58 protein-coding genes and 1 tRNA gene (1 of these 59 running past the window's edge) are annotated in these 53,507 nt (G+C 66.7%); 25 read left to right on the top strand and 34 right to left on the bottom strand.

What is annotated here, in order from left to right; all coding sequences use genetic code 11:
* The 3 genes from Q0Q48_RS20240 to groES form a co-directional block, all read right to left on the bottom strand.
* Positions 1 to 175, bottom strand: partial view of an NUDIX domain-containing protein gene (locus tag Q0Q48_RS20240; protein WP_295141668.1) — the beginning only. 236 nt of this gene lie to the left of the window's left edge; only the first 175 of its 411 coding nucleotides appear in the window; the start codon lies at positions 173 to 175; its stop codon lies off the left edge, out of view.
* 134 nt (positions 176 to 309) lie between these two features.
* Positions 310 to 1,950: a chaperonin GroEL gene (gene groL / locus Q0Q48_RS20235; RefSeq protein ID WP_295141665.1), complete on the bottom strand. Its 1,641-nt coding sequence runs from the start codon at positions 1,948 to 1,950 to the stop codon at positions 310 to 312.
* Between the two features lie 45 nt (positions 1,951 to 1,995).
* Positions 1,996 to 2,310 carry a co-chaperone GroES gene (gene groES, locus Q0Q48_RS20230; protein ID WP_295141661.1) on the bottom strand — a complete coding sequence of 105 codons (315 nt, stop codon included), beginning with the start codon at positions 2,308 to 2,310 and terminating at the stop codon, positions 1,996 to 1,998.
* A gap of 282 nt (positions 2,311 to 2,592) precedes the next feature.
* Between groES and Q0Q48_RS20225 the strand changes: the two genes are divergently transcribed.
* Entirely contained in the window at positions 2,593 to 2,859 is a 267-nt protein-coding gene (locus Q0Q48_RS20225) for an aspartate-semialdehyde dehydrogenase (RefSeq protein WP_295141659.1), read from the top strand.
* On the opposite strand, the gene Q0Q48_RS20220 is transcribed toward Q0Q48_RS20225, so the two are convergent.
* A complete protein-coding gene (locus Q0Q48_RS20220) occupies positions 2,842 to 3,816 on the bottom strand; it encodes a nitronate monooxygenase (protein WP_295141656.1) in 975 nt (324 codons plus the stop codon). The two genes, Q0Q48_RS20225 and Q0Q48_RS20220, sit on opposite strands and share 18 nt — an antisense overlap.
* Positions 3,817 to 3,914: 98 nt before the next feature.
* On the bottom strand, positions 3,915 to 4,541 hold the full coding sequence (locus tag Q0Q48_RS20215; RefSeq protein ID WP_295141653.1) for a glutathione S-transferase family protein: 627 nt from the start codon (positions 4,539 to 4,541) through the stop codon (positions 3,915 to 3,917).
* Positions 4,542 to 4,615: 74 nt separating this feature from the next.
* Between Q0Q48_RS20215 and Q0Q48_RS20210 the strand changes: the two genes are divergently transcribed.
* Positions 4,616 to 5,395: an aldolase/citrate lyase family protein gene (locus Q0Q48_RS20210; RefSeq protein WP_295141651.1), complete on the top strand. Its 780-nt coding sequence runs from the start codon at positions 4,616 to 4,618 to the stop codon at positions 5,393 to 5,395.
* Here the strand turns inward: Q0Q48_RS20210 and Q0Q48_RS20205 are convergent.
* Positions 5,379 to 6,596 (bottom strand): cytochrome P450, encoded by a 1,218-nt coding sequence (locus Q0Q48_RS20205; RefSeq protein ID WP_295141649.1) that lies wholly within the window; start codon positions 6,594 to 6,596, stop codon positions 5,379 to 5,381. The two genes, Q0Q48_RS20210 and Q0Q48_RS20205, sit on opposite strands and share 17 nt — an antisense overlap.
* Before the next feature lie 148 nt (positions 6,597 to 6,744).
* Between Q0Q48_RS20205 and Q0Q48_RS20200 the strand changes: the two genes are divergently transcribed.
* The 7 genes from Q0Q48_RS20200 to Q0Q48_RS20170 all read left to right on the top strand — a co-directional run bounded on the left by Q0Q48_RS20200 (position 6,745) and on the right by Q0Q48_RS20170 (position 14,820).
* Positions 6,745 to 8,670, top strand: a complete 1,926-nt coding sequence (locus tag Q0Q48_RS20200; RefSeq protein WP_295141646.1) for a potassium transporter Kup — start codon at positions 6,745 to 6,747, stop codon at positions 8,668 to 8,670.
* Positions 8,671 to 8,680: 10 nt separating this feature from the next.
* On the top strand, positions 8,681 to 9,379 hold the full coding sequence (locus tag Q0Q48_RS20195; protein ID WP_295141644.1) for an alpha/beta hydrolase: 699 nt from the start codon (positions 8,681 to 8,683) through the stop codon (positions 9,377 to 9,379).
* Positions 9,376 to 9,777 (top strand): GNAT family N-acetyltransferase, encoded by a 402-nt coding sequence (locus Q0Q48_RS20190; protein WP_295141641.1) that lies wholly within the window; start codon positions 9,376 to 9,378, stop codon positions 9,775 to 9,777. Before Q0Q48_RS20195 ends, Q0Q48_RS20190 begins: the two co-directional genes overlap by 4 nt.
* A 69-nt stretch (positions 9,778 to 9,846) precedes the next feature.
* On the top strand, positions 9,847 to 10,848 hold the full coding sequence (locus Q0Q48_RS20185) for an HlyD family efflux transporter periplasmic adaptor subunit (protein ID WP_295141638.1): 1,002 nt from the start codon (positions 9,847 to 9,849) through the stop codon (positions 10,846 to 10,848).
* A 9-nt stretch (positions 10,849 to 10,857) separates the two neighbouring features.
* On the top strand, positions 10,858 to 12,585 hold the full coding sequence (locus tag Q0Q48_RS20180) for an ATP-binding cassette domain-containing protein (RefSeq protein ID WP_295141635.1): 1,728 nt from the start codon (positions 10,858 to 10,860) through the stop codon (positions 12,583 to 12,585).
* Positions 12,582 to 13,715, top strand: a complete 1,134-nt coding sequence (locus Q0Q48_RS20175; RefSeq protein ID WP_295141632.1) for an ABC transporter permease — start codon at positions 12,582 to 12,584, stop codon at positions 13,713 to 13,715. The genes Q0Q48_RS20180 and Q0Q48_RS20175 overlap by 4 nt, the downstream gene beginning before the upstream one ends.
* Positions 13,716 to 13,719: 4 nt before the next feature.
* Positions 13,720 to 14,820, top strand: coding sequence for an ABC transporter permease (locus Q0Q48_RS20170; RefSeq protein WP_295141630.1), 1,101 nt, complete (start codon positions 13,720 to 13,722; stop codon positions 14,818 to 14,820).
* An 8-nt stretch (positions 14,821 to 14,828) separates the two neighbouring features.
* Here the strand turns inward: Q0Q48_RS20170 and Q0Q48_RS20165 are convergent, their stop codons facing one another.
* Both Q0Q48_RS20165 and Q0Q48_RS20160 read right to left on the bottom strand, forming a co-directional pair.
* Positions 14,829 to 15,518, bottom strand: coding sequence for a 5-formyltetrahydrofolate cyclo-ligase (locus tag Q0Q48_RS20165; RefSeq protein ID WP_295141627.1), 690 nt, complete (start codon positions 15,516 to 15,518; stop codon positions 14,829 to 14,831).
* Positions 15,515 to 15,970 carry a DUF6306 domain-containing protein gene (locus Q0Q48_RS20160; RefSeq protein WP_295141624.1) on the bottom strand — a complete coding sequence of 152 codons (456 nt, stop codon included), beginning with the start codon at positions 15,968 to 15,970 and terminating at the stop codon, positions 15,515 to 15,517. The genes Q0Q48_RS20165 and Q0Q48_RS20160 overlap by 4 nt, the downstream gene beginning before the upstream one ends.
* A gap of 92 nt (positions 15,971 to 16,062) precedes the next feature.
* On the opposite strand from Q0Q48_RS20160, the gene Q0Q48_RS20155 reads away from it, so the two are divergent.
* On the top strand, positions 16,063 to 16,941 hold the full coding sequence (locus tag Q0Q48_RS20155; protein WP_295141621.1) for a LysR family transcriptional regulator: 879 nt from the start codon (positions 16,063 to 16,065) through the stop codon (positions 16,939 to 16,941).
* A gap of 51 nt (positions 16,942 to 16,992) precedes the next feature.
* Here the strand turns inward: Q0Q48_RS20155 and Q0Q48_RS20150 are convergent, their stop codons facing one another.
* Entirely contained in the window at positions 16,993 to 17,466 is a 474-nt protein-coding gene (locus tag Q0Q48_RS20150) for a hypothetical protein (RefSeq protein WP_295141618.1), read from the bottom strand.
* An 85-nt stretch (positions 17,467 to 17,551) separates the two neighbouring features.
* On the opposite strand from Q0Q48_RS20150, the gene Q0Q48_RS20145 reads away from it, so the two are divergent.
* The 4 genes from Q0Q48_RS20145 to Q0Q48_RS20130 all read left to right on the top strand — a co-directional run bounded on the left by Q0Q48_RS20145 (position 17,552) and on the right by Q0Q48_RS20130 (position 20,608).
* Positions 17,552 to 18,121: an NAD(P)H-dependent oxidoreductase gene (locus Q0Q48_RS20145; RefSeq protein ID WP_295141615.1), complete on the top strand. Its 570-nt coding sequence runs from the start codon at positions 17,552 to 17,554 to the stop codon at positions 18,119 to 18,121.
* Positions 18,122 to 18,125: 4 nt separating this feature from the next.
* Positions 18,126 to 18,854, top strand: a complete 729-nt coding sequence (locus Q0Q48_RS20140) for a class I SAM-dependent methyltransferase (protein WP_295141611.1) — start codon at positions 18,126 to 18,128, stop codon at positions 18,852 to 18,854.
* Entirely contained in the window at positions 18,854 to 19,282 is a 429-nt protein-coding gene (locus tag Q0Q48_RS20135) for an ester cyclase (RefSeq protein ID WP_295141608.1), read from the top strand. Before Q0Q48_RS20140 ends, Q0Q48_RS20135 begins: the two co-directional genes overlap by 1 nt.
* 120 nt (positions 19,283 to 19,402) lie before the next feature.
* Positions 19,403 to 20,608, top strand: coding sequence for an MFS transporter (locus Q0Q48_RS20130; protein WP_295141605.1), 1,206 nt, complete (start codon positions 19,403 to 19,405; stop codon positions 20,606 to 20,608).
* 3 nt (positions 20,609 to 20,611) lie between these two features.
* On the opposite strand, the gene Q0Q48_RS20125 is transcribed toward Q0Q48_RS20130, so the two are convergent.
* Positions 20,612 to 21,001 carry a cytochrome c family protein gene (locus Q0Q48_RS20125; protein ID WP_295141602.1) on the bottom strand — a complete coding sequence of 130 codons (390 nt, stop codon included), beginning with the start codon at positions 20,999 to 21,001 and terminating at the stop codon, positions 20,612 to 20,614.
* Between the two features lie 47 nt (positions 21,002 to 21,048).
* Between Q0Q48_RS20125 and alkB the strand changes: the two genes are divergently transcribed.
* Positions 21,049 to 21,690, top strand: coding sequence for a DNA oxidative demethylase AlkB (alkB, locus tag Q0Q48_RS20120; RefSeq protein ID WP_295141599.1), 642 nt, complete (start codon positions 21,049 to 21,051; stop codon positions 21,688 to 21,690).
* A 9-nt stretch (positions 21,691 to 21,699) separates the two neighbouring features.
* Here alkB and Q0Q48_RS20115 read toward each other — a convergent pair whose 3' ends face one another.
* The 4 genes from Q0Q48_RS20115 to Q0Q48_RS20100 are packed head-to-tail and all read right to left on the bottom strand — an operon-like array spanning position 21,700 to position 25,319.
* Positions 21,700 to 22,671, bottom strand: a complete 972-nt coding sequence (locus Q0Q48_RS20115; RefSeq protein ID WP_295141596.1) for a tripartite tricarboxylate transporter substrate binding protein — start codon at positions 22,669 to 22,671, stop codon at positions 21,700 to 21,702.
* A gap of 21 nt (positions 22,672 to 22,692) precedes the next feature.
* The gene (locus Q0Q48_RS20110; RefSeq protein WP_295141593.1) at positions 22,693 to 23,127 is read right to left on the bottom strand and encodes an OB-fold domain-containing protein; all 435 of its coding nucleotides are present in this window, start codon (positions 23,125 to 23,127) and stop codon (positions 22,693 to 22,695) included.
* A complete protein-coding gene (locus Q0Q48_RS20105; protein ID WP_295141590.1) occupies positions 23,124 to 24,284 on the bottom strand; it encodes a thiolase family protein in 1,161 nt (386 codons plus the stop codon). The genes Q0Q48_RS20110 and Q0Q48_RS20105 overlap by 4 nt, the downstream gene beginning before the upstream one ends.
* Before the next feature lie 48 nt (positions 24,285 to 24,332).
* Positions 24,333 to 25,319: a tripartite tricarboxylate transporter substrate binding protein gene (locus Q0Q48_RS20100; RefSeq protein WP_295141587.1), complete on the bottom strand. Its 987-nt coding sequence runs from the start codon at positions 25,317 to 25,319 to the stop codon at positions 24,333 to 24,335.
* Between the two features lie 93 nt (positions 25,320 to 25,412).
* Between Q0Q48_RS20100 and Q0Q48_RS20095 the strand changes: the two genes are divergently transcribed.
* The 4 genes from Q0Q48_RS20095 (at position 25,413) to Q0Q48_RS20080 (ending at position 29,233) form a co-directional block, all read left to right on the top strand.
* Complete coding sequence (locus Q0Q48_RS20095; protein ID WP_295141584.1) at positions 25,413 to 26,654, top strand: amidohydrolase family protein; 1,242 nt, start codon at positions 25,413 to 25,415, stop codon at positions 26,652 to 26,654.
* 22 nt (positions 26,655 to 26,676) lie between these two features.
* On the top strand, positions 26,677 to 28,200 hold the full coding sequence (locus tag Q0Q48_RS20090) for an amidase family protein (protein WP_295141581.1): 1,524 nt from the start codon (positions 26,677 to 26,679) through the stop codon (positions 28,198 to 28,200).
* Positions 28,201 to 28,359: 159 nt separating this feature from the next.
* Positions 28,360 to 28,677, top strand: coding sequence for a hypothetical protein (locus Q0Q48_RS20085; protein WP_295141578.1), 318 nt, complete (start codon positions 28,360 to 28,362; stop codon positions 28,675 to 28,677).
* A 187-nt stretch (positions 28,678 to 28,864) separates the two neighbouring features.
* Complete coding sequence (locus Q0Q48_RS20080; protein WP_295141577.1) at positions 28,865 to 29,233, top strand: thrombospondin type 3 repeat-containing protein; 369 nt, start codon at positions 28,865 to 28,867, stop codon at positions 29,231 to 29,233.
* Between the two features lie 6 nt (positions 29,234 to 29,239).
* Here Q0Q48_RS20080 and Q0Q48_RS20075 read toward each other — a convergent pair whose 3' ends face one another.
* Together Q0Q48_RS20075 and Q0Q48_RS20070 are read right to left on the bottom strand one after the other, a co-directional pair.
* Positions 29,240 to 30,376 (bottom strand): CoA transferase, encoded by a 1,137-nt coding sequence (locus tag Q0Q48_RS20075; RefSeq protein ID WP_295141574.1) that lies wholly within the window; start codon positions 30,374 to 30,376, stop codon positions 29,240 to 29,242.
* A gap of 5 nt (positions 30,377 to 30,381) precedes the next feature.
* Positions 30,382 to 30,774 (bottom strand): hypothetical protein, encoded by a 393-nt coding sequence (locus Q0Q48_RS20070; RefSeq protein WP_295141570.1) that lies wholly within the window; start codon positions 30,772 to 30,774, stop codon positions 30,382 to 30,384.
* Positions 30,775 to 30,794: 20 nt separating this feature from the next.
* On the opposite strand from Q0Q48_RS20070, the gene prmB reads away from it, so the two are divergent.
* Positions 30,795 to 31,676, top strand: coding sequence for a 50S ribosomal protein L3 N(5)-glutamine methyltransferase (prmB, locus tag Q0Q48_RS20065; RefSeq protein ID WP_295141567.1), 882 nt, complete (start codon positions 30,795 to 30,797; stop codon positions 31,674 to 31,676).
* A gap of 144 nt (positions 31,677 to 31,820) precedes the next feature.
* On the opposite strand, the gene Q0Q48_RS20060 is transcribed toward prmB, so the two are convergent.
* On the bottom strand, positions 31,821 to 32,894 hold the full coding sequence (locus Q0Q48_RS20060) for an ATP-dependent 6-phosphofructokinase (RefSeq protein WP_295141565.1): 1,074 nt from the start codon (positions 32,892 to 32,894) through the stop codon (positions 31,821 to 31,823).
* 86 nt (positions 32,895 to 32,980) lie between these two features.
* Here Q0Q48_RS20060 and Q0Q48_RS20055 point away from each other — a divergent pair, with 86 nt between their 5' ends.
* A complete protein-coding gene (locus Q0Q48_RS20055; RefSeq protein ID WP_295141562.1) occupies positions 32,981 to 33,496 on the top strand; it encodes a DinB family protein in 516 nt (171 codons plus the stop codon).
* A 4-nt stretch (positions 33,497 to 33,500) separates the two neighbouring features.
* Here the strand turns inward: Q0Q48_RS20055 and Q0Q48_RS20050 are convergent, their stop codons facing one another.
* The 4 genes from Q0Q48_RS20050 to Q0Q48_RS20035 form a co-directional block, all read right to left on the bottom strand.
* Entirely contained in the window at positions 33,501 to 35,078 is a 1,578-nt protein-coding gene (locus tag Q0Q48_RS20050) for a metallophosphoesterase (protein ID WP_295141559.1), read from the bottom strand.
* A gap of 70 nt (positions 35,079 to 35,148) precedes the next feature.
* Positions 35,149 to 36,039, bottom strand: coding sequence for a LysR substrate-binding domain-containing protein (locus Q0Q48_RS20045; RefSeq protein ID WP_295141556.1), 891 nt, complete (start codon positions 36,037 to 36,039; stop codon positions 35,149 to 35,151).
* Positions 36,040 to 36,138: 99 nt separating this feature from the next.
* Positions 36,139 to 37,695, bottom strand: a complete 1,557-nt coding sequence (locus tag Q0Q48_RS20040) for an acyl-CoA synthetase (protein WP_295141554.1) — start codon at positions 37,693 to 37,695, stop codon at positions 36,139 to 36,141.
* A complete protein-coding gene (locus Q0Q48_RS20035; protein WP_295141551.1) occupies positions 37,671 to 38,519 on the bottom strand; it encodes an SDR family oxidoreductase in 849 nt (282 codons plus the stop codon). The genes Q0Q48_RS20040 and Q0Q48_RS20035 overlap by 25 nt, the downstream gene beginning before the upstream one ends.
* Positions 38,520 to 38,704: 185 nt before the next feature.
* On the opposite strand from Q0Q48_RS20035, the gene Q0Q48_RS20030 reads away from it, so the two are divergent.
* On the top strand, positions 38,705 to 39,670 hold the full coding sequence (locus Q0Q48_RS20030; RefSeq protein ID WP_295141548.1) for a tripartite tricarboxylate transporter substrate binding protein: 966 nt from the start codon (positions 38,705 to 38,707) through the stop codon (positions 39,668 to 39,670).
* A 31-nt stretch (positions 39,671 to 39,701) separates the two neighbouring features.
* Here Q0Q48_RS20030 and Q0Q48_RS20025 read toward each other — a convergent pair.
* From Q0Q48_RS20025 to Q0Q48_RS19985, 9 genes are all read right to left on the bottom strand, one after another.
* A tRNA-Lys gene (locus tag Q0Q48_RS20025) sits at positions 39,702 to 39,777 on the bottom strand.
* A 94-nt stretch (positions 39,778 to 39,871) separates the two neighbouring features.
* Entirely contained in the window at positions 39,872 to 41,011 is a 1,140-nt protein-coding gene (gene rodA, locus Q0Q48_RS20020; RefSeq protein ID WP_295141546.1) for a rod shape-determining protein RodA, read from the bottom strand.
* 11 nt (positions 41,012 to 41,022) lie between these two features.
* Positions 41,023 to 42,918, bottom strand: coding sequence for a penicillin-binding protein 2 (gene mrdA / locus Q0Q48_RS20015; protein ID WP_295141544.1), 1,896 nt, complete (start codon positions 42,916 to 42,918; stop codon positions 41,023 to 41,025).
* Between the two features lie 13 nt (positions 42,919 to 42,931).
* The gene (locus Q0Q48_RS20010; RefSeq protein ID WP_295141540.1) at positions 42,932 to 43,504 is read right to left on the bottom strand and encodes a hypothetical protein; all 573 of its coding nucleotides are present in this window, start codon (positions 43,502 to 43,504) and stop codon (positions 42,932 to 42,934) included.
* Position 43,505: 1 nt separating this feature from the next.
* Positions 43,506 to 44,408 (bottom strand): rod shape-determining protein MreC, encoded by a 903-nt coding sequence (mreC, locus tag Q0Q48_RS20005; protein ID WP_295141537.1) that lies wholly within the window; start codon positions 44,406 to 44,408, stop codon positions 43,506 to 43,508.
* Positions 44,409 to 44,449: 41 nt separating this feature from the next.
* On the bottom strand, positions 44,450 to 45,490 hold the full coding sequence (locus Q0Q48_RS20000; RefSeq protein ID WP_295141534.1) for a rod shape-determining protein: 1,041 nt from the start codon (positions 45,488 to 45,490) through the stop codon (positions 44,450 to 44,452).
* A gap of 191 nt (positions 45,491 to 45,681) precedes the next feature.
* Entirely contained in the window at positions 45,682 to 46,020 is a 339-nt protein-coding gene (locus Q0Q48_RS19995) for a hypothetical protein (RefSeq protein ID WP_295141529.1), read from the bottom strand.
* A 156-nt stretch (positions 46,021 to 46,176) separates the two neighbouring features.
* Entirely contained in the window at positions 46,177 to 47,328 is a 1,152-nt protein-coding gene (locus Q0Q48_RS19990; protein ID WP_295141526.1) for an acyl-CoA dehydrogenase family protein, read from the bottom strand.
* A 17-nt stretch (positions 47,329 to 47,345) separates the two neighbouring features.
* Positions 47,346 to 48,446 carry a Zn-dependent alcohol dehydrogenase gene (locus Q0Q48_RS19985; protein WP_295141522.1) on the bottom strand — a complete coding sequence of 367 codons (1,101 nt, stop codon included), beginning with the start codon at positions 48,444 to 48,446 and terminating at the stop codon, positions 47,346 to 47,348.
* Between the two features lie 42 nt (positions 48,447 to 48,488).
* Between Q0Q48_RS19985 and Q0Q48_RS19980 the strand changes: the two genes are divergently transcribed.
* Together Q0Q48_RS19980 and Q0Q48_RS19975 are read left to right on the top strand one after the other, a co-directional pair.
* Positions 48,489 to 49,247, top strand: a complete 759-nt coding sequence (locus Q0Q48_RS19980) for an SDR family oxidoreductase (protein WP_295141519.1) — start codon at positions 48,489 to 48,491, stop codon at positions 49,245 to 49,247.
* Between the two features lie 38 nt (positions 49,248 to 49,285).
* On the top strand, positions 49,286 to 50,044 hold the full coding sequence (locus tag Q0Q48_RS19975; protein WP_295141516.1) for an SDR family oxidoreductase: 759 nt from the start codon (positions 49,286 to 49,288) through the stop codon (positions 50,042 to 50,044).
* A 133-nt stretch (positions 50,045 to 50,177) separates the two neighbouring features.
* Here the strand turns inward: Q0Q48_RS19975 and ilvC are convergent, their stop codons facing one another.
* A complete protein-coding gene (gene ilvC / locus Q0Q48_RS19970; RefSeq protein WP_295141514.1) occupies positions 50,178 to 51,197 on the bottom strand; it encodes a ketol-acid reductoisomerase in 1,020 nt (339 codons plus the stop codon).
* Between the two features lie 175 nt (positions 51,198 to 51,372).
* Between ilvC and Q0Q48_RS19965 the strand changes: the two genes are divergently transcribed.
* Complete coding sequence (locus Q0Q48_RS19965) at positions 51,373 to 51,915, top strand: hypothetical protein (protein WP_295141511.1); 543 nt, start codon at positions 51,373 to 51,375, stop codon at positions 51,913 to 51,915.
* On the opposite strand, the gene Q0Q48_RS19960 is transcribed toward Q0Q48_RS19965, so the two are convergent.
* The 3 genes from Q0Q48_RS19960 to Q0Q48_RS19950 all read right to left on the bottom strand — a co-directional run.
* The gene (locus Q0Q48_RS19960) at positions 51,912 to 52,532 is read right to left on the bottom strand and encodes a LysE family transporter (protein ID WP_295141509.1); all 621 of its coding nucleotides are present in this window, start codon (positions 52,530 to 52,532) and stop codon (positions 51,912 to 51,914) included. The two genes, Q0Q48_RS19965 and Q0Q48_RS19960, sit on opposite strands and share 4 nt — an antisense overlap.
* Positions 52,533 to 52,534: 2 nt before the next feature.
* The gene (ilvN, locus tag Q0Q48_RS19955) at positions 52,535 to 53,047 is read right to left on the bottom strand and encodes an acetolactate synthase small subunit (RefSeq protein ID WP_295141507.1); all 513 of its coding nucleotides are present in this window, start codon (positions 53,045 to 53,047) and stop codon (positions 52,535 to 52,537) included.
* On the bottom strand, positions 53,044 to 53,507 hold a 464-nt coding region (locus tag Q0Q48_RS19950; protein ID WP_295141504.1), incomplete at its 5' end, for a thiamine pyrophosphate-dependent enzyme. The genes Q0Q48_RS19950 and ilvN, both read right to left, overlap by 4 nt.

Genomic DNA, 53,507 nt, shown 5'->3' with positions numbered 1-53,507 from the left:
CCACCGCAAGCCCGGCCTCCTCGCACACCTCGCGCACTAGCGCCGTCCGGTGATCCTCACCGGCATCGGGCCGCCCGCCGGGCAGATCCCACTCGTCACGTTCGTTCAGCAGCAGAAGCACACGGCCCTGATGCAGGACGACGCCCTTGATCGATATCGGATAATTCAAGCTCATGGGAGCGCGCCACTCCAGTGGCGCTCATGATGCGTCACTTCGGGCGGAGTAGTCTCCGCCCGAAGTGACGCGCTCCAATGAGAAAGGCCGGGGATCGCTCCCCGGCCTTTCCGCATTCTTTGAGAAGAATGGACTTAGAAGTCCATGCCGCCCATGCCGCCGTCGCCACCCGGCGGCATCATCGGGGCCTTCTTCTCCGGCTTCTCGGCGATCATGGCTTCCGTCGTGACCAGCAGGCCGGCCACCGAGGCGGCGTCCTGCAGGGCCGTACGAACGACCTTCACCGGGTCGATGATGCCGGACTTGATCATGTCGACATAGTCGCCCTTCTGGGCGTCGAAGCCGAAGTTCGTGTCCTTCTGCTCGAGCATCTTGCCCGCGACGACGGCGCCGTCGTAACCGGCGTTCTCGGCGATCTGGCGGACGGGCGCCTGCAGCGCACGACGCACGATCTCGATGCCGACCTTCTGGTCGTCGTTGGAGGTGCGGACCTTGTCGAGCGCGCGCAGCGCGTAGAGCAGGGCCGAACCGCCGCCGGCAACGACACCCTCTTCCACCGCCGCCTTGGTGGCGTGCATGGCGTCGTCAACGCGGTCCTTCTTCTCCTTCACTTCGACTTCCGTGGCGCCGCCGACCTTGATGATCGCGACACCGCCGGCGAGCTTGGCCAGGCGCTCCTGGAGCTTCTCGCGATCGTAGTCCGAGGTGGTCTCCTCGATCTGGGCGCGGATCTGGCTGATGCGGGCCTGGAGGTCCGCCTTCTTGCCCGAGCCGTCGACGATCGTGGTGTTTTCCTTCTCGACGATGACCTTCTTGGCCTTGCCGAGCATGTCGAGCGTGACGTTCTCGAGCTTGATGCCGAGGTCCTCGGAGATCAGCTGACCGCCGGTCAGGATCGCCATGTCCTCGAGCATCGCCTTGCGACGGTCACCGAAGCCCGGCGCCTTGACGGCGGCGATCTTCAGGCCACCACGCAGCTTGTTCACGACCAGGGTCGCCAGGGCCTCGCCCTCGACGTCCTCGGCGATGATCAGCAGCGGCTTGCCCGACTGCACGACCGCCTCGAGCACCGGCAGCATCGCCTGCAGGCCCGACAGCTTCTTTTCGAACAGCAGGATGTACGGCGAGTCGAGCTCGGCGATCATCTTGTCGGCGTTGGTGATGAAGTACGGCGAGAGATAGCCGCGGTCGAACTGCATGCCCTCGACGACGTCCAGCTCGGTGTCCAGGCTCTTGGCCTCTTCCACCGTGATGACGCCCTCGTTGCCGACCTTCTTCATGGCTTCGGCGATCATCTTGCCGATCGACTTGTCGCCGTTGGCCGAGATCGTGCCGACCTGGGCGACTTCGTCCGTGCCCGTGATCTTCTTGGCGCGCGCCTTGATGTCCTCGACGGCCGCCTCGACCGCGAGGTCGATGCCGCGCTTGAGGTCCATCGGGTTCATGCCGGCCGCGACCGACTTCACGCCTTCGCGCACGATCGCCTGGGCGAGAACGGTCGCCGTCGTCGTGCCGTCGCCGGCGATGTCGTTGGTCTTCGAGGCCACTTCGCGCACCATCTGGGCGCCCATGTTCTCGAACTTGTCGCCGAGCTCGATCTCCTTGGCGACGGTGACGCCGTCCTTGGTGATGCGCGGCGCGCCGAACGACTTGTCGATGACGACGTTACGGCCCTTCGGGCCCAGCGTCACCTTGACGGCGTTGGCGAGAATGTCGACGCCGCGCAGCATGCGCTCGCGGGCGTCGGCGCTAAAGCGGACTTCCTTGGCTGCCATTTTCTATTCCTCTTGAATGTTGGTTTCGGTGAAGCCGAGCGAAGCTCAGGCGGCCTTCTTCATCGAGGCGGAGCCGTCGATGATGCCCATGATGTCGGATTCCTTCATGATCAGAAGATCCTGGCCATCGATCTTGATCTCGGTGCCCGACCACTTGCCGAACAGGACGCGGTCGCCCTTCTTGACGTCGAGCGCAACCAGGTTGCCCTTCTCGTCGCGGGCGCCCGGACCGACGGCCACGATCTCGCCTTCCATCGGCTTTTCCTTGGCGGTGTCGGGAATGATGATCCCGCCCTTGGTCTTGCCTTCTTCCTCGACGCGCTTGACCACGACTCGGTCGTGAAGCGGACGGAACTTCATGGTTCTTCCTCCAGTGATCGATTTACCCTGCGCGACCGGACGGCCGCGGCGAATTAAGGTGCTGTCAGCACTCTCAGGGAGTGAGTGCCAATGGCGCACGGGATTTAGGGTTGCAGGCAGCCCGAGTCAAGGCAGCCCCGCAAAAGGTTCCCAAAGTAGGTTCGCACCAGCAGCAATCCCACGAGATTGCTGCTAACTCATTGATGTGGAACGATTTTTGCTGATTTCCGGGTGAGGGTGCGTGACTATTCCTTCAAGCGCACCGCGTCAAGGAGTGCCGAAATGGATCGCAGTTTTGTTGCCCAACTCAACGATTACCGCATCACGACCGCCGAAATCCTCTACTGGATGCCCGATCACAAGCACGTCCTGCAAAGTTTCGTCTGGCAGGACCTGGATCTTGCCCCCCGTTTCCCCGCTCTCACCAAGTTCCTCGATTTCTGGGACCGCAATCTCGACGGCAGGCTCCACAAGGTGACCGTCGCCAATGCCCAACTCATCAAGCCGGCCGAATTCCGTCTCGCCAGCGGCCTATACGCGCTGCATTGAGCGACACGCCGCGTCGTATTCGGCGGCGGTGCGTTCGACCAGCACCGCCACCAATGGCACGTCGGCGACACCGGATACCGAGTGCCCGGCGCTCCAGATGTCCTTCCAGCGCTTGGCGTTGGGCCGATCGCGTTCGGCGGCGTTGATGTCCTTCGAAATATCGATGCTGCCGCGCACCGGCAGGTCGTCGGGATCGAGGCCGGCGGCGGCGATCGACGGCCGCAGCATGTTGGTCTCGAGCCCGGTGAAGGCGCGCGTCAGCAGCACGTCGTCGAGGCGGCTCGACACCAGCATCTGCTTGTAGGCGTCCTTGGCCAGGCTCTCGCGCGTGGCGATGAACTTGGTGCCCATGTAAGCGAGGTCGCAGCCCAGGACCTGGGCCGCCGCAACCGCATGCCCGTCCGCCATGCCCCCCGCCATCACGACGATCCCGTCCCAGAACGCCCGCACGGCCCGCACGAAGGCGAAGGGATTGGCCCAGCCGGTCTGGCCGCCCGCGCCGGCGGTCAGCAGCACCAGCCCATCGACACCCGCCGCCACCGCCTTCTCGGCGTGCCGCACCGACGCCACATCGGCCAGCACGAGGCAGCCCGCATCCTTGAGCGGCTTCATCACCGGCTCAGGTGAGCCGACGGAGGTGATGACGATCTCGGCCTTGTGCCGCAGCACGGCCGCCAGGTCCTCGGGCACGCGCGGATTGGAGCGGTGCACGATCAGGTTTGGACACCAGGGCGCGGGCGCACGGCCCTCGGCATCGGCGGTACGCTTTGCATCGTCTTCCATTCCCGCCAGCCAGACATCCAGTTCCTCGACCGTGCGGCAGTTGGCCGTCGGGAACGAGCCGATGACGCCTGCACGGCACGCGGCCGCCACGAGGGCAGGACCGGAGACCAGGAACATCGGCGCCGCGATCAGCGGCAGGCGAAGACGATCGCGAAGGGAGGCTGGTAAGGACATCGCGCGAGCTTAGCGCAGCGCGGGACGCAGGGAAGCGCCCTCGAAACACCGCGATCGGACCGCCCCGCTCCGGCGGGGCGGTCCGGATGTCGCGGAGATCAGGCCGCGGCCGAGAGGCCTTCCTGCTCCAGCACGCGCTTCACGGCCGGGCGGGCCTTCATGCGCTCGTAGTGGGCGGCGACATTCTTGGGCAGCGGCATCTTCATGCGGCCGGCTGCCCAGAAGGAGACGTAGAAGAGCGCGGCATCGGCCACCGAAAACTTGCCGGCGATGTATTCCTTGCCCTCGAGCGCCTTGTCCATGACGGCGAGGCCCTTCTCCATGATTTCCTTGCCGCGCGCCTTGACCTTGTCGTGATCGGCTTCGGCGTAGGCGAAGTTGCCGGGGCGGAACATGCGGCTGAAACCCTGCATGTGCATGGTCGAAACCGCATAGTCCATCGCTTCGAGCGCGCGCGCCTCGCCGTCGGCATCAGACGGCAGCAGGCCCGCCTCGGGATTCTTGCGGGCGAGCCACACGGCGATCGCCGGGAACTCGGTCAGCACATCGCCGCCGTCGCGCACCAGGGTCGGCACCTTCGACTTCGGGTTGAGCGCCACGAATTCCGGACCGTACTGCTCCTGCTTGGCGCCATCGACCTTGTGCAGATCGTAGGGCTTGCCGATCTCTTCCAGCAGCACATGGATGCCGATCGAGCAGGCGCCGGGCATGTAGTAGAGCTTCATCATTCTCTCCCTAAAGAGGTGTGTCGTGGGGACGGTCCACGCTAGCATCGCGACTCCATGGGGGGGAAATGACAATGACAGGTAACGGACTTCGCGCGCTCGTCGGCACCACGCCCACGAAGATCGGCACCTTCCTGTTCGAATTCGCCACGCCGGGTATCGGCCAGATCCTGAAGGCGGCGGGCGCCGAATTCGCTGTGCTCGACATGGAGCATACCGGATTCGGTTTCGATACCGTTCGCCAGGTCGTGCGTTACATGCAGGCTGCAAACCTGCCCCTGGTCGTGCGCGTGCCCTCGCAATCGCGTCATCACATCTCGCGCGCGCTCGATACCGGTGCGGACGGCGTAATGGTGCCGATCGTCTCCTCGGTCGAGCAGGCCAGGGCGGTGCTCGACGCCGCCAAGTATTGGCCCGACGGCACGCGCGGCGTGGCCCTGGGCCTCGCCCACGAGCGCTTTGCCATGCGCACCGAGCCGCTGCTGCCGCGCTTCGCCGAACAGAATGCGCGTACCGCCATCATCCTGCAGGTCGAGGATCCGCGGGGCGCCGCCGCGGCCGACGAGATCGCGTCCATGCCCGGCGTCGACATGCTGTGGCTCGGCCACAACGACCTCACCGTCGCCATGGGTGAGCCCGGCGCCTTCGACCATCCCGACTTCCTCACCGCCGAACAGGCGACGATCGCGGCGGCGAAGAAGCACGGCAAGTCTGCCGGCCGCCTCGCCGTCGGCGCCAGGCAGGCCGCGCACTTCGTGAAGCTCGGCTACGATTTCGTCTCGATCGCGGGTGACGTATGGCTGCTGCAGCAGGCCTTCGCCGCGGGCGTCGAGACGATCAGGCGCGGATCCTGACGGGCAGCGAGCGGATGCCGCGGATGAAGTTGGAGTAGAGGCGCACCGGCGGCGCGACGACCTCGATCTCGAGGTCGCGCTTCAGCAGTTCCTCCCACAGGACCCGGATCTGCATCTCGGCCAGCCGGTCGCCGACGCAGCGATGGATGCCGGCGCCGAAGGAAAGATGATGACGCGCCTTCGGACGGCCGACGCGGAAATGCTCGGGCTCGTCGATCGCCGTCTCGTCGCGGTTGCCCGAGACGTACCACATCACCACCTTGTCGCCGGCGCGGATCAGCTTGCCGCCAAGCTCGCAATCCCTGCGCGCGGTGCGCCGCATGTGGATCACCGGCGTCGCCCACCGGATCGTTTCCGACACCAGACTCGGCATCAGCGCGGGATCGGCCTTCACCTTGAGGACCTCTTCCGGGTTGTCGAGCATCGCCATCAGGCCGGCGCTCATCGAATTGCGGGTCGTATCGTTGCCGCCGACGATCAGCAGCGCAAAGTTCCCGATGAACTCGCGCGTCGGCATGTTCTTCGTGGCCTCGCTGTGAGCCATCATCGAGATCAGGTCGAAGGTCGGCGGCCGCGCCGCGCGCTCCTGCCAGAGCGCCGCCATGGTCTCGGCCATCTGCCGCAGCTCCGCCATCCGCTCCTCGTTGGTCTTCACGACCGCGTCCTCGGCCTCGATGTTGCAGATCGCCACGTCGGACCAGTGCGTGAGCTTGCGCCGCGCCTCCTGCGGGAAGTCGAACAGCGTCGCCAGCATCATGGCGGTGAGCTCGGTCGAGACCCGGTCCGCCCAGTCGAAGGTCTCGCCACGGGGCAGGCCATCGAGCACCTGGGCGGTCCGCTGCCGGATCAGTCCCTCCATGTTGGCGAGGTTGGACGGCGCCACGATCGGCGCCACCGTCCTGCGCTGGGCGGTGTGGCGGGGCGGGTCCATGCGGATGAAGTTGGGCAGCTCCTCGCCCTGGGGCTGATCGGTGATCTGGATTCCGCCCAGTTCGGAGGCCGAGGAGAAGGTCGCCGGGTCGAGTTCGACCCTGGTGATGTCGGCATAGCGCGTGACCGACCAATAGGGCCCGAACGGGCTGTCGGGATGATAGTGAACCGGATCCTCGCGCCTCAGCCGGGCAAAATGCGGCCCCCAGCTGTCCTCGCGGTAGAGAAGCGGCTGGCTGACATCGACATGTTCTTCGACATGTATTTGCATGGGGACCCTCCTTATCCCCAAGGCCGCCCGGAGGGTCCGCCCAAGTCAAGCGCTTTCGTCGCAACGGTGCCATATTTGGCTCGTTGACAGCGCGGGACGCTAAGCGCAAACCCTCGCCGCGCCGCCGCAAGAGGCGGCGTTTGTGATCATGGCACCAGCCGAAACAAGCCAATCCTCGTTTTCCGAAGCCGCCCCGAGCAGCCCGCACGCGCCCCATCCGGCCGGTGCCGCGCTCGTGGTCGGGGCGCTGGGCGTCGTATTCGGCGACATCGGCACCAGCCCGCTCTACGCCCTGCGGGAGACCTTCCTGCATGGCAGCGGCATGGCGCCGACACCCGAACATGTGTTCGGCGTCCTCTCCATGCTGTTCTGGGCCGTCACGCTCACCGTCACGATCAAGTATGTCGCGCTCATCATGCGCGCCGACAACAAGGGCGAGGGTGGCGTGCTGGCGCTTGCCACCCTGGCGTCCCGAGGGCTGAACGGGAGAGCACCGAAGGTCCGGATCGGCATCATCATCCTCGCCGTGATCGGCCTCGCCCTCTTCTATGGCGACGCGATGATCACGCCGGCGATTTCCGTGATGAGCGCCGTCGAGGGTCTCTCGGCGGTGACCCCGGCCTTCACGCCGTTCGTCATTCCCCTCTCCCTAGTCATCCTCGTCGGCCTGTTCCTGCTGCAAGCCCGTGGCACCGCCGACGTCGGCCGACTGTTCGGGCCTGTCATGTTCGTCTGGTTCCTGGTGCTGGGCGTGCTCGGCGCGTGGCAGATCGCGAAGAACCCGGTGGTGCTGGAAGCGATCAACCCGATCCATGCCTACTACCTGATCACGGACCAGGGATTCGGCATCTTCTGGGCCTTCGGTTCGATCGTGCTGGCCGTCACCGGCGCAGAGGCGCTCTATGCCGATATGGGCCATTTCGGCCGCGGGCCGATCCGCATCGGCTGGTTCGGCATCGTCATGCCGGGTCTGCTGCTCAACTATTTCGGCCAGGGCGCGCTGATCATCGAGAACCCGGCCATTATCCATCAGGTCTTCTTCGAGCTGGTGCCGGCCGACTACATCATCTTCCTGGTGATCCTCTCCGCATTCGCCACCGTGATCGCCTCGCAGGCGGTGATCACGGGCGTCTTTTCGCTGACCCGGCAGGCCATCCAGCTCGGCTACCTGCCGCGCATGGAGATCCTCCACACGTCCGAAACGGCGATTGGGCAGATCTATATTCCGAGGGTGAACTGGCTGTTGATGTCCTGCATCATCGCCCTCGTGGTGGGCTTCGGATCGTCCGGAGCGCTGGCCGGCGCCTATGGCCTTGCGGTGACCGGCGCGATGCTGGTCGATGCGGCGCTCGCCATGGCGGTCGCCATCCTGGTCTGGCGTTGGGCCTGGCCGCTGGCGGCGGCGGTGTTCGGGTTCCTTGCCATTCCCGACCTCGCCTTCTTCATCGCCAATGCGCTCAAGATTCCCGACGGCGGCTGGCTGCCGCTGATCGTGGCGTTCCTGATCTATTTCACGATCACCACCTGGCGGCGCGGCCGGAAGATCGTGGCAACCGAGCTGAGCGAGGGCTCGCTGCCGCTCAAGCAGTTCCTGGAGCGCATGGAGCGCGCTCCGGACCGCGTTGCGGGCACCGCCGTCTTCCTGACCGCCGATGCCAGCCGTACGCCCGCCGCGTTCCTGCACAATCTCAAGCACAACAAGGTCCTGCACGAGCGCATCATCATCCTGCAGGTCGACACAATGGACGTGCCGGTCGTTTCCGACGCCAACAGGGTCGAGGTCGAGCGGCTGGGCAAGGGCTTCCACACGGTGATTGCCCATTACGGCTTCACCGAGCAGCCCGACATTCCCGAGGCACTGCGGGCCTGCCGTCCGCACGGCATCGCCTACGACGAGATGGAGACCTCGTTCTTCCTCGGCCGCGAGACCCTTGTGCCGTCGCAGCACTCCAGGCTCGGCCGCTGGCGCCGCGACTGGTTCATCTCGCTCTCGCATTCCGCCTCGGCCACCAAGACCTTCTTCCGTATCCCGCCCAACCGCGCTATCGAACTCGGCAACCAGATCCAGATCTGAGGCCATCGCCATGCCGCGTTCTCCGCTCGTGCTGCTGCCGGGCCTGCTCAACACGCGCCGCGTCTACGCCCCTCAGGTCGAGGCGCTGGCCGACATCGCCGACTTCACGATTCCCGAGCTCTGGCATCACGACACGATGGCCGCCATGGCCGAGGCCGTTCTCGCCTCGGCGCCGCCGACCTTCGCCCTGTGCGGCTTCTCGATGGGCGGCTACGTCGCCTTCGAGATCTTCCGCCGTGCGCCGGAGCGGGTCGAGCGCATCGCCCTGATGGACACACAGGCCGGGCCCGATTCGCCGGAGACGGCGGCGCGCCGGCGCGGCTTCATCGAGCAGACGCAGATCGGGCGGTTCCACGGCATTCATCCGACCCTGTTGCCGCAACTCGTCCATCCGTCGCGCGTCGCAGACGAGAGCATCAGCCAGCCGCTCCTCGACATGGCGAGCGAGGTCGGCGGCGACGGGTTCGTGCGCCAGCAGCAGGCGATCCTGGGCCGCGCCGACAGCCGCCCCCTGCTGGTCGAAATCGACAGGCCGGCGGTGGTGATCGTCGGACGCCAGGATCTCGTCACGCCCCTGCCACGCGCGCAGCAGATGGCCGCCGACATCGCCAATGCCCGCCTCGTGGTGATCGAGGACAGTGGACACATGACACCGCTGGAGAAACCGGCCGAGGTCTCGGCCGCGCTGAGGAGATGGCTGACGCAATGAACACGATCTACGCCCGCGAGGACGATCTCGGCGCCGATGAATATATCGACGTCGTGGCCAAGTCGGGCCTGAACCGTCCCATCGCCGACCGCCCCCGCATCGAGCAGATGCTGAGGCACGCCAACCTGATCCTGACGGCGCGCCAGGACGGCAGGCTGGTCGGTTTCGCACGCTCCCTCACCGATTTCTGCTTCTGCTGCTATCTCTCCGACCTCGCGGTCGACAAGGCCTGCCAGGGCCAGGGAATCGGCCGCCGACTGATCGAAGAGACGCGCGCCGCCGCCGGCGGACCGAAGACCACCACCCTGCTGCTCTCGGCACCGACGGCGATGTCCTTCTACGAAGGCATCGAGATGCCCAAGGCCGACAACTGCTTCCTGTATCGTCGGCAGGCTTGACCGATATCAAGGGGCGAAACGCCAAATGGTTCTAGTTCTCCACGCAGCAACAGATGCGTGGAGTACGGAATGCCCCAATCGCGGCGCCGCTGGCCAATCCTGATCGCGCTGCTCGCCGTGGCGCTGGCCGCCGCCGGCGGCGCGTACCGTTACTGGCCGCGGGCCGCACCGACGTTCCTCACCCTGTACGGCAATGTCGATGTCCGGCAGGTCGATCTCGCCTTCAACGCCAGCGGCCGCCTGCAGGAGCTGCGCAAGGAGGAAGGCGATGCCGTGAAGACCGGCGAGACGGTCGCGGTGATGGAGTCCGACACCTATCGTGACGCCGTGGCCCTGGCCCGCGCCCGGCTTGCGGCGCAGCGCGCAGTGGTGGACCGTCTCGAGACCGGCAGCCGTCCCGAAGAGATCGCCCGCGACCGTGCCCAGGTCGAGGCCAACAAGGCAGCCGTGGTCGACGCCGAACTCCTGCTCAAGCGACGCACGGAGCTGCTGGCCGGCGGCAACGTCTCGCGCCAGCTCTATGACGAAGCCAAGAACGGCTACGATTCTGCGCGCGCCCGTCTCGACATTTCGCAACAGGTTTCGCGGCTGACCGAGATCGGCCCGCGCCGGGAGGACATCGAGCAGGCCAAGGCCCTGCTGCGGTCCGAGGAGTCGGTCGTCTCGCTGGCGGAGCGGCGGCTGGCCGATACCGTGCTGAAGGCGCCGGCCGACGGAATCGTGCTCAGCCGCATCGTCGAGCCGGGCGCGATGGTCAGCCCCGCCAATCCGATCTTCACCGTGTCGCTCACCGACAAGATCTGGGTCCGGACCTACGTTTCCGAACCCGACCTCGGCCGCATCCGGCCCGGGATGGCCGTGACGGTGTTCACCGATACCGACCCGAACCATCCCTACGAAGGCTGGATCGGCTTCATCTCGCCCACGGCCGAATTCACGCCGAAAACAGTGGAGACCACCGAGCTGCGCACCCAGCTCGTGTATCGCCTGCGTGTGTTCATCAAGAATCCCGACGATCGCCTGCGTCAGGGCATGCCGGTCACGGTCCGCGTGCCGCTCGGTGCCGGCTAGGCCGGCGCCATGCCTGCAACAGTCACCCTCGCCGGGCTCAGCAAGAATTTCGGGACGACGGCCGCCCTGACGGACGTGACGGCCACGGTCGGCGCCGGCCAAATCACCGGTCTCGTCGGCCCGGATGGCGCCGGCAAGACGACGCTGCTTCGTCTCATCGCCGGCCTCCTCATGCCGGATGCTGGAACGCTGCAGGTCCTCGGCCATGAGGCCACGGACCGTGACGCGGTGCGGGGCGACATCGGCTACATGCCGCAGCGCTTCGGTCTCTATGAGGACCTGACTGTCCAGGAAAACCTCGAGTTGCAGGCGGACCTGCACGATCTGGACACCGCAGCCCGCAGCGAGCGCTTCGCGACGCTGCTGCAGTTCACCGGCCTTGCTCCCTTCACTGGCCGGCTGGCGGGACAGCTCTCTGGCGGCATGAAGCAGAAGCTCGGGCTCGCCTGTGCCCTGCTGCCGCGGCCGAAACTGCTGCTGCTCGACGAACCGAGCGCCGGCGTCGATCCTGCCTCCCGGCGCGAATTGTGGCGCATCGTGCGAACAATGGCGGGGACCGGCGTCGCCATCGTCTGGAGCACCGCCTATCTCGACGAAGCCGAACGATGCGACAGCTTTCTCCTGCTCGATGGAGGGCGACTCCTCGCCTCCGGTAGTCCTGCCGACTTCACTCGGCGGCTGGAGGGACGCACCTTTCTGGTCGAACTGCCCGAGCGACAGCGCCATCGCATCCAGCGTGCTGCGGCCGCGCTTCCCTCCGTCGCCGATGCCACCATCCAGGGCCGCAGCCTGCGGCTCGTGCTTAAAGAGGGAGGCGTCCTCCCCGACCTTACCGCTCTGGTGGGAAGCGATGCGACCGCCCGTCCGACGCGGCCACGTTTTGAGGATGCATTCGTCAGTCTGCTCCAGGCCGACCGACCGCCAGTCGCAGCGCCACCGCCTCAGGAGGCCATCACCCCCTCAACCGACGGCATCGCGATCGAGGCTCGCGACCTCACACGCGACTTCGGAAAATTCCGGGCGGTCGACCGGGTGAGCTTCACCGTGAGGCCCGGCGAGATCTTCGGGTTGCTCGGTCCCAACGGCGCGGGCAAATCCACGACCTTCCGCATGCTCTGTGGCCTGCTGGTGCCCAGCGCCGGTTCGGCGCATGTGGCCGGCGTCGATCTCGGTCGGGCCCGCGCGACGGCGCGCGAACACATCGGCTACATGTCCCAGAAATTCTCGCTCTACGGCAACCTGTCGGTCCGCGACAATCTCGACTTCTTCAGCGGCGTCTACGGCCTTGCTGGCCGTCGCCGATCCGACCGCATCGCCTGGACGATCGAGAGCTTCGACCTCGGGGCCGTCGCCGACCTGGAAGCGGGGACCCTGCCGCTCGGCTTCAAGCAGCGCCTGGCGCTGGGATGCGCCCTGCTGCACGAACCGCAGGTCCTGTTCCTCGACGAACCCACCTCGGGTGTGGATCCGCTGATGCGGCGGGAATTCTGGTCGCGCATCGGCGGGCTGGCTGAGGGTGGCGTCACGGTGCTGGTGACGTCGCACTTCATGGAGGAGGCCGAGTATTGCGACCGGCTGGGCATCGTCTATGCCGGACGGATGATCGCCTCCGGCAGCCCGGATGCGATGAAGCAGCGCTTCGTGACGGCGGACCTGCCCGAGCCGACACTCGAAGACGCGTTCGTGGGCCTGATCCGCGAGCATGACACCGAACGCCAGGGCGCGGCGGCCGCATGACGTCGGCCCGCACCTTCTTCCGTCGTTTCGGCGGGCTGCTGCACAAGGAGTTCGTCCAGATCGTGCGCGACCCCTCGTCGATCGCGATTGCCCTCGTGATGCCGGTGGTCCTGCTCCTGCTGATCGGCTTCGGCATCTCGCTCGACGCCCGCAACGTGCGCTTCGGCATCGTCGACGAGAACCGCAGCGTCGAGTCGGCGGGCCTGTTCCAGGCCTTTGCCAATACGCCCTACTTCCAGCCCTTCTCCTTCCTCACATCAAAGGCTGCCGAGGCCGCCCTGATGCGCGGCGACATCGAAGGCTTCGTCGTGCTGCGCAGCGATTTCTCGCGGCGCGTCGCCGACCCGGTCCGCGCGGCCGACATCGCCATCGTGGTCAACGGTGTCGACGCCAACAATGCCCGGATCGTCACCGGCTACGCCCAGGGTGTCGTGGCAACGTGGCTGCTGGGTCACCGGCGGGACCGCGCCCAGCCGGCCCTGTCTCCCGTCACGGTCGAGAACCGCTACTGGTTCAATCCCGAAATCCGCAGCACCAACTTCATCGTGCCCGGCCTCATCGCGATGGTCATGACCATGATCGGCGCCCTGCTGACCGCCCTGGTGGTGGCGCGCGAATGGGAGCGCGGCACGATGGAGGCGATGCTCGCCTCGCCGGCCAGCATGACCGAGATCCTGCTCGGCAAGCTGGTCGCGTATTTCGTGCTGGGACTGGGCGGTCTCGCTGTCTCGGTCTTCATCGGGCTGGTCGTGTTCGAGGTGCCCTTCCGCGGCTCCCCCGAGGTGCTGATCGCCATCTCCTCGGTGTTCCTCATCGTCTCCCTGGCGATGGGCCTGCTGATATCGACGGTCGCCCGCAGCCAGTTCGTCGCGGCGCAGCTCGCCTTCCTCGTCACCTTCATGCCGGCGCTGATCCTGTCGGGACTCATGTTCGACATCGAGAGCATGCCGCGCTGGGTACAGGCCGTGACGACGGTCTTTCCGGCCCGCTACTTCGTATCGAGCCTGCAGACCCTGTTCCTCGCGGGCACGGTCTGGCCCGTACTGCTGCCCAACCTCGCGATGCTGATGGGCTTCGCCATCGTGTTCCTCGCGCTGGCCATCGCCCGCACCCGCCGCAGCCTGGAGTAACCCCATGTGGCGACGCATCGCGGCGCTGATCCTCAAGGAATTCAAGATGCTGTGGAAGGATCGCAAGAGCCGCATGGTTCTGGTGGTCCCGCCGCTGGTGCAGCTCGTCCTGTTCGGAAGCGCCGCAACCTTCGAAGTGTCCGATGCCGCCCTCGGCCTCTGGATCGAGGACCGCGCACGACCGGCGCAGGAACTCGTCAGCCGCTTCGAGGCCTCACCGGCCTTCCACGTCGTCGCGCGCTTCGACAATCCACGGGCCGTCCAGAACGCGCTCGACTCGCAGAAAGTAAAGGCGGTGCTGCATGTCGGCCAGACCTTCTCCGCCGATGTCGCGGCCGGCCGGCCGGCCCGCGTCCAGCTGCTGCTCGACGGCCGCAAGTCCAACGCCGCCCTCATCCTGCAGAGCTACGCGCTGGGCATCGTCGAAAGCTTCAACCTGGCGCGGGCCGGCCAGGCCACCGCCGAGTTGAACATTCACTCACGCGCCTGGTTCAATCCCAACTTCGACAGCCGCTGGTTCATCCTGCCCGGCCTGACGGTGCTGCTCACCATCGTGGCGACCCTGCTGATCACGGCGCTCTCGGTCGCCCGCGAGCGCGAACTCGGCACGTTCGAGCAGCTGCTCGTCACGCCGTTGCGCCCCATGGAAATCCTCGTGGGCAAGACCGTCCCGGCGCTCTGCATCGGCTTCGTCGAGGCCAACCTGATCGCCCTGCTCACCTGGTTCGCCTATGGCGTGCCCTTCGTCGGCAGCGTCGTGTTGTTCAACGTGGCAATCGCGATCTTCGTCCTGTCCGCGGTCGGGATCGGGCTGGTCATCTCATCGGTGGCCAAGACCCAGCAGCAGGCGATCCTCGGCGTGTTCCTGTTCCTGTCGCCCGCGATGGTGCTGTCCGGCTTCACGACTCCCATTGCCAACATGCCCGACTGGGCCCAGGCGCTCACCCATCTCAACCCGATCCGCTACATGGTGACCCTGAGCCGAGGGATCTTCCTGCAGGACCTCACCTGGGAACTCGCCTGGCCCCACCTCTGGCCGATGGCGCTGATCGGCTGCGTCACGCTGGGCTACGCGACCTGGCTGTTCTCCCGCCGGCTCGAATAGCGGGGCGGCTAGCGAATGAGCACGCCCGCTTCCGTGACGATGGCGTCCATCGGCACGTCATACGTCTGGGGGTAGATGGTACGCAGGGCGAGCCGTTCGTAGCCCACGCCCAGGATACGAGGGCGGCCCGGCAATGCGGCCAGCGTGCGGTCGTAGAAGCCGCCGCCATGGCCCAGCCGGTAGCAGGCCTGGTCGTAACCGACGACGGGCGCGATCACGATGTCGGGCGTCACGACCGTTCCTCCGGCCGGCACCGGGATATTCCAGACACCGGGCTGAAGCGGCTCCCCGCGAGCCCACGTGCGGAACACCAGCGGCGAGCACGGAGCGACGACGACCGGCAACGCCGCGGTCGCCCCGCACATCGACAGCCCCTCGATCCAGGGACGCAGGTCGGGTTCGCCGCGAAACGGCAGATAGACGCTGACGGTCTTCCCTGAGAGATCGCCCAGGAGCCGGTCGAGTTCGCGCGCCACGCGCTCGGAGAAGCGACGTCTCTCCTCGGCAGGGATCGCCAGACGCAGCGCGATCAACCGCTCGCGCTCCACCGTGCGCCAGCGCTTGAGATCCTGTTGCTGGCGGGGATCCTGGTCGGACACCATGCCCGAGATCGGATCGACGAGATGCATCATGCAGGGAGGAGAGCTGTAGTCCTCTGCCAGTTCGTCGCGGTTGGCTGCGTTGTCGTTGGCCTTCATGCGATCGTCGAATTGGCCAGGGTGATGTTCGCCACATGCGAAGAAAGCATGTGCGCCAGATCGGCATGCAGGGCCTCGTCACGCACCAGTGGAGTCACCTCGCGCAGCTTGCGCACCACCCAACCCTGGCCGCGATTGAGGAAGACGATGCGCTCCTTCAGGTCCCGGATCGCCATCGCCTTGCCGTGGAAGGCGCCGATACGCGGCGACACCTCGCCGCCCAGCTGCTTGATCTGGCGAAGCAGCATCGCGCACCAATGCGCTTCATCCCGCTGGATGTTCTTCAGCAGGGCAACGACTGCAGGCTCGGTTGCCTCGGCAGCACTTTCCAGCGCCACCTTGGCGCCGGCGCGTTCCGCCTCGAGAAGTTCGTTCAGAAAGGCGATCAGGCCGGCCTTGTCGATCGCATGACCGCCATCGAAGCCAGTGTTCGCCATTGCCATGTCGGTCATGTCTGCTCCTGTTCAATGCTAGGACGAAGCAAACTATTTGGGAAACGATGATAATCGGCCGATAATATCGACTAAGTCGATACTAGAGCGCCGTGGACACCGAACAGGCCCGCACCTTCCTGGCAGTCGTCGCCGCCGGCAACTTCGTGATGGCGGCCGAACGGCTGCACGTTACGCAGTCGACCGTGAGCACGCGCATCCGGACGCTGGAGACGCAGTTGGGCTGCCGCCTCTTCGTCCGCAACAAGGGCGGCGCCACGCTGACCTCGGCCGGTCGGCGTTTCCAGAAGCATGCTTCCACCCTCGTGCGTACGGTCGAACAGGCACGCCACGATGTCGGCATCGCCGAAGGCTTTCGCGCCACGCTCACCATCGGCGCGCGCATCGGCCTGTGGGATCAGTTTCTCTTGCGGCAGCTGCCGGCGCTTCTTGCGACGGCCACCGACTTGTCCGTCCGTGCCGAGATCGGCGTAGAGCGTGACCTCATGGAAGGGCTGGTCGAAGGACGCATCGACGTCGCCGTCATGTACACGCCGCAGAGCCGGCCGGGTTTGCGGGTCGAACCCCTGTTCGACGACAGGCTCGTTCTCGCATCGACGAAGCCCTTGCGCCGTTCGGCGCTGGGACCGCATTACGTCTGTATCGACTGGGGGCCGGAATACATTGCGCGCCACGGTGCGAGCTTCCCGGAATTCTTCGGTGCTGCCCTCAGCGTCAATATCGGCTGGCTGGGCCTGCAACATGTGCTCGACAATGGTGGCTCGGGCTACTTTCCGGTCCGCCTCGTGCGCCCTTACCTGAAGAGCGGCAGACTCACGATCGATTCCGGCCGGCCGGAATTCACAATAACGGCCTATGCCGTGTATCCAGCTGACGCCGACGACAGCGTAATCGGACCGGCGCTCGCCCTCATTCGGCAGGCCGCCGGACGGGAGCGGGAGCCCGACGACGGGGATCATTCCCGGCGTTGAACGCGGCAGCCGCGGGTTCGCGGGCCGTCGCGATGCCAAGCAATGTTAATGTTAGCGAGCGCGTTGGGCCGCCAACGCCCTCTGTAGCTCGCGATCGAAGCCCTTGAGCGACTGCACGAAGGGCCCCGCCATCGTACCCTGCAACTCGAGCTGGATCTGGATCTGCGAGCCCGTGCGCAGTTGCTGCAGCAGCTCGGCCGACTTGCCTTCGTCGTACTGGCAGATGCCCTGGCCGCAGATGCTGGTCGAGATGAAGGGGTTGGAATCGACCTGGATGCTGGCGCGCACGCCCTGGCCGTCCCCGACCACGGAGATCTTCTTGTAGGCCGCCGAGTAGCGCATCACGAGGAACTGGCCGAGGAGGCTGTTGCCATCGATTGTCGCCTGGGCGCCGCAATCCCGGCCGCCATCGGAGGAGCAGTACATGACCCACTTGTCGGGCGGCTGGTCCTGAGCGGCGGCCGGTTGCGAAAGGGTCAATGCGGCGGCCGCGACGCCGGCGGCCACGAATACGGATCGCATCATCTTTCGCCCTGCTCCCGGGTTTGCCAACTTTCCAAGGGCCTCCTATGTAGCCCTCCATGCCCACGCTGACAAAGGAACCCTTCGCATGTCCGAGAGCCTGAAACTCGTCGCCTTCTGCGGCAGCCTGCGCAAGGCGTCCTTCAACCGCCTGTCGCTGCAGGCCTTCGTCGAGCGGCTCCCGACCGGCGCCGCGTGCGACACGATCGAAATCGGCGACTGGCCGCTCTACGACGCCGACCTGCAGGCCAAGGGTTTTCCCGACAAGGTGCAGGCCGCACAGAAGGCCATGCTCGAGGCCGACGGCATCGTCCTCGTCAGCCCGGAATACAATTACGGCATCTCCGGCGTGCTGAAGAACGCCATCGACTGGCTCTCGCGCATGAGCCCGCAGCCCTTCGCCGCCAAGCCGGTCGCCCTGTTCGGCGCCTCGATGGGCGTCCTCGGCACGGCGCGCGCCCAGTACCAGCTTCGCCAGACCCTGGTGTTCCTCGATGGCCGTCCGGTCAACAAGCCCGAGGTCATGATCGCCCAGGCGCAGAACAAGTTCGCCGACGGCAAGCTCATCGACGAGATGACCGGCAAGCTGCTCGGCGACCTCGGCGCCGCGCTGGCACTCGCCTGCCGCCAGGCCAGGGCGGCCGCTGCCGTCAAATAGGACGATGACGCAGAACATCTACGACACCCCCGAGTTCTTTGCGGGCTACAGCCGCCTTCCGCGGTCCGTGGAAGGGCTGCCGGCGGCACCTGAATGGCCGACCCTGCAGTCGATGCTTCCCGACCTCCAGGGCCGGCGGGTCGCGGATCTGGGCTGCGGCTTCGGCTGGTTCTGCCGCTGGGCGCGCGATGCCGGCGCGGCCGCCGTTCTAGGCCTAGACGTGTCGGAGAACATGCTGGCGCGGGCGCGCGAGACCACGGGCGACCCCGCGATCCGCTACGAGCGCGCCGACCTCGAGGCACTCGCGCTGGCCGAAGGCGCGTTCGATCTCGTCTACAGCTCGCTGGCGCTGCACTATATCGAAAATCTGCGCGGCCTGTTCCAACAGGTCCGCTGCGGCCTTGTGCCGGGCGGCCGCTTCGTCTTCTCGGTCGAGCATCCGATGTACACTGCGCCTGGCCGTCCCGCCTGGACACGCGATCCCGACGGCCGTCTCGCCTGGCCGGTGAACAGTTACGCTGAGGAAGGCACCCGCTCGACCGACTGGCTGGCCAAAGGCGTCATCAAGCAGCACCGCACCGTCGCCACCTACGCCAACCTGCTGATCGCGACGGGCTTCACGATAGCGCGGCTGGAAGAATGGTCCGCGAGCGCGGACGACGTTGCCGCGCATCCCGACTGGGCGGGTGCCGACGAGCGTCCTTCTTTCCTTCTGATGTCGGCACAGCGATGATGTCCCGCGACCAAGCCCGCGACCTGATCGAGCGACTGCACGAGATCTGGGGCACCGGCGAACTCGACGCGATCCCGGAAATCTATGCCGCCGACTTCGTGGCGCACATGCCCAAGGGCTGGGGCAAAGGCGAGAGTCGCGACGGGCACGACGGCATCCGCCGCGCCATCGAACGCATCCGCGCCGGTTTTCCAGACTGGCGCGAACATATCGACGACATGATCATCGACGGCGATCGGGTCGCGGTGCGCTATCACTCGACGGGAACCCATCTCGGCCCCTTCGGCAAACGCCCGCCGACCGGCCATGCGATCAATGTCGACGAACTCTCGATCTTCCGCATCGAGAACGGCCTTGTCGCCGAGCAATGGTGCCTCAATGACGACCTCGCCTTCGACAAGCAAATCGACGGCAAGAGCCTCGACTAGGACGAGATCGGCCAAGGGTCGGCCCGAAATGGCGATCCGCTTGAGACGACGGAATTGCCGGATGATCCTTCGGTCCAAACCGAAGGAATGTTCGTCGCATCCGTGGTAGCAAGCCGGGCCATGGCGTCGAGACTGCCCCTGCTCATCCTGCTGATCGCCGTCACCTGCCTCAGCCAGTTCTATCGCGTGTCGAACAGCGTGATCGCGCCCGAGCTCGTGCGCGACCTCGACCTCAGCGCGCGCCAGCTCGGCTGGGCGGGCAGCGCCTTCTTCTTCGCCCTGTTCGCGGTCCAGATTCCCGTCGGCCTGTGGTTCGACCGGTTCGGCGCAAGGCGGACGGTGGCGGCCCTGTCGCTGCTCGCAATGCTGGGATCGCTTTGGATCGCCCATGCGTCCGATGCCACCGACCTGATCGCCGGGCGCACCATCGTCGGCATCGGCTGCGCTGCCTCCTTCATGTCGGTGGTGTTCCTGTGCTCGCGCTGGTTCGAGCCGGCCAGGCTCGCGACTCGCCTCTCCTGGGTGTTCGCGGCCTCCAACATCGGCACCCTCGCGGCCGCCACACCACTCGCCTGGATCGCGGCAACCGTCGGCTGGCGCACAGGCTTCGTTGGTCTCGCCATCGTCACGCTGCTGGTCGCGGTGGGCTTCCTGATCTTCGTGCGCGACCGGCCGCCGGAACATCGCGGACCCGAGCCCGCGCGGGAGTCGCCCGGGCAGATTGTGCGCGGCCTGTGGGAAGTGTGGCGCACCCCCGGCCTCGGCCCCGTCCTCTCCATGCACTTCTTCGCATACGCAACGATGCTGACGGTGCTCGGTGTATGGGGCGGCCCCTATCTCTACGACGTGCACAAGCTCGACGGCGTGGCCCGCGGCAACGTGCTGCTGGCCATGGGCGTGGCCCAGATCCTGGGCATCCTGGCCTACGGGCCGATGGATCGCGTACTGCGCTCGCGCAAGAGAGTAGTGTTCGGCGGTGCCGCGATCTCGACGGGGCTGCTGGCGGTCCTCGCGGTACTGCCCCATCCGCCGCTCTGGCTCGCCGCCTCGCTGCTGATCGCCTTCTGCTTCTTCTGCGCCTACGGCACGGTGATCGTGGCGCAGGGCCGCGCGCTGTTTCCCGACCGGCTGGCCGGCCGCGGCGTCACAACCGTGAACATGGCGCAATGCCTGGGCCTCACCGTGCTACCGGCCATCGCCGGCTATATCGTTGAAGCCTTCGGCGCCGGCGACACGGCCTATCGCTGGGTCTTCGGCACCTTGGCCGCCGGTCTCGTGCTGGGCTCGTTCGCCTATGTACGGGCGCGCGACAGCTTCACGGCGTAAGCGCTACTTCGTCGCTTCCTTGAGATAGGCGACGAGGTCGGCGAGCTGGCCGGCATTCTTCACGCCATTGTAGAGCATCTTGGTGCCGGGTACCTTGCCCTTGGGATCGCGGGTGTATTCGGCGAGCGTCGCATCGTCCCAGACGATGCCGGAATTCTTCATGGCGTCGGAATAGGCATAGCCCGCATTCGTGCCGGCCTTGCGACCGAACAGACCGTGCAGGTTGGGACCCGTCGCCTGCGCGCCGTCCTTCTCCACCGTATGGCAGGACTTGCACTGAGTGTTGAAGACGCGCTGCCCCTTCGCGGCTTCTCCGGATTGCGCGGCTGCAGGGCCGGCCGCGGTCGCCAGGCCGGCGACGATCACAGCGGCGGCAATGATCCAGTTCTTCATCACGCTACTCCAGATGCTTCCGGCGGAAGATGCCCTATATCGGAACGATGCAGCAAAGCCTGTTCGACGCAGATGGCAGGAAGGAGGCGCTGGCGCCCGGCGCCACGGCGTTGCGCGGATTCGCACGAAAGCGTGATGTCGCGCTCCTGGCGGCGATCGAAGCGATCGCGGCCAAGGCGCCGTTCCGACATATGATGACGCCCGGCGGTTTCGAGATGTCGGTGGCGATGACCAATTGCGGCACGGCCGGCTGGGTCACCGACCGCTCGGGCTACCGTTACCAGGCGCACGACCCGCAAAGCGGCGCGCCGTGGCCAGCCATGCCTGTGGAGTTCCTCGTTCTCGCCGACGAAGCGGCGACCGCGGCCGGGTTCGCGACCTTCGCTCCCGACGCCTGCCTGATCAACCGCTACGAGCCTGGCACGAAGCTATCGCTGCACCAGGACCGGGACGAGGCCGACTATGCGCATCCCATCGTCTCGGTGTCGCTCGGCCTCCCCGCCACCTTCCAGTTCGGCGGACCCAAGCGCGCCGATCCCGTCCGGAAGGTCGTGCTGGAGCACGGCGACGTCGTCGTGTGGGGCGGCCCGTCACGCCTGTTCCATCACGGCGTACTGACATTGAAAAGCGGCGAGCACCCATTGACCGGAACCCGCCGCTTCAATCTCACACTTCGGAAAGCACTCTAACGAGAGTGCCTACTCCGGCTTGATGTTCTGTTCCTTGATAAGCTTCGTCCAGCGCTTCTCCTCTTTGTCGAGGAACGTCTTGAACTCGGCCGGTGTCGAGGCGCGAATCTCGACGCCCTGGGGCTTGAAGCGCTCGATCATCTCGGGCTCGGCCGCGATCTTGGCGATCGCCTTCTGCAGCTTGTCGACGATCGCCTTGGGTGTGCCGGCCGGTACCACCATGCCCTGCCAGAACACCGCCTCGAAGTCGGGTAGTCCCGCCGCCTCGACCACGGTCGGGATGTCGGGGAAGGCCGGCGAGCGCTTCAGGCTCGAGATGGCGATGGCCCGAGTGCGGCCTGTCGCGAGGATCGGCTTGGCCTCGAGGGCAGCCGAGAACATCATCTGGGCTTGGCCCGACGCCACGTCCTGCCCCGCTTGGGCGCCGCCCTTGTAGGGCACGTGCGTGATGTTGAGGCCGGCCTGGGCCTTGAGCAGTTCGGCGGCGAGATGATTGGTGGCGCCGATACCGGAGCTCGCGATGTTGAACTTGCCCGGGTTGGCTTTCACGTAAGCGATCAGCTCGGCCATGTTCTTGGCGGGGAAGTCGGCGTTCACGTGCAGGATGAAGGGTGTGAACGACATCAGCGACACGAGCTCGAAGCTCTTGTTGGGATCGTACTGGACCTGGCCGGTGAGCGTCGGGTTGATGATCAGCGACGTGCCGGCGGCATAGATCGTGTAGCCGTCGGGTGCGGCCTTGGCGACGAAGTTGGACGCCACGGTGGTGGCCGCGCCGGCGCGGTTGTCGACGATGAACGGCTTGCCCAGTTCCGCCGAGAGCTTTTCGGCATAGACGCGGGCCACCGCGTCGTTCACGCCGCCCGGCGGGTAGGGCACGACCATCGAAACCGGCTTGGTCGGCCAGTCGGTCTGCGCCGAGGCGGCAAGCGGCAACAGCAGCGCGGCCAGGGCCGACGCCACGAAAACGGAACGCTTCATGATTTTCCTCCCAGGATTTCTCTATTCGGCGACGAAGACGGGCAGCGTCACCTCTTTGTTGACCGGCTCGAAGCCCAGCTTCACGCGCCGGCCGATCTTCAGCTCGCCTTCGGGAATACCGTGCAGCTGCGCATTGACCCTCACGCCGGCATCCATGTCGACCAGTGCAACGATGTAGGGCGCCGATGCCTTGAAGAAGAAGTTGAACGGGTGGTGACACACCGTCCAGGCATGGAGACTGCCGCCGAGCGGCGCTTCCCTGAACTCGCTCTCCATCGAGAAGCAGTGAGGGCACACGGGCCGCGGATAGTGCCGGACCTTACCGCAGGACAAACAGTACTGCAGCAGGAAGCGGCCCTCGCGCATGCCATCCCAATAGGGCTGGCTCTCGCGCGTCGGCGTCGGCAGCGGGCGTTCGGGAGCCGGCGCGGCAGCCGGTATCGGAGCCATGCTCATGCCGCCCTCCTCAGGATGGCGATCGACCCGTCGCCCATGTCGCCGTAGCCGGTGACGAGACCCACTTCGGCATCCTTCACCTGTGCCTTGCCGGCCTCGCGGCGCAGCTGGCGCGTCAGTTCTATCACATGGTTGAGGCCGACCACGTGACCCTGGCTCAGCAGCCCGCCATGGGTGTTGATCGGCAGCTCACCGCCCAGCGCGATGCGGCCGTCCATTACGAACGGTCCGCCCTCGCCGGTCTTGCAGAAGCCCAGGATCTCGAGCTGGCGGATCACCGTGAAGGTGAAGCAGTCGTAGATCTCCGCCACGTCGATGTCCTTCGGCCCCAGCCCCGCCATCGCGTAGGCGCGCGGCGCGGACTTCACCAGGCCGAATTCCAATATGTCCGGGCGCTGCGCGATCGAGGCTGGCGACTCAGGGTGCCCTTCGGCGACGCCGGCGATCGTGACCAGCGGCTTCCTGAGGTCCTTCGCGCGATCGGTGGCGCTCACCACCACGGCGGCACCGCCGTCGCTCTCCAGGCTGCAGTCGAACAGGCGGAACGGGTCGGAGATCATGCGCGAGGCGTGATGATCCTCGACCGTGAGCGGCTTGTTCATGACGACATTGCCGTTGAGGATCGCATGCTGGCGCGTGACGACCGCCACTTCGGCGAACTGCCTCGCCGTCGTGCCGTAGAGTTCCATGTGGCGGCGCGCGCCCTGGGCGTAGAGCTGCGCTGGCGCGAACATGCCGATCGGCGCCTCGAACTCGGCAGCTTGTGCGAACACCGGGAACTGCTGCAGGCGGGTCGAGACGCGCGATCCGGAATAGCCCGTGCGGCCGACCGAGATCAGCACGTGCTTGCAGACGCCGGTCGTCACCGCCATCGCCGCCATCTGGATCGCCGCCGTGCAGGTCGCGCCGCCCATCGGGATGAAGGCCGAGAGCGTGAGATCCTTCAGGCCGAGATTGGCGATGAAGTCCTCGGCGATCGCACCGCCGGGAAAATACGGAATGACGCCGTCGACGTCGCGCGGGTCGATCCCGGCATCGTCGAGCGCCCTGAGACTGGCCTCGAGCTGCAGCGCGAGGCCGCTCTTGGTCGTGCCGCGCGTATATGCGGTCTCGCCAATGCCGCTGACGGCCGCCTTGTCGCGAAGCGGATGCACCATCTTGATTTCCTCCGGCGCGCATTGTGCCGGAAGCGGCGCATCAGGCAATCAGTCTGCGCGGATATTTCCTTCCTTGATCACCTCGCGCCAGCGCGGCAGCTCCTTGGCGATGAGCGCCGTGTAGCCCTGCGCGCCCAGAGTCCCAGGCCGGATGCCGAGCTTGTCGAACCGCTCCTTGATCTCGGCACTTTGCAGGGCGGCGGCGATTTCCACCTCCCATCGCTTGGCGATCTCGGGAGGGAGTCCGGCCGGGGCGGAGAAGCCGAACCAGTTGGTCGCCACGACCTCGGGGAATCCCGCCTCGCGGAAGGTCGGCACGTCCGGCAGGGTCGGTGCACGCTGGTCCTCGCTCACCGCCAGCGGCTTCATGCGCTTGGAGGTGAAGTACCCGGTCGCCGTCGGCAGGCTCTCCATCAGCGCCGCGATCTGGCCGCCCATCAGGTCGTTCATCGCCGGCGCCGAGCCGCGATAGGGAATGTGCGTGAGCTGTACCTTGGTCGAGAGCGCCAGCAGCTGGCCGACCAGATGATTCATCGTGCCGTTGCCACCGGAACCATAAGTGACCTCGCCCGGTTTCGCGCGCGCCCTGTCGATCAGCTCCTTCACCGAGCCGATTGGCGACGTGCCGTTCACCGCCAGGACGCTCGGGAAGGTGCCCACCAGATGGATATGGGTGAAGTCGGCCAGTGGATCGTAGGGCACGTCCTTGTAAAGGACGGGTCCGATGCCGTGCGAGGCGGCGCTGGAGATCATGACGATGTAGGCGTCGCCACGGGCCTTGGCCACGATATCCGCCCCTAGCATGCCGCCGGCGCCGGGTTTGTTCTCGACGATGATGGGCTGACCGAGCTTCGTGCCGAAATACTCCGCCAGTGCCCGGGACATGATGTCGGCCGCACCTGCGGGTGGAAAGTTGACGATCCAGCGGATCGGCTTGGTCGGCCACGGCGCCGGGGTTGCGGTCTGCCCCGCGGCGATGCTCGGGGAAGCGGCCGCGGCCGTTGCTGCAAGCAGGAGGTGACGTCGAGAGAGCATGGTTCTTGCTGAGCCTCCGGGGCCGTCGGGCTGTTATTGGACGACGGCATGGTGCAACATGCGTGCCGGCCGCCGCCGGCGACTGGAGTGATGATGGATTTCGACCTTGTCCTGCGCGATGTGCGGCTCGCCGACAGTACGCCCGATCAACCGACCACCGACATCGGCGTCGTCCAGGGCCGCATCGCCGCCATCGCCCCGAAGCTGGGCGGCAGCGCCCGGGAGGAATACAAGGGCCACGGCCGCCTCGTCTGCTCCGGCTTCGTCGACACCCACATCCACCTCGACAAGGCCTGCATCCTCGGCCGCTGCGAGCACAACACCAGGCGCATGCCGCACCTCGCCATGGAGCGCGTGTCGGCAGTCAAACACACGATGACGGTCGAGGACGTGATCGAGCGTGCGTCGGCGACGATCGAGAAATGCATCGGCCACGGCGCCACCCGCATGCGCCCCCATTGCGAGGTCGACCCCAAGATCGGGATGCGCGGCTTCGAAGGCGTCAAGGCGCTGGTCGACAAGTACAGGTGGGCGATCGACATCGAGATCTGCGTCATGCCGCAGGAAGGCCTGACCAATAATCCCGGCACCGACGAGCTGATGGTCGAGGCGCTGAAGAACGGCGCGAGGGTCGTCGGCGCGGCGCCCAGCTACGACAGCGACAGCGCTGCCCAGATCCATCGCGTCTTCGAAATGGCGCGCGAGTTCGATGCCGATATCGACATGCACGTCGACAGCGGCCCCACCGCCGACCATCTCGACACGCTGCTGGTCTGCGATCTCGCCGAGAAGTACAAATGGGGCGGCCGGGTCGCCGTCGGCCACGTGGGCAAGCTTTCGACCATGCCCTTCAAGGACCTCGACACGGTCGCCCGGCGCATGGCCGACACCGGCGTCGCCGCGACGGTGCTGACGGCGACCGACCTCTATCTCGGAGGTCGGCACACCGACCATAACGTGCCGCGCAACGTCCTCGACCTGAACTTCCTGACCGAGCGCGGCGTCACCTGCTCCGTCGGCTCCAACAACATTCTCAATCCGTTCACGCCGTTCGGCGATGGCCAGCTGCTGCGCCAGGTCAACATGCATGCCATCGTCACCCAGCGCGCCAACGACGATGAAGTGAAGGCGCTGTGGGACATGACGACCAAGACGGCCGCCAAATTGATGCGCAAGGACGACTATGGCATTGCCGTCGGCGGTCCGGCCGACCTCGTGGTCCTCGATGCTCCCGATGCGGTCATGGCGCTCAGGACCATTGCGCCGGTCCTGGCCGCCTACAAGAACGGCCGCCGCACCGTCACTCGCGAACCGGTCCAGCTGCACCGGCCGTAATCGATTTCAAGAAGAGGAAGCTATGTCGAAAGAAGAACTCGTCACCCTGTCGTCGGTCGAGCTGCGCCGCCGCATCGGCACCAAGGAAATCTCACCGGTCGAGCTGCTCGACGCCTGTCTCGAGCGCATCGAGGAGGTGAACCCGGCGGTGAACGCCGTGACTGCGATGTGCGTCGACCGCGCCCGCAAGGAAGCCAAGGCCGCCGAGGCCGCGGTGCGCCGTGGCGAGGACCTGCCGCTGCTGCACGGTCTGCCGACCGGCATCAAGGACCTCGAGGAGACCAAGGACCTCCTCACCACCTACGGCTCGCCGCTCTATCGCGACTACGTGCCGGGCTACGACAACGTCATGGTGAGCCGCGTGCGCGCCGCGGGCGCCATCGTCGTCGGCAAGACCAACGTGCCGGAATTCGGCGCCGGCTCGAACAGCCGCAACCCGGTCTGGGGCGCCACCGGCAATCCCTTCAACCCGATGCTCAATGCCGGCGGCTCGTCGGGCGGCTCGGCGGCAGCGCTCGCCACCGACATGCTGCCGGTCTGCACCGGCTCGGATACCGGCGGGAGCCTGCGCAACCCCGCCGCCTTCTGCGGCGTGGTGGGTTTCCGCCCCTCGCCGGGCATGGTCGCGGTCGAGCGCCGCGCCATGGGCTGGACGCCGATCTCGGTGCTGGGCCCGATGGGCCGCAGCGTCGCCGATGTCTGCCTGCTCTTCGCCACGCAGGTCGGCCAGCATGACAGCGATCCGCTCAGCTTCCCGCTCGAGCCGGAAGCCTATGCCGAACCGTGGCCGGTCGATCTCGGCAGCCTCAGGGTCGCCTACACCGAGGATTTCGGCGGCGCGCCGGTCGACAAGTCGATCCGCCGGACCTTCCGCGAGAAGATCAAGGCGATGAAGCCGTTCTTCCGCAGCCTCGACAAGGTGGACGTCGACTATGGCGACGCCGACCGCTGCTTCGACGTGATCCGCGCGGTCAGCTTCCTGTCGCGCTACCACGACTCCTACAACAACAATCGCGAGATGCTGGGGCCGAACATCATCGCCAACTACGAACTCGGCGCGAAGCTCAGCCTGGCTGACTTCGCCTGGGCGCATGGCGAGCAGACGCGGATCTTCCGCGCCTTCCAACAGATCTACAAGGAGTACGATCTGGTGATCGGCCCGACCGTCGGCTTCTCGCCCTTCCCGTGGAAGCAGCTCTACATCGAGGAGATGGACGGCAAGAAGCTCGGCACCTACTACCACTGGATGGCGACCAAGTACTTCGTCACCCTGACGTCGAACCCGGCCGTCTCACTGCCCTGCGGCGTCGACGACAAGAAGATGCCGTTCGGCCTGCAGGTGGTCGGCCGCTTCCGCGGCGACGGCGAGGTCCTGGGCGCCGCCCACGCGATGGAGCAGGCATTCAAGACCAACCCGGTACTGGCCCGGCCGCTGCCCAACATCGCCAAGCTGCGCAAGCCCGTGCCGGCGCTGAAGTCGATCGTGACGCATCCGCCGAAGCTCAACGCCAAGGTCGCGCGCGGCCCGGCACCCGGCGCCCTCTAGCCGGAGGTCCGAAACGCCCGGCATCCGTCTCGGTTGCCGGGCGAAGGGCTTTACATAACTTCAACTTTTCGCCCGCCCGATGCCACTTCGGGCGGCGTACCTCGTTCTAGGGACAAGTGCCTGTCGCGAGACACGGTTCGACCCGAAACGGAGGTAGCGATGAACAAGCTGAAGTTCGTGATGGCGGCGGGCCTGCTGGCCGCGACCGCCGCGTGTACCCAGACCGGCTACGACAATACGTACGCCTACAACAACGGCTACAATACCCGCCCGGCCTACAACAACGGCAATTACAACAGCCGTCCGGCGTACGGCAGCAACTACGCCTACAACAACAGCGGGTACTACAACAACGCCCCGCGCTACGGCTATCAGAGCCGCCGTGGTCCCAATGGCGACTATGATCGCGACGGCGTGCCCAACAGCCGCGACATCGACGCCAACGGCGACCATATCCCGGACGCTTTCCAGCGCTAACGATCCACTCGGTCGGCACGACGGCTCCCGGAGCGATCCGGGAGCCGTTTCTACGTCCGGTCACCACTCGATCACGGCCGGCCTCCAATAAGACGTCTTTGCGTCCACGAGCCGCCGCCGTCGATCGCGAATCTCCACTCATGGGAACGCCGTATGCGACATCGGACGTTCCCGGTGGAGGGAAAGAATGCGCTGCGTCAGTTGGCTCGCCGCCGCGGGCCTTGTGGTGGTGACGGCGGGGTGCGTCGAACAGTCGGGCTATCCGACGACCTACGGCTACAGTCCGGGCTACGGTTCGAACTACGGCTACACCGGGTATTCCAACAACTATGTCAGCCAGCCGGGCTACTACCGGTCGGCCCCGACCTACTACGCCCCGCCGCCGCCCCGGCCGCAGGTGATCACCCAGACGCGCTACGTGCCGGTGCCGGTGGCCCCGTCGAGGCCATCTTACCATCGTGCGCGTGACAGCGATCGGGACGGCATCCCCGATCGGTACGACCGCGACAAGAACGGCGACGGTGTCCCCGACAAGTATCAGCGCTCGCGCTGGTGACTTTGCCTAACGGCCCTTGCCGCGGATTTCCGCATCGTGCTGGCCGAGCGTCGGCGCCGGGCGGCTAACGCCGCCCGGCGTCGCCGAGAGCTTGAGCGGCACGCCCAGCGTCTTCTGCCGGCCCGCCTTGGCGTGTTCGACCTCGGCCACCATGCCCCGCGCCAGGATCTGCGGATCGGCGAAGACCTCGTCGTGATGCAGCACCGGCCCGGCCGGGATGCCTTCCTTCTCCAGGATCGCCATCCAGTCGTCGGTCGTGCGCTTGGCGATCTCGGCCTGCAGGATGGCGACGATCGCCTCGTTGTTCCTCACCCGGTCGGCATTGGCCTTGAAGCGCGGATCCTCGGGCAGGTCGGGCTTGCCGATCAGGGCGCAGAGCCTGCGGAAGAAGTTCTGCTGCGCCCCGCCGATGGTCAGCCAGCCGTCGGCCGTCTGGAAAACCTGGTAGGGCGAGGAGCCGCGATGCGCCTGGCCGAGTTTCTCCGGCCGGAGCCCGTTGGCGAAGTAGTTGGCGGCCTCGTAGACGCCCAGCGACACCGTGGCCTCGAGCAGCGACGTCTCGACCCACTGGCCCTCGCCGGTCTTGTGCCGCGCCTGCAGCGCGCTCAGCACGCCGATGGTGAGGTAGAGGCCGGCGCCCACGTCGGAGATGGCGAGCGGAATCCGGTACGGCGGGCCGTCCTTCGGCCCGGTGACCGACATCAGGCCCGACATGGCCTGGATCATCAGGTCGAAGCCGCCGCGGCCGGCATAGGGACCGGTCTGGCCGAAGCCCGAGATCGAGCCCAGCACGAGGCGCTTGTTGCGCGCGTGCAGCTCTTCCCAGCCGAGGCCCAGCCGCTTCATCACGCCGGGACGGAAATTCTCCAGCACCACGTCGGCGCCGTCGACCAGTTCCCAGAACACGGCAAGATCGTCTTCGTTCTTGAGGTCGAGCTTCAGACCGCGCTTGTTCCTGTTCCACAGCATGAACGGCGCCGACTCACCCTCGACGAACGGCGGTGCGCCGCGCATCGAATCGCCCTGCGGGCTTTCGATCTTGATGACGTCGGCCCCCATGTCGGCGAGCTGCATGCCGCAGAAGGGACCGGAAAGATGGGTCGTGAGGTCGAGAACGACCAGACCGTCGAGTGCGCCTGCCATGTTGCCTATCCGAGGAGTTTGCGAAGGTCTTCGAGCGTGCTGGCCCATTTGCTGACGCCGAGATGGTTCGACACGATCCGCCCCGACTGCACGATCAGGAACCGCGGCGCCCCGCTCTTGCGCGGGATCTGGGCGAGGATGGGGGCCAGGTCGCCCGGCCAGTACCGTTCCTGGTAGGCCTCGCGGAACTGTGCCGCCTCGACCTCTTCCCAGGCGACCTGGCGGAACTCGGGCGACGCGATCCAGGCGGCGCGATACTCGCGCTTCCACCGCACGCAGGGCGGACAGTCCGGACCGCCGATCAGGATCACCCTGATCTCCGCCGGGACGGCGCGTGCCGGAGCAACGGCGGTCGCCGCGACAGCGAGTCCGGCGAAAAGAAGCGCGCGGCGATTCATATCCGCTAATGTAGGCCCGCATGGCACGCGCAACCAAACCCTCTCTCGTCACCCTGGGTGATTTCTTCCACTTCGCCGTCGCACGTTTCCGCAGCGCGCGGCTGGCCTATGGGCACGGCACGACCAACGCCGTCGACGAGGCAGCCTTCATGGTGCTCGAGGCCCTGCGCCTGCCGATCCACCGGATCGATCCGTGGCTCGACCTCGTGCCGACGGAGCCCGAGAAGGCACGCCTCATGACCCTGATCGAGGCGCGGATCGCGCTGCGCATGCCGGCGCCCTACCTGTTGGAAGCGGCCTACATGCAGGGCGTGCGCTTCCACATCGACCGCCGGGCGCTGATCCCGCGCTCCTTCATCGGCGACCTGCTGGCCGGCGGCGCGCTGCCGACGGCGAAGCCGCGCCGCATCCTCGATCTCTGCTGCGGCTCGGGCTGCCTTGCCATCCTGGCGGCGCTGGCCTTTCCCCGCGCGAAGATCGACGCCGTCGACCTCTCGGCCGGCGCGTTGGCGCTCGCCCGGCGCAACGTGGCGACGCATCGCTTCGGCGACCGGATCACCCTTCATCGCGGCGATCTGTTCAAGCCGCTGCAGGACCAGCGCTACGACCTGATCATCAGCAACCCGCCCTACGTCGATACCGGCGGCATGGCCAAACTGCCGCCCGAGTTCCGGCATGAGCCGCGGATGGCGCTGGCCGCAGGCGATGACGGGCTGGATCTCGTCCATCGCATCCTGGCCGAGGCGCCGAGACATCTGACGAAGAGCGGTGGCCTGGTGTGCGAGATCGGCCGGGGCCGCCCGCCGCTCGAAGCCGCCTATCCGCGCCTGCCCTTCATCTGGCTCGACACCGAGCTCAGCGAGGGCGAGGTCTTCTGGCTCTCGCGCAACGATCTCGCCTAACGGATTGCTTTAAAAGGCTTTTTCTGAATTTGCGCGGTTTCTGCGGAGCCGGAGGCACGGAGGGGTGCGACTCTCGCTTCGATTGTTTCGTTTATTTCGTTTGTTTCGTTTATTTGCCCCAACTCCGGCCGTTTTACCGGCCTGCTAGACGGCGTCCCCCAGGCAAATCCCCAGCGCGCGGGCGGTACGGATGAGCGTGCCCTGGGGATCCACGGTCCGCGACCTGCCGACCACCGTCGACAGCGGCACGTCGATCACCTGCCGGTTCCACCAGGCCACCATGTGGTCGCCCTTGCCTTCGGCCAGCAGGTCGACCGCGCGCACGCCCAGCGCCGAGGCGAGCAGACGATCCTCCGCCGTCGGCATGGCGCCGCGCTGCACGTGCCCCAGCACGGTGGCCCGCGCTTCCGCGCCGGTGGCCTTGGCGAGGCGCTTGGCCAGCCATTCGCCGACGCCGTGATCGGGCGCATCCGCCGAGGGATCGGCCGCCTCGTCCGACTGGCCGGCGGCCTCCGCCACCACGACCAGGGCGGACGTCCGTCCTACCGTCCGCAGTGCCGCAATGTGTGCGACCACGTTCTCCAGCCGCCAGCGGACTTCCGGGATCAGCACGACGTCGGCACCGCCGGCAATGCCCGCCGCGATGGCGATGTGGCCGGCATCGCGGCCCATCACCTCCAGCACCATCGTACGATCGTGGCTGGCGCCGGTCGGCTGCAGGCGGTCGAGCGCCTCGGTGGCAATTGCGACCGCGGTCGAGTAGCCGATCGCCCGTTCGGTCTGGTCGACGTCGTTGTCGATGGTCTTGGGAATGCCGACGAAAGGGATACCCGAGGGATCCAGCAGCCTGCGGAGGATGGCGAGACTGCCGTCGCCGCCGACGCCGATCAGCCCATCGAGGCCGAGCTGCTTCAGCCCCTCGAGCATCTCGGCCGACCGGTCCTTGCGGCTGCCGTCGGGCATCGGAAAGGCGAAAGGGTTGCCGCGATTGGTGCTGCCGAGGAAGGTGCCGCCCTGGCGCGCCAGGGCGGCGCTGAGCCGGTCGGGATCGAGTGTCACCGCCTGCAGGGGGCGTTCCAGCAGACCCAGGGTGCCATTGCGCAGCCCGACGGTCGTCCAGCCGTGGCCATGGTGCGCGCGCAGCGCGACGGCGCGAATCGTGGCGTTGAGGCCGGCGCAGTCGCCGCCGCTGGTGAGAATGCCGATGCGTTTCGTCATCTGGATACTCCTCGCTGCCGCGAGCACGACAGGTTGAATGTGCCGATCAATCTTGAAGGCGGACGAGACCGGTGCAGGATGCCGACATGAGGAAGCACTACCACACCTTCGCGGGCTACAATGCCTGGGCCAACCGCCGGCTCTACGAAGCCGCGGCCGCACTCAGCGACACCGAGTATCGCGCCGATTGTGGCGCCTTCTTCAAGTCGATGCACGGCACGCTCAATCATCTGCTGGCAACCGATCGAATCTGGATGAAACGATTCACCGGCGAGGGTGATGCGCCGGACCGGCTCGACGCAATCCTGCACGAAGGCTTTGCCGAGTTGCAGGCGGCCCGCGAAGCGGAAGACCGGCGCATCATTGCCTGGATCGACGGTCTCGACGAGGCGCGACTTGCCGGCGTCATCCGCTATCGCCGAGTCTCGACCCCCGACGAGTTCGTGCAGGAGCTGATGCCAGCCCTGGACCACTGGTTCAACCACCAGACCCATCATCGCGGGCACGCGCACATGATTCTGACGAGCCTCGGCAAGCCCGCGCCGGAACTCGACCTGCTCTTCTACCAGCGCGTAGTCGCCGCCGGCGTCGGCGGATCGTGACCCGCTACTGGAGTTCGCAAACCGAGCGCTGACGGCCGGGACCGGGCCAGCGCGAATCGCAGGTCGCAAGGGGCTCGCCCCCGGTGCCGTAGAGCACGCTGGTCCAGGTCCCGTCTTCCACGGGACGCACGATCATCGCCGCGAAGTCGCGCAGGCCGACGACCCAGGCCGGCCCCCTGTCGAGCCCTTCGATGCGGATCGGGGCTTTTGGATTCTCCGGCGACGGCGGCGGCTGCACATGCGACAGCTCCATGCCGCCGGTGCCGACCGCCAGATGGGGCGGGTGCGCCCCTTCGAAGCCGATCGCCTGGAAACGGTGCATGTGCCCCGCGATGACGGCGGTGACGTGAGGCGGCAAGCCGCGGCCGAAGACGCGGTGGATGGCTTCGCGCTGGGTCTCGTTGATGAAGCCGTAGGGCGTGAGGCCGATCGGCCCGCCCTTGTCGCGCTTCACCACCGCCCAGACCGGCCGGTGCGTCACCAGCCAGGTCGGTGTCGGATCCTCGGCGAGCATCCGCGCCACCTCGCGATACTGCGTGAGGTAGGTCTCGAGATTGTAGAGCACGGCATCGGCGGCGTTCGCCGAATCGACGGCAATGATGTTCAGTCTCCCGAGCTTCAGCCGGAACGGCGCCGAGGTATGTGTCGGGAAGGGCAGGCCGGCAAAGGGCTGCGCCGGAGGCTTGGGCCAGGCGCCGGGCCGCCAGTCCGCCGGCAGCTGCGGTAGGCATTCAGCCTGCTTGCGGCCCGGACCCAGCAGGGTCGAGCCGGCATCCAGCAGGTAGAACCAGCCGGGCCCACCGCGGCTGCAGAGCTCATGATTGCCGCGACTGAACAGCCACGGCGCGGCGACCAGGAGCCTGGCGGCCGGCCGGAAGAAATCGTCGCGCCAGTTCGTCCATTTGTCCGGGTTGGGACTTCCCTCGATGTTCTGACTCCAGTAGGCCGCACCGATCGGCAGGCTGGCGATGTCCTCGTCGTCCAGGTCACCCGTATCGTAGACATTGACGCTGAGCGGTGCCGCATAGCCGGTGAGGTGCGGCGGCAGGACGAGGCCGCGCTCGGTGCCACGATAATTGTAGTCACCGACATGGACGATCAGGTCGGGCCGCTTGTCGGCCTCCTCGTCGGACAGGATGCCGAACGGCCAGACCTTGGCGAACCCGTCGCCGCCGCAATACTGCGGCTTGTCGAGCGCCTCGCCACGGCAGCCGCTGTCGCCGATCAGCGCCACCCGGCGCGGCGTGCCGAGCGACACGGTCGGCAGGTCGATGCGACGATCGCCCAGGAAGACGCTGGCCGCCTCGCCCACCGGGTAAAGCGCCTCGCAGACCGTCACACCGTCGAACTGGCCGCCCGGCGGCCGGCGGCGCGGCGTCATCGCCGTGGAGACGCCGCCCGCCGAGGAGCGCAGCACCGGACAGGCCGGTGCACGCTCGGCCACACTGCGCACCATCGGCACGGGGTGGCCGTCGCTCCCCTCCGCCAGCATCACGAAGGCGAAGAAGTCCCGCGACGCGGTCTGCGCGTGTGCGCCAAGGCTGGCAAACACGAAGGCAAGAACGATGCAGACGATGCGCATGGACGGCGAACTCCGGAGGAGTCCGTTGTATCCGGGGGATCGACTTCCTCAACTGAAATCGCGGTCGTCGTCAGGTCTGCCCAATGGACTTGGCCAACCTCAGGAAAGCCTTGAGAAGGACATTCGGATCGTCCTTGCGATAGATCGCATAGAGTTTCGAGAGCACTCTCCTGCTCCGGACGGTCAAGGGGCGATAGACGACGCGCGGCAGCTGGAGACTCCGGATGCAATCGGCGACCACGGCGACACCGAGCCCCGCCGCGACCAGACTGACGGCCGTCTGCATTTCGCCCGTATCCTGATCGATATGCGGATAGTAGCCCGCGGCACGGCACAGATCGACGATTTCGTCCGCCACACTCGGCGAGGCGTTGCCGCGATAGAGCACGAACTTGTCGTTCACGAGCTTCTCCAGCGGAACCACCTTGAGCGCCGCCAGGGGATGACGCTCATGCAGCGCCACGATGAAGGGTTCGCGGTAGATCGCCTCCGAGGTCATGTCCCGCTCCCGGACCGGCGAGCGGGTCAGGGCCAGGGTGATCTTTCCTCCGGCGAGGGCCGCGATCTGCTCCGCCTTGATCAGATGCCGCATCTCCAGGCGCACCTGCGGGAACTCGCGATGAAACTGCTCGAGGATGCGCGGAAAGACTCCCAGCGAAGCCGAGCCGGTCATTCCCAGCACGATCCGCCCGACCTCTCCCTGGGCGACACCCTTGGCATGCGCGGTCGCGCGATCGAGCGCTGCGAACATTTCCCGGACGTCATGATGGAAGGCGGTGCCCGCCTCGGTCAGCTGGACGCGCTGATTGGCGCGGACGAACAACTCGATGCCCAGCTCCTGTTCAAGCGCTCGGATCTGACGGCTGAGCGGCGGCTGGGACAGGTTCAGCCGCGCCGCCGCCTTGACGAAATGCAGCTCCTCGGCAAGCACCAGGAAGTACTTGAGCTGACTGATCTTCATGGTGGCAGCGTGGCCGGCGGCATGGCGCAACGCTGGCACAGGACGCGACGACGAGCCAGTTCGCGATACCATCCCGGGCCGTCGCTCCGCCCGGGCCGACTAGATGTGCCGGTCGGCTTGCTGCCAGTAGGGCGCGCGCAACAGGCGTTTCTGGATCTTGCCGGAGTCGTGGCGCGGCAGCTCCGTCCGGATTTCCACGCGCCGGGGCAACTTGAAGCCGCTGAGCCGGCCTTTCAGGAACGCCTTGACCGTCTCGGGCTGGAGCGGCGCTCCTGGATGCGGCTCGACGAGGGCCATCAGAGCTTCGCCATACTCGGCGTCGGGAATGCCGAAGACGGCACAGTCCTTCACACCCGGCATGCCGCTCAGCACCGCTTCGACCTCGGCCGGATAGACGTTCGCACCGCCGATGATCACCATGTCGCGCTTGCGATCGCAGAGGAACAGGAAGCCGGCCTCGTCCCGGTAGCCGATGTCGCCCAAGGTGACGAGCCCATCGCGCTCGATCTCCCGGCGCCTGTCCTCCTGACCGTAATAGGTGAAGTCGGGATAGTGGCCGAGCCGCGCGAATATTTCGCCGGGCACGCCGGCCGGACAATCGTTGCCGCTGTCGTCGAGGATGCGCACGACCGCATGATCGGTCGCCTTGCCGACACAGCCGGGCCGCTCGAGCCAATCGGCCGACGTGCTGAAGGCAATCGGCCCCGTCTCGGTTCCGCCGTAGAACTCGTTGATCACCGGCCCCCACCACTCGATCATCTGGCGCTTGATATCTACCGGACACGGTGCGGCGGCATGCAGGACGAAGCGCAACGAGGATAGGTCGTAGCGCCGGCGGACTTCGTCCGGCAGGCCGAGCAGCCGGACGAACATGGTCGGCACCATGAACAGGCTGGTGATGCGATGCTCCTCGATCAGCGCCAGCAGCCCTTCGGGCTCGAAGCGCGGCATGAGGACCAGGAGTTCGGCCGCGGCAGCAGCACTGAGCGCAATGCCGTTCGGAGCGCCATGATAGAGCGGCCCCGGCAGCAGGATGCGCGCCTCCGGCGTCACGCCGTACACGGTGCGCCGGGTTTCCGCCATGAGCCGCTGTTGCTCCGGCGTCGGTGCGAACCGGCGAACGCCTTTCGGCTTCCCGGTGGTGCCCGAGGTGTAGAGCATGCTTTGGGACATCGCCTTCGATGGGCCGGTATGAGCAGCCTGGGCGTGCAACCAGTCGCTCCAGCTATCCGCCGAAACCCGCGGAACGGCGGCACGGGCATCGATTCGATAGGCTTCGACGACGTCGGAGGGGGTCTCGACCGCAAAGACGGTGAGGCCCCCCAGGACATCGTCGCCGAGAGGCACGAGCAGATCGGCATGCGCAACGAGTATCTTCGCGCCGCTGTCCTCGAGGATGTACGCGACCTCGGAAGGCGTCGAATGCCAGCTGATGGGCACGGTATAAGCCCCGACATGCGTCGCCGCGAGGCTCGCCTCGAGGAAAGCGATATCGTTGCGCATCAACAGCGCGACCGTGTCGCCGCTTCCCATTCCCATCGCGGCAAAACCGCCGGCCGCCTTCCGGACGCGAGCCTGCAGCTCACGGCGCGACATCGACCGATCCGCCTGCCTGAACTCGGCCACCGACGTCAGACCCAGCCGCGCTTCAGCCACCGCCCGCCATCGACCATGAAATCGCAGCCGGTGACGAAGTCCCCGCCCGGCGATGCGAGGAACGCGCAGGCGTTGGCGATGTCGTCGACCAGGCCGAAGGTGCCCATCGCCATGCGCTCGTATTCGTGGTCGGCGATGCCGCGGTCCTCGTAAAGCCGCTTCAGGCCCTCGGTTCCGGCGATCGGGCCCGGCAGGACGTTGTTGACCCGGATGCCGTAGCCACCCCACTCGACGGCAAGAGTGCGGGTCAGGGAGAGCACGCCCGCCTTGGCCGATGCGGCATGCGCACTGCCGGGCCAACCGGATAGGGCCTGCGGAACGGTGATGTTGATGATGCGGCCGCCATGGGACGAGGCCTTGAGGCCGGCCAGAGCGGCCTGGCAACCGTTGAACGTTCCGTTCAGGTCGATGTCGATGACGGCCCGCCATCCGTTCTCCGACAGTTGCTCGGTCGGACAATGAAAGTTGCCGGCGGCATTGTTGACCAGGATGTCCAGGCACCCGAACCGGCTGACGATCCCGTCGACCGCTTCCCGCATCGCCGCGTGGTTGCGCACGTCGACCGCGATCGTGACCAGCTCCGCGGACGGCAGATCGCGAAGCAGGTACTCCCGGGCCTCCGCAAGCCTGTCTTCGCGTCGCCCGATGAAGGCGACCGTGGCGCCGAGTTCCGCAAAGCCCCGGACGATACCGAGACCGATGCCCGAACTGCCGCCGGTGACGAGGCTTATGCGCCCCTGGAGAAGATCGTCACGAAAGATCCGCGGCCGTCTTTCCGTACCGGTGTAAGGCTCGGGCCGGGCTGTCACCTGGGGGATATTCATGGGGCTTCCTCACCGTCTGTCTCGTGCTTCTTGTCGAGCGGCGAAACCTAGGCAACCGGCCCCCTCCCTCCCAATATTTTCCCGGTATCGATCCATGCCCTTTCGATATTGGCGATGCCGGAGCCTCCCATAACAAACTGATGTCCACGGTCCGGCGCACAAGACCAGGCCATAGGGAGGCAACAATGAAGAGATTGATCACATTGGCCATTGCCATTGCCATGGCCATGGCGGCCGCGGCGCCGGCACAGGCCCAGGACTATCCCAACCGGCCGATCCGGCTGGTCACCCTGGGAACGCCGGGCACGGCGAGCGACGTGCTCGTCCGCACGGTCGGCAAGCGTCTTTCGGAAAAACTGGGCCAGCCGGTCGTCGTCGACAACAAGCCCGGCGCCGACGGCGTGATCGCGGCGGCCGATGTCGCGAAGGCGGCGCCCGATGGCTACACGCTGCTGTTCGCCTCCAACAGCCCGATCGCGGCGGCCCCGGCCCTGCGCAAGTCGCTGCCCTACGATCCGATAGTGGATCTCACGCCGATCACGATGGTCGGCTACTTCACCTTCTTCCTGTACCTGAACGCGGACGTGCCGGCCAAAACGCTGCAGGAGCTGGTCGCCTACGCCAAGGCCAACCCGGGAAAGCTCTCCTACGGCAGCGGCAACACCACCGGCAGCGTCGGCGTGGCCCAGATCGCGGCGCTGACCGACACCCAGATGGTCCACGTCCCCTACAAGGGCGAGCCGCAGGCGATCGTCGATCTCCTGGCCGGCCGCATCGACATGATGATCGGCACGCCGACGACCGGCCTCAGCCACGTCAGGAGCGGCAAGCTACGGGCCCTGGTGACGACCCTGAAGCAGCGCTCGACGATCCTGCCCGACGTTCCGACGATCTACGAGGCAGGCCTACCGCAATTCACGATCACCTCGTGGGGCGGCATGTTCGGCCCGGCGAAGATGCCCAAGGAGATCGTGGCGCGCCTCAACAAGGTGCTGATCGAAGTCATCCAGGAACCCGAAGTGGTCAAGACCCTGGAAGCGCAAGGCTTCGCGCTCGCGACCTCGACCCCCGAGGAGCTTGGGTCCTATCTCAAGGGTCAGATCGAGGCCTGGAAGGTATCCGCCCGGGCCGCCGGCATCGAACCGGAGTGAGGCAAGGGTGCTGGCAAAAGCATCCGGGGAATGGTGGGCGCACCAGGGCTCGAACCTGGGACAAGCTGATTAAGAGTCAGCTGCTCTACCAACTGAGCTATGCGCCCCCATTTCTGGGGTCATTGCCCGGAAGGCGGCGGCTATACCAAGGCACGTTCGGCTTGTCGATAGTCTCTTTTGAAGGAAATTTTGCAGGCCTGCTTACCGTGTCCGGGGGAGCTGGGCGTCGCGGTAGACGTTGACCCCGATCAACAGGCCGCAGGCGAACATCACCGACAGCAACGCGGTGCCGCCGTTGCTGACCAGGGGCAGCGGCACGCCGACGACGGGCAGCATGCCCATCACCATGGCGGTGTTGATGAACACGTAGAGGAACATCATCGCCGTGACGCCGAGCGCCAGCAGGCGGCCGAAATGGTGCTGGCTGCGGAAGGCGATGGAGAAGCCCCAGACCAGCACCAGCGCGAACAGGGCCAGCAGCACGCAGGCGCCAGCCATGCCCCATTCCTCGACGAAGGTCGTGAAGATGAAGTCGGTCTGCTTCTCGGGCAGGAAGTTCAGCGACGACTGCGTGCCCTTCAGGAAGCCCTTGCCGAACAGGCCGCCCGAGCCGATGGCGATCTTCGACTGGGTGATGTGATAGCCAGCCCCCAGCGGGTCGCGGTCGGGATCCAGGAACGTGAGCACGCGCTTCTTCTGGTAGTCGTGCATCAGCGACCAGGCGATCGGCAGGCAGGCGACGGCGCTGATGCCGGCCGCCAGGAACATCCAGATCCGCACGCCGGCCACGAACAGGAGGGCTCCGCCGCCCATCAGCACCATCATCGCGGTGCCGAGGTCGGGCTGGACCATGACCAGTCCGACCACGGCCAGGATCATGGCGAGCGGCGGCAGGGTGTAGAGGAACTGCCCGGCCTGCTCGCGCCGCAGCCCGTGATAGTAGCGGGCGATCACGAGGATCACCGCGACCTTGGCGATCTCCGACGGCTGGATCTGCATCGGGCCGATGACCAGCCAGCGCTGGGCGCCCATGCCGATCTTGCCGATCACGTCGACCGCGACCAGCATCAGCACGGACACGATGTAGATCGGCCAGGCGAGCGTCAGCCAGACCTTGGGATGGACCAGCGCCACCACCAGCATCAGGATCAGGGCAGAGCCATAGCGCACCGCGTGGCGGGCCGCCCACGGCTCGAACCGTCCGCCGGCCGCGGAATAGAGCGCAAGCACGCCCACGCCGGCGATCGCCGTCAGCACCAGCACGAGCCCCCAGTTGATGCGCCAGATCTTCTCGGCGAAGCCGACCGGGGCCGGCGCGTCGAGCGCCGTACTGCTACCCATCGCGGCAAGGCTCATCGCGACGCCATCTTCTTGAAGCGGTCGGTGCGGCGCGACGGGTCGCGCTTCATCGTCTCGACCAGCACGTCGCGGCCAATCGGCCCCGCGGTGGCCCCGCCCGCCTGGCCATGCTCGACGATCACGGCGCAGGCATAGCGCGGATTGTCGACCGGGCCATAGCACACGAAGAGCGCATGGTGGCGCAGGTGCCAGGGCAGCGAAGCCTGGGTGATGCCCATTTCGCGCTCGCGCTCGGTGATGCGCTTGACCTGCGCCGTGCCGGTCTTGCCGGCGAAGGTGAATTCGGCCTGCTTGACGCGCAGGGTGTTGGCCGTGCCATGGCCGGAATTGACCACATCCGACATGCCTTGGCGGACGACCGCCAGATGCTGCGGGTTCAGGCGCAGCGATGGCGCGGTCGGCTTGGTGCGTGGCGCCGGCGGCACCAGTTCCTCGCGCGGCGTGGCCTTGGCCAGCAGCAGGTTGGGCTGGACCTCGTATCCCCCGTTGGCGATGCGCGCTGTCATGATGGCGAGCTGCAGCGGCGTCGCGGTCATGTAGCCCTGGCCGATGCCGAGGTTGAATGTATCGCCGTGCTGCCAGGCCTTGCCGATCTTCTCCTGCTTCCAGGCGCGGGTCGGCTGGTTGGCCGCCGATTCGCCGGGCAGGCCGAGTTCGCTCACCTTGCCGAAGCCCAGCCGCTGGGCCATGTCGCTCACGCGGTCGATGCCCGCCCGCCGTGCCGCCTCGTAGAAGAAGCAGTCGCACGACATGGCGATCGCCTCGGAGACGTTGGTCGAGCCGTGACCGCCCTTCAGCCAGCAATGGAACTTGATCTTGCCCAGCTCGAGGTAGCCGGGGCACGGCAGCCGGGTCCACGGATCGATCGCCTTCGACTCGAGCGCCGCCAGCGCCGTCACCATCTTGTAGGTCGAACCCGGCGGATAGACGCCGGCGATCGCCTTGTTGTGCAGCGGCCTCTGGGGATCGTCGAGCAGGTCGCGCCATTCGCCCTGCGTAATGCCGCGCGCGAAGGTCGAGGGATCGAAACCCGGCGTCGAGACCATGGCGATCACGTCGCCGGTGACGACGTCCAGCACCACCACGGAGCCGCTCTGGTGCTCCTTCATCTTCTCGGCGGCAAAGCGCTGGATGTCGAGATCGATGGTGAGCAGCGCATTGGCGCCGGGCTGTCCCTCGGTGCGGTCGAGCTCGCGCACGACGCGGCCCACGGCGTTGACCTCGACCTGGACGGCGCCGGCGCGGCCGCGCAGATCGTCCTCGAACGAGCGCTCGACGCCCTTCTTGCCAAACCGCATGGTCGCAAGCTGCAGCACCGGATCGTCGCGGCCGGCGAGATCCTCGTCGGCGACGCGGCCGGTGTAGCCCACGATGTGGCTCATCAGCTCGCCTTCGGGATAGTCGCGCGACTGGCCGAGATCGATGAACACACCGGGCAGGTCGGGAGCGTTGAACTCGATCCGCGCCACCTCCTCCCAGCCGAGATTCTCGCGCACGACGACGGGCTGCGCGTTGCGGCTGCGGCGCAGCTCGCGCAGCAGGCGGGCCTTGTCGGCGTCGCCCAGGGCCAGGATCTGATCGAGGCGCTCGACCAGCACGTCGACGCCGCGGCCGCGGTCGGAGGCCGCCATGACGCGGAAATTGTTGCGGTTGACCGCGAGCGGAGCGCCGCCGCGATCGAAGATCAGCCCGCGCGACGGCGGCAGGAGCCGCATGCTGATGCGGTTCTCGTCCGCCAGGTTGGCGAAACGGTCGGTTTCCACGACCTGAAGCTGGTAGAGGCGGCCGGCCAGGGCGGTCAGCAGCACGGCCTGCGCCCCGCCCAGCACGAGAGCGCGGCGCGTGAACAGCCCGCTGCGCTCGCCGTCACCTTTCCTGAAGTGTTTCATGGGCGGAAATGCTTCATGACGTCGTCTCGCCAGGCCGCGCCGACCCGCGCGACAGTTCGGGCACGTTCAGCGGATCGCGGGCGCGCACGCGGGCGAGCAACGGGGCAATGAGCGGATAGATCACGACCACCACGACATACTGCAATATCGCCGGCACCGGATCGATGGGTGCCCACGTCCATAATGTGGTGAACGCCCAGACCAGCGCCACGAACCCCCAGCACAGGATGCAGAAGCCCGCCCACTGGAACAGAAAGGGCACGCCCACCAGATAGCGGCGATTGGACATGACCGCAGCGCGAACCAGCACGAAGCCCAAGGCGCTGACGCCCACGGGCGCGCCCGGCCCACCCAGCAGCAGGTCGAGCAGGATGCCCATGGCCAGCAGCAGCGGCCCCGGCAGCCGTTCGGGCGTTGCCAGGCTGAACTGGAAGACCACCAGCACCGGTAGGAGCGGCAGCGTGTCCGACAGGTAAGGGGCGCGCAGCGGCGCCAGGGTCAGCAGCACGAAGAACAGCAGCACCGTGCCGGGAAGGGCTGCCCTGCCCCAGCGATCGAGAATCGCGAGCGTTCCATCGACGCGCATGTCAACGGGACCGCACGGCGGTGCCGCCCGGCGGCGTGGCGGGTGCCGGTGTGGCCGCGCCCGTTCCGACCAGGCCTGTCACGCCGTAGTCGACGACCCTCACGAACTCGAGGCGCGAGAAATCGGTGAAGGGCCGGACGCGGACGCTGCCGTCGCTGGTCTCGACGACCTCGCCCACGGGGATACCGACCGGGAAGCTGCCGCCATGGCCCGAGGTGATGATGCGGTCGCCGGTCTGCACACCGGCAATGCTCGGCAACAGGGTGAGGCGCAGCCGGGGTGAATTGTCGCCGGCCAGGATGGCCCGCTCGCGGGTGCGCTCGACCAGCACCGGCAGGCGCGAATTGACGTCGGTCACGAACAGGACGCGCGAGCTGTTCTCGCCGACCTCGGCGATGCGGCCTGCCAGTCCCTCGCCGGTGACGACGGCCTGGCCCGGCGCGACGCCGACCCGGCGGCCGACATTCAGCAGCGCGCCGCGCATGTAGGCGCTGACGCTGTCGCCCACGAGGCGGGCGGTGATGAAGGAGGCTTCGGGCCCTTCGCGGAACCTGGCGAGGCCGCGCAGCCCTTCGTTCTCGTTCTCGAGGCGGCGGGCGGCGGTCTGCCAGGCCAGCAGACGGGCATTCTCCTCGCGCAGGCGGGCGTTCTCTTCGCGCAGGGAGGCGAATTCACGGAGATCGGCGATGGCGCGGTTGGCGTAGGCGACCGGCCGCGCGATGGCTTCCAGCACGGGGCTCACCATGTCGAGCGCCAGCACGCGGGCATGCTCCACGAGCACCGTGTCGGCCTTGCCGACCAGCATGGCGCCGAAGGCGGCGATCACGAGCAGGCCGAGGGCAAAGCGCTGCACCACCGTGCGCACCGTGCCAGCGACTACCTCGAAGTCGTCCCGAATCGCCATGTCCTGCCCATTCTAACCCAAGCGGGCGGCGGCGCGGCCTGTTAGTACATCGACGAAAGGACGCCGCGCAGTCGTACGATGTTCTCGACAGCATGGCCCGTGCCAAGGGCCACGCAGAGCAGCGGATCCTCGGCCACCGAGACCGGCAGGCCGGTCGCCTGGCGCAGCACGGTGTCCATGTTGGCCAGCAATGCACCGCCGCCGGTGAGCACGATGCCCTTGTCGACGATGTCGGCCGCCAGTTCGGGCGCGGTGTTCTCCAGCGCGACCTTCACCGCCTCGACGATGGCGCTGACCGGCTCCTGCAGGCTCTCGGCGATCTGCCGTTCGGTGATCACCAGTTCCTTCGGGACGCCGTTCATCAGGTCGCGGCCCTTGATCTCCATCGTGCGGCCCTCGCCGTCGTCGGGCGGGCAGGCGGAGGCGATGGTCTTCTTGATGCGCTCGGCCGAGCTTTCGCCGACCAGCAGGTTATGGTTGCGGCGGATGTAGGCGATGATCGCCTCGTCCATCTTGTCGCCGCCGACGCGCACCGAGCGCGGATAGACGATGCCGCCCAGCGACAGCACGGCCACCTCGGTGGTGCCGCCGCCGATATCGACGACCATCGAGCCGGTGGGCTCGGTCACCGGCAGGCCGGCGCCGATCGCGGCCGCCATCGGCTCCTCGATCAGCCAGACCTTGCGCGCGCCGGCGCTCTCGGCCGATTCCTGGATGGCGCGGCGCTCGACGGCGGTGGAGCCGGAGGGCACGCAGACCACGATCTGCGGATGGGCGAAGCTGCGCCGATTGTGCACCTTCGAGATGAAGTGCTTGATCATCGCCTCGGCGACCTCGAAGTCGGCGATGACGCCGTCGCGCAGCGGCCGGATCGCCTGGATGTTGCCGGGCGTGCGGCCCAGCATCATCTTGGCTTCCTCGCCAACGGCAAGGACCTGACGCTTGCCGGTCTGCGTGGTGAGCGCCACGACCGACGGCTCGTTGAGAACGATGCCCCGACCCTTCACGTAGACCAGCGTGTTCGCCGTACCGAGGTCGATGCCCATGTCCGCCGAAAATAGCCCGATGACGCGCGACAGCATTGAGTTAAGTCTCTGTAATTACGGCGAAATCTTGAAATATTGGCGCCATTCCGAGGTCCGGCACCGGGGGTGCGACCGGGTTTAGACCGGCAAGGCAAGGCTCGCAAGGCGATTCAAGGCGGCGGCGGTGATGGTCACTGTTTGTGCTCCTTCGCGATTCGTCGCTGCTGAAAATGCGCGCCGCAAGCGCCTTACGCCCCCTCGAGACGACGCTCCTGTCGCTCGAGCCAGGCCACGACATCGGCGCGGCGGCCGGCCTCGATATGCGCCCATTGATGCGACTTCAGCTCCTCGCCGCGGCCCGAGCGCCAGTATTCCTTCACGACGATCATCGTCCAGGGCGCGGCCCCCGTCTTGCGCCCCGTGGTGACCTCGACCGTGAAGCCGTGGCCGGCGCCGGCATAGGAGTGCCGCTCGCGCTGCCAGTCGACGCCGTCGATGCTCCAGACCGTCCTCGGCACGCGCGTCGTGCCGGGCTCCAGCAGGCGATCGACGATGCGGAAGAACGACGCGTCGCCGATCTTGCGCACTAAACGCTCACCCGCAAACGACCGGCCTCACCCTGAGGAGCGCTCCGCGGGAGCGCGTCTCGAAGGGTGCGCAACACGCACATCGTTCTTGAAGTCACCCTTCGAGACGGCGCTGCGCGCCTCCTCGGGGTGAGGCCTGTACCGATCTTGCGCACCTCAGAGGCCCATCATCTTGGCGATGGTGTTGCGCTGGATGTCGTTGGTGCCACCACCGATCGAACCCACGCGGACGTCGCGGAACAGGCGCTGGATGTCGTGCGCCATCGTGTAGCCGGCGCCGCCCATGATCTCCATCGCGAGATGGGCGCATTTGAACTCGCCGTCGGTGCCCTGGATCTTGGCGATCGCCGTCTCCTCGACGGGATCGAGCCCGGCATCGAGCATGTCGGCCAGGCGATAGGTCAGGGCCTGGGTCGTGCGCAGCAGGATGCGCATGTCGGCGAACTTGTGCTGGATCGCCTGGAACTTCGAGATCGGCTGGCCGAACTGGATGCGCTCCTGCGCGAATCGCTTCGCGTATTCGATGGCGAAATGCATGTTGCCGCAGGCCTGCGCGGCCAGGCAAAGGCGCTCGAGGTTCAGCCCCTTCATCAGGCCCGACCAGCCGCGATTCTCCTCGCCGATCACATGATCGGCCGGCACGAACACGCCGTCGAAGAAGATCTCGTTGGCGTGCGTGGTGCGGCGGCCGAGCGTCGGCAGCGGCTTCATGGTGAGACCGGCGGCGCGCGCATCGACCCAGAACAGGGTCACGCCCTTGTGCCGCGCCTCGCTGTCGGTCTTGGCCACCACCATCAGATAGTCGGCGACGTGGGCCGCGCTGATGTAGAGCTTCTGGCCGGTGATCCGATAGCCGTTGCCGTCGCGTACTGCGCGCGTCTTGATGCCCGACGCATCGGATCCCGTGTCAGGCTCGGACAGCGCGAAGGCCGACTTCAGTTTGCCGGCGCAGATCTCCGGCAGATAGCGCCGCCGCAGATGCTCGCCCGCCGTGAGCTGCAGGTGCATGCCGCCATAGACGACGGTCGGCAGGTAGAGCGAGGACGCGCCGCTGTAGTGACGCGCCAGCGCCTCGACCAGCACGACGAGGTCCTTGCGGCTGCCGCCCATGCCGCCATAGGCGGGATCGTAGGGCAGCGCCATGTAGCCCGCTTCGGCTAGTGCCGCGAACGCCGCGTGCGGGAACGCCGACTCCTCGTCGAGCCGTCGGATTTCCTCCGGCGGCAGCACGCGGGCCAGCAACTCGGCGACGTTGCGCCGGATCAGGACCTGCTCGTCGGTCAGGCCGAATTCGTCGAGGGTGCTCATGTCCTTGCAGCCAGGGGCTAGTCGAACACCACGACGCCGCGCGCGACCTCGCCCGCCATCATCCGCTTGAAGCCCTCGTTGATCTCCTCGAGCCGGTAGGTGCGGCTGATCAGGCCGTCGATGTTCAGGCGCTTGTTCATGTAGTGGTCGACCAGCACCGGGAAATCGAGGTCGGGACGCACCGAGCCGTAGAAGGTGCCGCTCATCGTCTTCTCGGCGAACACCATCATCATCGGCGAATACTGCGCCTTCACCGTGGCCGCCGAGATGCCGACCGCGACGGCGTGGCCACCCGGCGCCAGCGCGTCGAAGGCCAGCGCCTGGGTCCGGTCGATCGACACCGCGTCGAAGGAATAGTCGACGCCCAGCCCGCCGGTGATCTCCTTCACCTTCTTCACCGGATCGTTGTCGGTCGCGGTGTTGACGGTGTGCGTCGCGCCGAAGGTCCTGGCCATCTCGAGCTTGTTGTCGAGGATGTCGGCCGCGATGATCTTGGAAGCGCCCGAGAGCATGGCGCCCTGCACGGCATTGAGGCCGACGCCGCCGCAGCCGATCACCAGCACGGTCGATCCGGCCTCGATCTTGGCATGACGCGTCACCGCACCGACGCCGGTCGCCACGCAGCAGCCGACGAGCGCCGCCTGCGGCCACGGCATGTCCTTGCGGATCGGGATCACCATCTCTTCCGGGACCACCACCTCCTCGGCGAAGGTGCCGATGCGGGCCATCTGGTTGATCCCCGCGCCCTTGTGCTTCAGCCGCAGCGTGCCGTCATACAGCGAGCCCGGCGGCACGGAAGCGCGGCCGATGCAGAGCACGGTACGGCCCTGGGTGCAGTAGCGGCAGCGGCCGCAATGGGGGCGGAACGAGAAGATCACATGGTCGCCCGGCTTCACCGTGGTGACGCCCGGCCCGCATTCGAGGATCTCGCCCGCGGCTTCGTGGCCCGGCACGATCGGCATCGGCGAGGGCCAGTCGCCGTTCATGACGTGCCAGTCGCTCTGACAGACGCCCGACGCCTTCATCTTGACGCGCACTTCCATCGCCTTGGGCGGGTCGAGTTCGCACTCGACGACCTGCAACGGCTCGTTGGGCTTGAACAGAACGGCGGCCTTCATGAATTTCCTCCCGAAACGTTGCCGGCACTATATCATCGCGCCATGAGCAAAACCCTCCTGATCACCGGCGGCGCCTCGGGCATCGGCGCCGAGACCGCCCGGCGCGCCGGCGCGCGCGGCTATCGGGTCGCGATCAACTATCGCAGCCGTGACGCCCAGGCCAAGGCCGTGGTCGCAGACATCGAGGCCAAGGGTGGCAAGGCGGTCGCCCTGACCGGCGACATGGCGCGCGAGGCTGATATCGTCCGCCTGTTCGAGGAAACCGAGAAGGCCCTGGGGCCGATCACCCATCTGGTGAACAGCGCCGGTATCGACCCCAGCCGCGGCCGGATCGACGAGTACGAGCGCGAGGTGATCGCCAACCTTTTCACGGTGAACGTCATCGGCCTGATGCTGTGCTGCCGCGAGGCAACCCGACGCATGTCGAGCCGGCATGGTGGCAAGGGCGGCGCCATCGTGAACGTCTCGTCGATGGCGGCGACCCTGGGCGGGCGCCGCGGCGCGTCGGCCTATGCCGCCACCAAGGGCGCGGTCGATGCCTTCACCAAGGGATTTGCGCGGGAAGTCGCCGCCGAGGGGATACGGGTCAACGCGATCCGCCCCGGTCCGGTGATGACCGAGATGACGGAGGGGCGGCTCAGTGAGCCGGGCGTCCTCGCCGCCGTCGCAGCATCGCTTCCCATCCAGCGCATCGGCGAGGCGCATGAGATTGCGGAAGCGATCCTGTGGCTGCTGTCGGACGAGGCCTCGTTCATCACCGGCGCGATGCTCGATGCGTCGGGCGGAGGGTACATCATCTAGGGCGGGCTTCCGGCCCCACGACACGATACCATCGGCCCATGAGCAAAATCCTCCTGATCACCGGCGGCGCCTCGGGCATCGGCGCCGAGACCGCCCGGCAGGCCGCGACTCGCGGCTACAGCATCGCCCTCAACTACCGGACCCGCGACACGCAGGCGAAGAAGGTCGTGGCCGACATCGAGGCCAGGGGCGGCAAGGCCATCGCCCTGCCCGGCGACATGGCACGCGAGGCCGACATCGTGCGGGTGTTCGAGGAGACCGAGAAGGCGCTGGGGCCGATCACCCATCTGGTCAACAGCGCCGGCACCAACGGCAAGCGCGGCCGGGTCGACGAATACGATGCCGAGGTGCTGGCCAACCTATTCGCCACCAACGTCACCGGCCTGATGCTGTGCTGCCGGGAGGCGGCCCGGCGCATGTCGACGAAGCATGGCGGCAAGGGCGGCTCGATCGTCAACGTCTCGTCGATGGCGGCGACGCTCGGCGGACGGCTGGGCTCCTCGGCCTATGCCGCCAGCAAGGGCGCGGTCGACGCCTTCACCAAGGGCTTTGCCCGCGAGGTCGCAGCGGAGGGCATCCGCGTGAACTCGCTGCGGCCGGGGATGGTGCTGACGGAGATGACCGAGGGACGGCTGAAGGACCCGACGTTCCGCGCCGGCATCGAAGCCTCGATCCCGATGGGCCGGGTGGGCACCTCTGCCGAGATCGCCCGGGCGGTGCTGTGGCTCCTGTCGGACGAATCGTCCTTCATCACCGGCGCGATGCTCGATGCGTCGGGTGGTGGGTATATTATTTAGGGCGCGTTCACACGCGCCGGGTGCAGAACAGACAAGAAAAAGGCGCCGGGTTTCGGCGCCTTCATCTTTTCTGGACCGCGCAGGCTCTCGCGCTTGATTACAAGCGCTGCCGCCCGCCGGCGTCCAAGGCGCGCTAGTTGCGCGCCTTGTCCACCAAAGCTTTTTCCTTGATCCACGGCATCATGCCGCGGAGCTTCTCGCCGATCTCCTCGATCGGGTGCTCCGACATGCGCTTGCGCATCGCCTTGAACGAGGCCTGGTTGACCTTGTTCTCCAGCATCCAGTCGCGCGCGAAGCGGCCCGACTGGATGTCTTCCAGAACGCGCTTCATCTCGGCCTTGGTCTCGGCAGTCACGATGCGCGGGCCCGACCGGTACTCGCCGTACTCGGCGGTGTTGGAGATCGAGTAGTTCATGTTGGCGATGCCGCCCTCGAAGATGAGGTCGACGATCAGCTTCACTTCGTGCAGGCACTCGAAGTACGCCATCTCCGGCGCGTAGCCCGCCTCGACCAGCGTCTCGTAGCCGGCCTTGATCAGCTCGACGAGGCCGCCGCACAGGACGACCTGCTCGCCGAACAGGTCGGTCTCGCACTCTTCCTTGAACGAGGTCTCGATGGTGCCGGCGCGACCGCCGCCCACCGCCGAGGAGTAGCTCAGCGCGATCTCGAGCGCGTTGCCCGAGGAGTTCTGCGCCACCGCCACGAGGCAGGGCACGCCGCCGCCGCGCACATACTCGGAGCGCACGGTGTGGCCGGGGCCCTTCGGCGCGATCATGAACACGTCGAGGTCGGCGCGGGGCGTCAGCAGGTTGAAGTGGACGTTGAGGCCGTGCGCGAACGCCAGCGCGGCGCCCTGCTTCATGTTGCCGGCGAGGTCGGCATTGTAGATGTCCGACTGCAGTTCGTCCGGGGTCAGCATCATGACGATGTCGGCCCACTTGGCGCCTTCGGCCGGCGTCATCACGGTGAAACCCGCGCCCTCGGCCTTCTTGATCGTGGCGGAACCGGCTTTGAGCGCGATGCGCACGTCCTTCACGCCCGAATCACGGAGGTTCATGGCGTGGGCATGACCCTGGCTGCCGTAGCCGACGATCAGGACCTTCTTGCCCTTGATCAGGTTAACGTCGGCGTCACGATCGTAGTAGACACGCATAGGGGCCAATCCTCCTGGCAGCTGCTTCTTGCAAAGAACGGGGGTTAGTAGACAACCCGGCTCGCAAAAACCAGCCTCGAATCCCGCCTTATCGCATGTCCCCCTTGCGCTTCTACATATGGTATGCCTGCCGGAGGGCAACCCAAGCCCAGTCGATCCCCGAGGAAAGCCCGCAATGTCCCTTCGCTCCGCCTTCGTCCCCGCGTCCCTGGCTCTCGTGCTGGTCGCCTGCTCCCAGCCCTCCGACGCTCCGACGAACCCGGCCACCCCGATGCCGGGCATCGACTATGCCGCGGAGAATTCGACGGTTCATGGCGCCGCGCGGGCGATGCGCAATCACACCTGGCTGTGGACCCGCGGCCCCGGCCCGGTCCAGATCCATTACTCGACGGCGGACGGCCGCGATCTCGTCTGGATGGTCGGCCAGCGGCGGATCTTCCAGGGCGAATGGATGGTCCAGAACACCAGCGATTCGAGCGGCCAGCAGATCACCCAGATCTGCCTGCGCTACCCGGGCGTGAATTACGGCGGGCTGAGCGCCACGCTGACCTGCCGCCCGGCCGGCACCTTCCTGGGCGAGATGCAGCAGCGCGAGGGCGGCGATCCCCTGCGGATGAACGGCCGCACGCAGGCGCTGTTCGTGATCGACAAGCCGCCGGCCAACCTGGCCGAGATCGAGGGCCGCGTCGCCTCGATCAAGGGCCTGTCGAACTACTAGCGGTCGAGCGCCAGCTTCAGGCCCAGCAGCGCCAGCGCGCCGCCCATGAACCGGTCGAGCCACAGCTTGGTTCGCTGGTAGAAGGCGCGCGCGGTCTGGCCCGAGAAGAGCAGCGCCAGCAGCGCGAACCAGCAGAACTCGTTGATCGCCACGATGGCCAGCACCGTGGCGTCCATCCAGGCCGGCGGCTGGGCGGGCAGCAGCGAGACGAAAATGCTGCCCATGAACACCATGACCTTGGGGTTGCTGAGCTGCAGCAGCAGCGCCTTCACGAAACCCTGCCCGGCGCCCGCGCGCCCCACCGACGGATCGGCCTCCGGCAGCGGCGCGCCGGCGTGACACAGCAGCATGAAGGCGAGATAGAACAGGTAGATCGCGCCGCCGATCCGGAAGGCAACGTACAGCCACTCGAAGCGGGCAAACAGGATCTGAAGTCCGTAGAGCGCGGCCGCCGCCCAGGCGAGCGCACCCAGCATCATGGCGAACGCCGCCAGCAGGCCGGCGCGGCGGCCCGAGACCGCCGCCGTCTGGATGACGAGGACCGTCGACGGGCCGGGGCTCGCCACCGCCAGCAGATGGACGACCGCAAGCCCCGCGAGGGCCGCGACGTATTCCATGCCTAGAGCGACTCGCCGCCGCGCGACATGGCGACGATGCCGGTGCGGACGACATCGACCAGTCCGAGCGATTCCATCAGGCCGACGAAGGTCTGGACCTTGTCGGTGTTGCCGGTGACCTCGAAGACGAAGGAATCGGACTTGGCGTCGATCACCTTGGCGCGGAACACGTCGGCCAGGCGGAGCGCCTCGACGCGCTTCTCGCCGACACTCTTCACCTTCACCAGCGCCAGTTCGCGCTCGATGTGCGGACCCTCGACCGTGAGGTCGCGGACACGATAGACCGGCACGAGACGATCGAGCTGTGCCTTGATCTGCTCGATGATCATCGGCGTGCCCTTGGTCACGATGGTGATGCGCGACTGGTTTTCCTTCGCGTTGGTCTCCGCGACGGTCAGGCTCTCGATGTTGTAGCCGCGGCCCGAGAACAGGCCGACCACGCGCGCGAGGATGCCCGGCTCGTTGGCCACCAGCACGGAGATGGTATGGGCGACGATAGACGTATCCTTGCTCACACCAGCACCATGCCTTCTTCCGACACCTTCGCGGACTGCTTGTCGTCCGGACCCAGCAGCATTTCGTTGTGCGCCGCCCCCGACGGGATCATCGGGAAGCAGTTTTCCTTCTCGTCCACGATGACGTCGACGATGACCGGATGCTTCAGCTCGATCATCTCCTTGATCGTATCGTCGAGCTTGTCCGGATCCTCGCAGCGCAGGCCCTTCGCGCCGAACGCATCGGCGACCTTCACGAAGTCGGGCAGCGATTCCGAATAGCTCTCAGAATAGCGGCCGCCATGCAGCAGCTCCTGCCACTGGCGGACCATGCCCATGTAGTGGTTGTTCAGCACGAAGATCTTAACCGGCAGGCGGTACTGCGCCGCCGTCGAGAGTTCCTGGATGTTCATCAGGATCGAGGCCTCGCCCGCCACGTCGATGACCAGCGCCTCGGGATGGGCGATCTGCACGCCCAGCG

The organism is uncultured Reyranella sp. (assembly GCF_945957355.1).
Classification (GTDB): Bacteria; Pseudomonadota; Alphaproteobacteria; order Reyranellales; family Reyranellaceae; genus Reyranella.
The sequence above is the reverse complement of the archived record's forward strand: the minus strand, read 5'-3'. Positions and strand labels throughout refer to the sequence as shown.

Excerpts from the sequence above, each read along its gene's own strand:
- mrdA (WP_295141544.1), bottom strand. The coding sequence starts at position 42,918 with ATGAAACACTTCAGGAAAGGTGACGGCGAGCGCAGCGGGCTGTTCACG.
- Q0Q48_RS20225 (WP_295141659.1), top strand. The coding sequence starts at position 2,593 with ATGGATCGCAGTTTTGTTGCCCAACTCAACGATTACCGCATCACGACC.
- Q0Q48_RS19990 (WP_295141526.1), bottom strand. The coding sequence starts at position 47,328 with ATGAGCACCCTCGACGAATTCGGCCTGACCGACGAGCAGGTCCTGATC.
- Q0Q48_RS20085 (WP_295141578.1), top strand. The coding sequence starts at position 28,360 with ATGAACAAGCTGAAGTTCGTGATGGCGGCGGGCCTGCTGGCCGCGACC.
- Q0Q48_RS19975 (WP_295141516.1), top strand. The coding sequence starts at position 49,286 with ATGAGCAAAATCCTCCTGATCACCGGCGGCGCCTCGGGCATCGGCGCC.
- ilvC (WP_295141514.1), bottom strand. The coding sequence starts at position 51,197 with ATGCGTGTCTACTACGATCGTGACGCCGACGTTAACCTGATCAAGGGC.
- Q0Q48_RS20055 (WP_295141562.1), top strand. The coding sequence starts at position 32,981 with ATGAGGAAGCACTACCACACCTTCGCGGGCTACAATGCCTGGGCCAAC.
- Q0Q48_RS20125 (WP_295141602.1), bottom strand. The coding sequence starts at position 21,001 with ATGAAGAACTGGATCATTGCCGCCGCTGTGATCGTCGCCGGCCTGGCG.
- Q0Q48_RS20080 (WP_295141577.1), top strand. The coding sequence starts at position 28,865 with ATGCGCTGCGTCAGTTGGCTCGCCGCCGCGGGCCTTGTGGTGGTGACG.
- Q0Q48_RS20200 (WP_295141646.1), top strand. The coding sequence starts at position 6,745 with ATGGCACCAGCCGAAACAAGCCAATCCTCGTTTTCCGAAGCCGCCCCG.
- prmB (WP_295141567.1), top strand. The coding sequence starts at position 30,795 with ATGGCACGCGCAACCAAACCCTCTCTCGTCACCCTGGGTGATTTCTTC.
- Q0Q48_RS20060 (WP_295141565.1), bottom strand. The coding sequence starts at position 32,894 with ATGACGAAACGCATCGGCATTCTCACCAGCGGCGGCGACTGCGCCGGC.
- Q0Q48_RS20215 (WP_295141653.1), bottom strand. The coding sequence starts at position 4,541 with ATGAAGCTCTACTACATGCCCGGCGCCTGCTCGATCGGCATCCATGTG.
- Q0Q48_RS19980 (WP_295141519.1), top strand. The coding sequence starts at position 48,489 with ATGAGCAAAACCCTCCTGATCACCGGCGGCGCCTCGGGCATCGGCGCC.
- Q0Q48_RS20195 (WP_295141644.1), top strand. The coding sequence starts at position 8,681 with ATGCCGCGTTCTCCGCTCGTGCTGCTGCCGGGCCTGCTCAACACGCGC.
- Q0Q48_RS20185 (WP_295141638.1), top strand. The coding sequence starts at position 9,847 with ATGCCCCAATCGCGGCGCCGCTGGCCAATCCTGATCGCGCTGCTCGCC.
- Q0Q48_RS20220 (WP_295141656.1), bottom strand. The coding sequence starts at position 3,816 with ATGTCCTTACCAGCCTCCCTTCGCGATCGTCTTCGCCTGCCGCTGATC.
- Q0Q48_RS20150 (WP_295141618.1), bottom strand. The coding sequence starts at position 17,466 with ATGATGCGATCCGTATTCGTGGCCGCCGGCGTCGCGGCCGCCGCATTG.
- alkB (WP_295141599.1), top strand. The coding sequence starts at position 21,049 with ATGCAGCAAAGCCTGTTCGACGCAGATGGCAGGAAGGAGGCGCTGGCG.
- Q0Q48_RS20070 (WP_295141570.1), bottom strand. The coding sequence starts at position 30,774 with ATGAATCGCCGCGCGCTTCTTTTCGCCGGACTCGCTGTCGCGGCGACC.
- Q0Q48_RS20115 (WP_295141596.1), bottom strand. The coding sequence starts at position 22,671 with ATGAAGCGTTCCGTTTTCGTGGCGTCGGCCCTGGCCGCGCTGCTGTTG.
- Q0Q48_RS20110 (WP_295141593.1), bottom strand. The coding sequence starts at position 23,127 with ATGAGCATGGCTCCGATACCGGCTGCCGCGCCGGCTCCCGAACGCCCG.
- mreC (WP_295141537.1), bottom strand. The coding sequence starts at position 44,408 with ATGGCGATTCGGGACGACTTCGAGGTAGTCGCTGGCACGGTGCGCACG.
- Q0Q48_RS20100 (WP_295141587.1), bottom strand. The coding sequence starts at position 25,319 with ATGCTCTCTCGACGTCACCTCCTGCTTGCAGCAACGGCCGCGGCCGCT.
- Q0Q48_RS20030 (WP_295141548.1), top strand. The coding sequence starts at position 38,705 with ATGAAGAGATTGATCACATTGGCCATTGCCATTGCCATGGCCATGGCG.
- Q0Q48_RS20090 (WP_295141581.1), top strand. The coding sequence starts at position 26,677 with ATGTCGAAAGAAGAACTCGTCACCCTGTCGTCGGTCGAGCTGCGCCGC.
- Q0Q48_RS19965 (WP_295141511.1), top strand. The coding sequence starts at position 51,373 with ATGTCCCTTCGCTCCGCCTTCGTCCCCGCGTCCCTGGCTCTCGTGCTG.
- Q0Q48_RS20165 (WP_295141627.1), bottom strand. The coding sequence starts at position 15,518 with ATGAAGGCCAACGACAACGCAGCCAACCGCGACGAACTGGCAGAGGAC.
- Q0Q48_RS19960 (WP_295141509.1), bottom strand. The coding sequence starts at position 52,532 with ATGGAATACGTCGCGGCCCTCGCGGGGCTTGCGGTCGTCCATCTGCTG.
- Q0Q48_RS20205 (WP_295141649.1), bottom strand. The coding sequence starts at position 6,596 with ATGCAAATACATGTCGAAGAACATGTCGATGTCAGCCAGCCGCTTCTC.
- rodA (WP_295141546.1), bottom strand. The coding sequence starts at position 41,011 with ATGGGTAGCAGTACGGCGCTCGACGCGCCGGCCCCGGTCGGCTTCGCC.
- Q0Q48_RS20105 (WP_295141590.1), bottom strand. The coding sequence starts at position 24,284 with ATGGTGCATCCGCTTCGCGACAAGGCGGCCGTCAGCGGCATTGGCGAG.
- Q0Q48_RS20180 (WP_295141635.1), top strand. The coding sequence starts at position 10,858 with ATGCCTGCAACAGTCACCCTCGCCGGGCTCAGCAAGAATTTCGGGACG.
- Q0Q48_RS20135 (WP_295141608.1), top strand. The coding sequence starts at position 18,854 with ATGTCCCGCGACCAAGCCCGCGACCTGATCGAGCGACTGCACGAGATC.
- Q0Q48_RS20095 (WP_295141584.1), top strand. The coding sequence starts at position 25,413 with ATGGATTTCGACCTTGTCCTGCGCGATGTGCGGCTCGCCGACAGTACG.
- Q0Q48_RS20145 (WP_295141615.1), top strand. The coding sequence starts at position 17,552 with ATGTCCGAGAGCCTGAAACTCGTCGCCTTCTGCGGCAGCCTGCGCAAG.
- Q0Q48_RS20045 (WP_295141556.1), bottom strand. The coding sequence starts at position 36,039 with ATGAAGATCAGTCAGCTCAAGTACTTCCTGGTGCTTGCCGAGGAGCTG.
- Q0Q48_RS20050 (WP_295141559.1), bottom strand. The coding sequence starts at position 35,078 with ATGCGCATCGTCTGCATCGTTCTTGCCTTCGTGTTTGCCAGCCTTGGC.
- Q0Q48_RS20075 (WP_295141574.1), bottom strand. The coding sequence starts at position 30,376 with ATGGCAGGCGCACTCGACGGTCTGGTCGTTCTCGACCTCACGACCCAT.
- Q0Q48_RS20175 (WP_295141632.1), top strand. The coding sequence starts at position 12,582 with ATGACGTCGGCCCGCACCTTCTTCCGTCGTTTCGGCGGGCTGCTGCAC.
- Q0Q48_RS20170 (WP_295141630.1), top strand. The coding sequence starts at position 13,720 with ATGTGGCGACGCATCGCGGCGCTGATCCTCAAGGAATTCAAGATGCTG.
- Q0Q48_RS20035 (WP_295141551.1), bottom strand. The coding sequence starts at position 38,519 with ATGAATATCCCCCAGGTGACAGCCCGGCCCGAGCCTTACACCGGTACG.
- Q0Q48_RS19985 (WP_295141522.1), bottom strand. The coding sequence starts at position 48,446 with ATGAAGGCCGCCGTTCTGTTCAAGCCCAACGAGCCGTTGCAGGTCGTC.
- Q0Q48_RS20210 (WP_295141651.1), top strand. The coding sequence starts at position 4,616 with ATGACAGGTAACGGACTTCGCGCGCTCGTCGGCACCACGCCCACGAAG.
- groES (WP_295141661.1), bottom strand. The coding sequence starts at position 2,310 with ATGAAGTTCCGTCCGCTTCACGACCGAGTCGTGGTCAAGCGCGTCGAG.
- Q0Q48_RS20010 (WP_295141540.1), bottom strand. The coding sequence starts at position 43,504 with ATGCGCGTCGATGGAACGCTCGCGATTCTCGATCGCTGGGGCAGGGCA.
- Q0Q48_RS20130 (WP_295141605.1), top strand. The coding sequence starts at position 19,403 with ATGGCGTCGAGACTGCCCCTGCTCATCCTGCTGATCGCCGTCACCTGC.
- Q0Q48_RS20140 (WP_295141611.1), top strand. The coding sequence starts at position 18,126 with ATGACGCAGAACATCTACGACACCCCCGAGTTCTTTGCGGGCTACAGC.
- groL (WP_295141665.1), bottom strand. The coding sequence starts at position 1,950 with ATGGCAGCCAAGGAAGTCCGCTTTAGCGCCGACGCCCGCGAGCGCATG.
- Q0Q48_RS20000 (WP_295141534.1), bottom strand. The coding sequence starts at position 45,490 with ATGCTGTCGCGCGTCATCGGGCTATTTTCGGCGGACATGGGCATCGAC.
- Q0Q48_RS20190 (WP_295141641.1), top strand. The coding sequence starts at position 9,376 with ATGAACACGATCTACGCCCGCGAGGACGATCTCGGCGCCGATGAATAT.
- Q0Q48_RS20160 (WP_295141624.1), bottom strand. The coding sequence starts at position 15,970 with ATGACCGACATGGCAATGGCGAACACTGGCTTCGATGGCGGTCATGCG.